The organism is Thermosynechococcus sp. HY213, assembly GCF_031460975.1.
Taxonomy (GTDB): Bacteria; Cyanobacteriota; Cyanobacteriia; order Thermosynechococcales; family Thermosynechococcaceae; genus Thermosynechococcus.
Genome location: NZ_JAVKVB010000011.1, coordinates 1 through 57,188, shown reverse-complemented (window position 1 = coordinate 57,188; position 57,188 = coordinate 1). Strand labels below are relative to the sequence as shown.

Genomic DNA, 57,188 nt, shown 5'->3' with positions numbered 1-57,188 from the left:
TCGGTAATCCCTTGAATAACTTGGGCGAGGGTAAATTGATCGGCTTCTTGAGCCAGTTGACTCTGGAGCACGACTTGCAGCAATAGGTCTCCCAATTCTTCGGCGATCGCCCCGGTGTCTCCCTCTTGAAGGGCATGGACAACTTCATAGGCCTCCTCAAGAACGTAGGGAATGAGGGTGGTGGGTGTTTGCTGCAAATCCCAAGGGCAGCCTCGCTCAGGATGGCGCAGTTCTCGAACCACGTCAATCAAGCGTTGAAATTGAATCAGTGCCTCTGGTAGGGGGGGTGGCACATACAGTTGTAGCGGGCAGGTGGCCTCTGTTAGTTCTGCCAATTCGCCAAGGGTGAGGAGTGTGCTCTGGTGTTGGGCGTCAATGAGTGTCAAGGGTGTCTCTAAAGGCCAGTGGTGGCGGAGGTGGTGTGCTAAGCGGTGGGCGATCGCCAGCGTCGGAATCTCCGTAATCAGACCCCCTTCAGGCAATTCTGTTGCTTCTGCCAAGACAGTTGCCGCCGACAAAACAGTTAAGGACATGGCCATAGGCGCAATCACTGGACGCTGCATCACGATTGTTTGCCTATCATCGCCAATTTCCTGATGTTCTTGCTAGGGGTCTCCTAAATGTTGCCCGTCAGGTGGCTGCCCTTAGGGTCAATTGAAAGGAGATAAACTAAGTGTAACGAAACATTTCTTTAGGCTAATCATGGCAGATTTTCTGTTGCGAGCAACGGCTGCGGCTGAAGGCATCCGTGCCGTGGGCGTCATTACCACTCAACTCACCGATGAAGCCCGCCAACGCCACCAACTCTCCTACGTTGCCACGGCTGCTTTGGGACGAACCATGGCCGCTGGCTTAATTCTCGCCTCTAGTTTCAAACAGCCCCAAGCACGGGTGAATGTGCGCATTCAAGGCAATGGCCCCCTAGGAACGGTTTTCGCGGATGCGGGTGCCGATGGCACGGTTCGCGGCTATGTGCAGTATCCCAGTGTTGAACTGCCCCCCAATGCCAAGGGCAAACTGGACGTGGGTGCGGCAGTGGGGCGTCAGGGGTATCTCTACGTCATCCACGATCTTGGCTACGGCTATCCCTATTCCAGTACGGTGGAGCTTGTCTCCGGGGAAATTGCCGAAGATGTCACCTACTACCTCGCCACTTCAGAGCAAACCCCCTCAGCCCTGATGTTAGGCGTTTTTGTTGAAGAGGCCGGGGTGACTGCCGCCGGTGGGTTGATGTTACAGGTGCTACCCAAAGCTGCCAATGATGAACACCTGATCGCCACCCTTGAAGAACGGGTGGCCAATCTCAAGGGCTTTACACCCCTGCTACAGGCGGGGCGGACACTGCCAGATATCTTTCAGGAACTCCTTGGGGATATGGACTTGCAACTCTTGCCCCAACGGCAAATGGTGCGCTTCCACTGTGGCTGTTCCCATGAACGGATGCTAGCGGCACTCAAGCTCCTAGGGGAGGCAGAATTAAAGGATATTCTAGCCACAGAGGCGAAGGCGGAAGCCACCTGTCAGTTCTGTAATGCTGTCTATTGGGCGGATCAGCCGATGTTGGAACAGTTGATTGCGGAGTTGGCCACTGCCTCAGTCTAAACCCTTGTTTCTGAGGAGTTTGCGTCATGTCCAGTGTGGTTGCGACTGCCCAACCCCCGTTGCATTTTCTCCCCCAGCGGTTTAGCTATCCAGTTTGGTGGACGGCGGCACGGCTCCTGCCCTTTTACATCCGCTACGGCCTTGGTCTCAATCGGGTGGAAGGGGTGAATGTCGAGACCCTTGCCCGTTATTACGAGCAGTTTCAGCGGGGACAGGTGCGGCTCCTCATTGCCTTTCGCCATCCTTGTACGGATGATCCTTTGGTGATGGGCTATTTGATGTGGCATCTATTGCCGCAAACAGCACGGCGGCTGGGCATTCGCTTGCGTCACCCCACGAATGGTTATTTTCTCTACGATCGCGGGATTCCCCTCTGGGCAGGGGAGCAAATTGGTTGGCTCTTCTCACGGTTGGGGGGGATTTCCATCATGCGCGGCAAGCTCGATAGCCAAGCCCTGCGATCGGCACGGGAGTTACTCTTGGAGGGACGATTTCCCCTAGCAGCAGCGCCGGAGGGGGCAACGAATGAACACAATGAACTGGTCGCACCTTTAGAGCCGGGCGTGGCACAACTGGGATTTTGGTGTCTGGAAGATTTGACGAAGGCGGGGCGATCGCTCCCTGTGGTCATTCTCCCCGTTGGCATTCAGTACAGCCTCAGTCAGCCCTCTTGGGAACGCATGGCCATGCTGATGGCACAACTGGAGAACCGCCTTGGCTGCCCCACCAATTCTCAGAGTACCGAACCGCAGGACCTCTACCGCCGCCTGCTCAATTTAGCGATGCACCTGCTGGATCGCCTAGAGACCTTTTATGCCACGTCCTACCGCCAAGATTTTCCCGAACTGCCCCCCTTTGACTCCCCCAATGCCGAATTGGCAGCACGGATTCAGCGACTCCTCAACAGTGCCCTTGTAGTGGCAGAGTCCTACTTTGGTCTTAAGGCCAGTGAAGATTTTGTGAGTCGCTGCCGACGGATTGAACAGGCCGCTTGGGAACGGATGTTTCGCGGTGATTTGGCACAACTGTCTGCCGTAGAGCGCTGTTTAGCCGATTGGTTGGCCGAGGAAGCCAATGTGCGATTACGTCATATGCGTCTTGCGGAGCGATTTACCTCGATTACGGGTAGCTATATCCGTGAGAAATTCACGATTGATCGCTTTGCCGATGTGGCACTGATCCTCTGGCGGACGTTTGATTGGTTAGAGGGAAAAAGCCCCAATGTGAATCGCTTGGTGGGCTTGCGGCAGGTGCGCCTCAGTGTCGGAGACCCCCTCAATTTAGAGAGCTATTGGCCGCTGTATCGTCGCGATCGCCAAGGGGCACGACAGGCCGTTAAGGAAGTCACTGACCAGATTCGCCAGCAATTTGAAGCGCTAATTGTGCCTACGGATTCTTAGAGGGATTCAAGCCAAACACAGGAGCGATCGCCCCTCTTGAAGCTGCTGCAGTGCCCTCAAAAGATCACTCGTCAGTTCTTGGGCAGCACTTTTGGGGTGGGTAACATTGTAATTGCCCGTACTCAAGGGAGCACCAATGATCACCTTGACCTCGCTTCCCCACTGCGGATAGGGCTGAGCATAATCGAGTAAAATCGGCAGAATCTGGATCGCTTCTTGACAGCGCTGAGCTGCCTGAAGGGCTAAACGCGCCAAGCCCGGCTTTAGGGGATGAATCTGGCGATCGCGAAAGATATTGCCCTCAGGAAAGACCACCAAGGCCTGTCCCCGCCGCAGGAGTTCCACACCTGTCCGCAAGGCACTCACCGAAGGCGCTTGGGTATTGACGGGAAAACCACCACACTGACCAATTACCCAGCCTTGCAGTCCCAGCATTTCATCGTGGGAGACCATGTAGTAGAGGTCGCGTCCACTCACCCGCCGTCCCGTCACATAGGGAATAATGAGCGCATCCCAACGGGAACGATGGGTGGGTGCCAAGATCACGGGCCCCCTTTTGGGTATCTGCTCCTGCCCTTGCACCTCAAGGGTACGAAAATAGCGCCGCAGGACAATATCCCCCACCAGACGGTACATCAGGGGAGTGAGGAGAGGCGAAATGTGGGGGAATGAAGACTTGACAGAATCTAGCATCAGGCGTGAAGAGTGAACCGGCTGTGACACACAAAGACTAGCCTCGGGCGATCGCCCCAATCTGGCTAGGGATGGCGAACCAGTTCGCAAATTGGCAAATTGAGTTCCAGTGAGTTATTGGCTTAGTTATTGGCAATACTCAGAATCCAAGTCCCGATATAACGCATCAGGGGAATATCGCCGGGGGAGCCAATGCGCGCATTGAAGTAGTACATCCCGCCATGATTGGGATTGCGCACATTGTTGAGGATCACTTGCACGGGCGTGCCTGCGGGAATGACCTCTGCGGGTACGATGTCAATGACGCGGTTATCGCGGTCAAGGGACACCTCCGCTAGTTCAATTTTTTGGCCAAGATTACGGCGGAATTGAAAAAAGCGATTCCCGCGATCGCCCCCCACCCGTACCTCGATACCCCTAGGATCAATAATGCCGTTGTAGTAATCGGGATAAGTAATGTTAATGCGATTAATCGCGACTTTTTGTTCCCCCAAGCGCAGCCAGTAGCGATCGCCCATAAAGCCGGGCGTACCGTTTTCTAAATGGTACTGGAGTTGCTGCCGTCCACTGGGACCATCTCCCCAAGTGAAGGTAAAACCCTGATTGACTTGGGCTCGCACAAGGGCAGGGGTCACAAGACCAAGACTACACCCCAACAGAATCAGAACCGGTAGGAAACGCTTCACCATAGACAACCCTATTACGACACACCACAGATACCTGACTTTCAGACGGGGAGGATTCGCTCAACGTTCCCCTACGGATCAGTCTGCTTAGTATCCTAACGGCAAAGACTCACCATTGCGAAGAAAAACTAAACTTTATTGAGAGATTTTTACTTAATTGCTGGTTTGCTGCACCAACTGAGCAAAGAATCCCCCCCGGCTGGCGACACTGGAGGGGGCATCCTTATCGGCCATCTGTACGGCCACAATTTCTGAGGTGAGGACAGTTAACTTCTTGCCCACTTGGCGATCGCACGTCAGTTCGAGGACAGTCGGGGTGCCACTGGCCATCGCCTGCTGAATTTGCTGATAGACTGCTGTCGCTGCGGCACTTTCCTTGCGTTCAATGCTCACGGGCATGGGGACATGACGCAGAATTAAATCAATCGTGTACATTGCGTTCTTTAATCACTCAGGCTAGGTTCGTATATTCTTCACTGTAAAACGCTGTGGCCAGAAAATCATCGGTGACTCAACGTACTTGTCCACTGTTGGTGGAGCGATCGCAATAGGGGCACATCCACATAGGTGGTCCAGCCCACTTCACCGCGAATCACTTGAAAGGGGTAGTCGGGTTCCCCTAAGCAATCCAAGACAAGCGCTGCATCCCGAAAATCATGATCCTTGGTGTAGTCGGTGATCGTGATAATGGTCGCTAGGCGACTGGCGGTGGCTGCCTGAATCCCATTGGCGGAATCCTCAAAGGCAAGGCACTCTTGGGGCGAGAGGCGCATTCTTTCAAGGGTGTAGAAGTAAATATCGGGCGCAGGTTTCTTGGCGGGCACCACATCCCCAGCGGCAATCACCTCAAACCAACTGACGCCATCAGCAGCAAGGGCATTTTCAAGGAGTGCGGTGACATTGGCAGGGGTGGTTGTGGTGGCGATCGCCAAACGTAATCCTGCTTCACGGGCTTCAGTGAGCAGCCGTTTCACCCCCGGCCGCAGGGGAATCGCCCCTTCTGCCAATAGCTCCGTATAGTAGCGGGTCTTCGCCTTGTGCAGGTCGGCAATCAGGGCATCCAAATTTTGGGGACGTGGCCAATCGGGACGAAAGCAATCAAGGTAATACTTCATGCGCTCCTTACCCCCCGCCACCGCCAGCAGTTGACCATAGAGGGGAATATCCCACTCCCAATCTAGGCCTGCCGCAGCAAAGGCTTTATTGAAGGCAATGCGATGGCCATCCCGCTCAGTGTCCGCCAAGGTGCCATCCACGTCAAAAATCAGGGCGTTGAGGTGAGCCATAGAGGGTTTTTACTCTACCCCTTTTAGGGGAAAACTTAATGGAATGACTGTAATTTTACCAGTCGTGCTCGCACTGCCTGATGATTGCCCACGGGTTCACGGAAGTGCCAAGTTTCCTCAGGGCCAAGGCCATAAACCTGTACCGAAACGGCGCCGACCCGCTGCCCTGCCTTGTCAAAAAGTTCAAAGTCCGCCTGAATCATGCGCAAGTGCTCTTCACTGTAGTTTTTCAGAACGCCCACAATAAACGGTGCACCGCCCTCGATGTGCCACTTAAAATCGGCCATAGTGACGCCTTGTTGCGCAAGGGTACCGCCAATCAAGTGCTGCATGCGTTGCTGTTGCTGCCACTGACCGAGATGATAGCTAAAGATCACTAGTAAACTCACAACCCCAGCGGCGATCGCCACCACCCACGGAGCCGAGGAAGCATACACAGGGGCAGCTAGGGCTGGGTTGGGGGGGCGTAGATCAATGACCTCTTCCCAATCGGGTTTAGGCGAACCTTGAATGCGGCCAATAATTTTAATGCGAGCAATATCGTCGAGGTGAAACTGTCCCAAGCGGGATTTGAGGAGACCCACCAAGGCAGAATAGTGGGCAACGGTGCCGGGGGGTTTGTTCAAAACAATGTTTAATTGGTTGCGAAACTGGTTCACCTGCACAACAACGGCGTGTTCTGAAAGCACATCCTGAAGTGTTTCGCGAATTTGCTCAACTTGTAGTAGCCCCATGCCCACAACCCCTACCCTGTGGCAACAGAATGACTGCTGGGAAACCTGTACCTACCGATGGTAAACCTACCGTTCTATGTGCCAGTGTACACAAAGTCCCAGTGATACCAATCTGTGAATTCACGGTATTTTACAGGTACGGTTCGCAGGCCGACAGCGATCGCAATGGCCACAACGCAATCCCCCTGCCTCAGTGGCAAAACCAAAGGCTTGGAGGAGAAACTGCCAGCGGCAGCCGCGGTGATAGAGAAACTCTTGCATCAACTGTTCTTGAGTGTCTTTGGGCGGCCGTGGCACCTGTGCTAAGGGTTGACGGCAATAGTGAAAAGGGTCTTGCCAGCGGAGTGCCCCCTGTTGATGCAGTAATGCTAGGGTCAGTTCCACCTCAGGAAAGTGTTGTCGCAGTTGCGGAAGATTACCCCTGAGGGGCAGATGCGTCTGAAGTGCCATGGCACGATTGTAAGTATCTTGACTTTGGCGCTGAAAAAAGTGCCAACGCTGTTGATCTTCGCGATCTAAACCCCAGCGATCGCTCACCAAGGCCAGTGCCTGTGCTGGTTGGCCATCTCGCCCAGCGCGTCCCACCTCTTGGAGGTATTCACTGAGTTGCAGGGGTGGCTGATAGTGGCAAATCCAACACACATTGGGTTTATTCACCCCCATACCAAAGGCATTGGTACAGACCACAAAGGGTAGCTTATCCTGCAACCAATCGCTCTCAATTTGGCGTCGCTGTGCTGCCGGCAGTCCGCCATGGTAAGCGGTGGTGCGGTACCCCTGCTCCTGAAGCCAAGTGGCCAAGGTTTCACAGTCGCGGCGAGTGCGGGCATAGATCAAGCCTGAGGTTCTGCCCTGCTGCTTGAGAAATTGCTGGAGACAATGGCGGCGATACCCCCGACTCCACACAGAGCGTACGGCTAAATGGAGATTGGCACGATAGGGGCTGTGAATGATCTGCACAGGCTGCTCTAGACCTAAAACCTCAATGAGGGTGCGTTGGGCATTGGGATCGGCGGTAGCAGTAAAAGCAGCGATCGCCAGCCGGGGGTGCAGCGGTTTACATTGGCGCAGGGCAGGCCGCACCGTTCCCAAGCGACGATAAACGGGTCGAAAGCGATCGCCCCACTGTACAAGGCAATGGGCTTCATCCACAATCAAGCCATTGAGTTGAATCGGTGCTGCACAGAGGCACTGCCAAAGGGGGGTGGAAAATAGGGACTCCGGCGAAAGATACAGCAGGCGGTAGTGGGTTAGGCGCGAGAGAATCTGGCGGCGTTGGCGGCTGGGCAGTTCACTATGATAGGCTGCTGCCGCAAGACCCCGTTGCCGCAATTCAGTGATCTGATTTTCCATGAGGGCAAGCAGCGGCGAGATCACCAGCGTCAATCCGCCCTGAAGCACTGCTGGCAATTGAAAACAAAGACTTTTGCCCGCTCCGGTAGGGAGGACAATTAAGGCATCCCGCCGTTGTAAGAGTGCCGTCATCACCTCTGCTTGAGGCGATCGCAACTCAGGATAGCCCCAGTATTGTTGTAGGGCGGCCTGTATGAGATCTAAATCGGCATCCGGCATTGCACTGGCTTAAGCCTTGATGAGAAGTCTCAGCGTTGCAAAAAGCGGCACAGTCTTCTGGGAACAGCAAGAGGAGTGAATTTAGAATAATTTTAAGCAAGAAATCCTAGGATGCCTAAGACCCTTTAGGCCTATCACTGTTGCCGAAGTGTAAAACGCTTATGGAGATGAACCTATGGGCATGAAATTTGTGCCGCTGGTATGCGTGGCAATGTTGGCAGCGGTGGTCGCTCCGGCAACTGCCCAAAGCCGCCGCCAACCCGTCAATCCCCAACAATTTCCTGTCAGTCAGCCCACCTTGCCGCAGGCTTTTGATCGTATTGATGGCAGTCAGGGGTACTGGCAAGATGATTCGATCGCTGGCGACGCGGCCTTTACGTTTGGGCTTCCCACCTATCGGGATAATGACATTGTGAATCGGGCACGGCGGATCAACTACGTTTCTACGGATGCGTGGTATCAGCAAAGCAATCAACCCCCTGTGCGCACCCGTGATCTTGATAGTCCCTTCTGTACCTCGATGTACGGTACGCCCTTTCCCTGCAATTTGATGGTGGAGTCGCCGCTGCCACCGCCGCAACAACCCTTCTTTGCCCCCCCACCCCCCCCAGCGGTGATGCCAGCTCCGCCGGTACGTGCCCTCTACTAGATTCAGCCGCAAAGTGAACCCGTGGGGGCACTGCCCCCTTTTTTGGTGTTTAAGGGGCGATCGCCAAAGAAAAAACTATAGCATCCGCTATGCAGTTCCATTAAAATAGATTGCAGTGGTTAAAAAGCATTAATAAATGTTTTCTTTTTCTTAAAAGTGTTCCCACTGAACCATTGGCGAACTTTTACTTTTCTGATTACGAGCGATCGCAAAACTTATCGTATATTTCTTTTTACCTTCTTTTTATCTTGTTACCTGTTGAAGGACTAGCTCTTGCTCCCTTGAATCCTGTCAAATTCTCTCCTATAGAATGTATAAAACCCATCGCCTATTCAAACTTCTATCAACGGTTCTTCTATTACACATACATCACTGATCTATAGGTTCTCCCTAATTATGCTTCCCCATCAAGAACGGCTCTCAATTTTTATCGATGGGAATAATATGTTCTATGCCCAGCAGAAAAATGGCTGGTTTTTTGATCCCCGTCGTGTTCTCGAATTTTTTACCCGTGACCCCAACATTGTATTGGTGAACGCCTTTTGGTACACCGGCCTCAAGGACATACAAGATCAGCGTTCGTTTCGCGATGCCCTCATTAACCTTGGCTATACGGTGCGCACAAAGCTGTTGAAGGAATATTACGACGAGACCCTAGGCAAGTATTACCAAAAGGCCAATTTAGACATTGAAATTGTGATTGATATGTTCAACACCGTCGGTCAGTACGATCGCGTGGTTCTCTTTAGTGGCGATGGCGATTTTGAGCGGGCGATCGAACTCCTGCGCTCCAAAAACACCCACATTACGGTTGTTTCCACCGAAGGCATGATTGCCCGTGAGCTGCGCAATGCCACCGATCGCTACATTGATTTGAACGAAATTCGACCCTTTATTGAAAAAACTGACTCGCAAAATCCCAACTAAAAAGCGCACCCAGCGATCGCCAGATGCGCAAGCAAATGAGGTGTTTTCTTAAGATGTCTAGAACAGGCCGAGAGTCAGCGACTTATCCAAGGGGAAAGCAGCACCGATCCCCAGCCATAGCGTCACCAATGTGCCAAAGAGGAAGACTGTCATGGCCACAGGACGACGGAAAGGATTCTGGAACTTGTTGACACTTTCAATGAAAGGAATCAGCATCAAGCCCAAGGGAATGGAGGCATTCATGAGCACCCCCAGCAGCTTGTTGGGCACCACCCGGAAAATCTGGAAGGTGGGATAGAGGTACCACTCCGGCAAAATTTCCAAGGGGGTGGCAAAGGGATCCGCTGGCTCACCGACCATGGCAGGATCCATCACCGCTAGACCGATCACAAGGGCGATCGTGCCCATAATCACCACGGGGAAGATATAGAGCAGGTCATTGGGCCAAGCGGGTTCGCCATAGTAGTTGTGGCCCATGCCTTTTTTCAGTTTTGCCCGCAGCGCCGGATTCGTTAAATCAGGCTTTTTCAAAACTTTTGCCATAAATCAATCGTTCTCCTAGAGGGTCAGCAAGGGGGGAGATTACTTGGAGCATAACAAGTGGAACCGCCGAAAAGAGCAGGCTCTGTTACATTTCTTGATGCTTGGCTTACAGGGGACCCGAAATGCCCTGCTTACGAATCATCAGGAAGTGCATCAGCATAAAGACGGCGATCGACCACGGCAGCACAAAGGTGTGCAAGCTATAGAAGCGAGTGAGTGTGGCTTGACCGACACTTTCACCACCGCGCATTAGTTCCACCAGTTGATCGCCCACCACGGGAATCGCCGCAGGGATACCGGAAACGATTTTGACCGCCCAGTAGCCCACTTGATCCCAAGGCAGGGAGTAGCCCGTGACCCCAAAGCTGACGGTAATCACCGCCAAGACCACACCCGTCACCCAAGTAAGTTCGCGGGGTTTCTTGAAGCCACCGGTAAGATAGACGCGGAAGACATGCAGAATCATCATCAAGACCATCATGCTGGCCGACCACTTGTGAATGGAGCGGATCAACCAGCCAAAGTTGACCTCATTCATGATGTACTGCACAGAGGCAAAGGCTTCAGCCACCGTCGGTTTGTAGTAAAACGTCATGGCAAAGCCCGTGGCAAATTGGATTAAAAAACAGGTGAGGGTAATGCCACCCAGACAGTAAAAAATGTTTACGTGAGGCGGCACATATTTGCTGGTGATGTCGTCAGCGATCGCCTGAATTTCGAGGCGTTCCTCAAACCAGTCGTAAACTTTGTTCATAACAGTGATTAGTCCTGCGAAACCGCTGCTTTACTTTGAAAAATGTAACATATGCCCTCTCAGACTTTCCATATTGAGTTACCGGCACTCTCAGGTTGATTGGCGCCACCGAGCGTCCGATAATAAAGTCTCAACAGCTTCAGGATGCTAACTTGGGGCTGTCTCCTCTGCTACCTTACTCACAACGACCGCTTGGGAGGCTTTGAGATGAATCTGTTGAAGAAACTCTTTGGTGCGATTTTTGGCCTATTGGGGGCAATCGCGAAACTCTTTGGTTTGGGCAAAAAGGGCGAGTTTTACATTGAATTAGATAAGAGCACGGCTGCCCCTGCTGCACCGCCAACCCCTACTAAAGCGGCAGAACCTGCCTCGACCCCTGAACCTGCTCCTGCTCCTCAACCCGCTCAACCCGTTGCCGCCGCACCCACCCCCGTTGCCACAGCTCCCGCAGAACCCACCCCCACCCCTGTCACCCCCAGTGTTCCCTACACCCGTTTTGCGCGGCGTCGTCCGGGGGCTAATATGGCTGCCTTCTTGAATATGGCGCGGCAAGTTCGTCCCTCTACCTAGGAAACCTCATCCACAGAGCATTGGATGTAAAGGGGCTGTTGATGTGGGAATGCCCCTTTTTTTGTGCAGGGTATCCTCTCTGCGCATTGCAAGATTCCCGCAGTTGCAGTAGCATGCTGACAAATTGTGAGGGTGTATAGCTATGGGTCAGAAGCCGTCAAGCGGATGGGCAGCTGCCAAGATTTTTGCAGGATTACTCCTCCTCTTTACCATTGGCGCCTGCGAGGCAGACACCACCACCACAACCCCAACGGGTGAGGGGCTGCGGATTGGCTCATTGTTGCCCTCAACCGGCGACTTAGCCTCGGTGGGAACCCCTATAGCTGAAGTTGTCCCCCTGCTGGTGGAAACGGTGAATGCCTGTGGTGGTGTTAATGGCCAGCCCGTCACGCTTATTGCTGCTGATGATCAATCCAATCCTGCCTCTGGGGCAGAAGCGATGACGAAGTTGGTGGAGATTGACCGAGTTGCCGGAGTCGTTGGTTCTTTTGGCAGTAGTGTCTCCAATGCCGCCGCCGATATTGCCACCCGCGGTCAAGTGATGCTAATTTCCCCCGGCAGTACGAGTACACTCCTGACTGAACGCGCCAAGAAAGGAGACTTTAACGGCTATTGGGCACGCACTGCTCCCCCCGATAATTACCAAGCCCAAGCCCTTGCCCAACTGGCCAAAGAACAGGGGTATCAACGAGTCGCCACTGTGGTGATCAACAATGACTATGGCCGCAGCTTTGAGCAGGAATTTACCCGCGCTTTCAAAGCCCTAGGGGGAACCGTGATCAATGAAGACCGCCCCACCCGTTATGATGAGCGGGCAACCACCTTCACAACAGAAGCCGCTGCCGCTTTTAGCGGGAACCCCGATGCGGTGGTGGCTATTTTGTATCCGGAAACGGGTAGCCTGCTCCTGAAATCCGCCTTTGAGCAAGGTCTCACCCAAAACGTGGCCATTCTCCTCACCGATGGCGTCAAGTCCGAAAGTTTCCCTGAGCAAGTGGGCCGTACTCCCGATGGCAAATACATTATTGCCGGTGCCAAGGGAACCGTTCCCGGCGCCGATGGTCAAGCCCTGAGTCGCCTGCGAGAACTGTGGCGTGCTAAAAAAGGGAGCGATCTGCCGGCCTTTGGTGCTCAGACTTGGGATGCCGCCGCGCTCCTTGTACTAGCTGCACAGGCCGCAGGACAAAATACGGGTGAAGGGATTCGCAGCAAATTGCGCGATGTGGCCAACGCACCGGGGGAAGAAGTGGATGATGTGTGCAAGGGACTGGCTTTACTGCGGGAAGGCAAAGAAATCAACTATCAAGGCGCCAGTGGCAATGTCGATATTGATGAAAATGGCGATGTTGTCGGGGTCTATGACATTTGGCAGGTCACTGATGACGGTAAATTAAAGGTAATTGGTCAAGTGAATCCCCAAAAACCCTAGGCATGGCAAGCACATTTTCCTTTGATATTGTGAGTGATTTTGACTGGCAAGAGCTGGTCAATGCAGTGGATCAAACGGAGCGAGAGATCAAAGCCCGCTATGACCTCAAGGATACCCAGACCACCCTTGAACTGACAAAAGAGGGACTGACAATTCACACCGATAGTGAATTTACGCTCAATTCAGTGCAAACGATTCTGCAACAGAAGGCGGCGAAGCGGCAGTTGTCTCTGAAAATTTTTGACTATGGGCCTGTGGAAGCAGCGGGTGGTCAACGGGTCAAACAGTTGATCAAATTGCGGCGCGGGATCAATTCAGAACTAGCCAAAGAGATTAGCAAGCTTATCCGCAATGAATTTAAGAAGGTGCAAGCCGCGATCCAAGGGGATGTGGTACGGGTCAGTGCCAAATCAAAGGATGATCTACAAGCAGTGATCCAGCGCCTGAAAACTGAGGATTACCCCGTGCCATTACAATTTACGAACTACCGCTAGGGGTTAAAGGGTCATGTTGGGGTCTGTATCGCTGGGAACGTTGGGGTTAATTGTCGGTTCACTGCTGACGGTGGTGGGAGTGGTGGCCTATGCCACAGGGAATGCCACCTTGAATCTAGCGGGCTTTTTCTACGGTGTGCCCCTGCTCTTAGGCGGCTTGGCACTCAAAGCGGCAGAACTCAAACCGGTGCCCTATCGTGAAGCCCCAACCCCAGAGGCGATCGCTGGCCGTGCCCAAGCAACCCCCACCCAAACGCAAATCCGTAAGGATGTCACCCGTTATCGTTACGGTCAAGAAGCACACTTAGATAGCACATTGGCCAGTTTAGGTCTGAGTCCCTCGGATGCCGAGCGTCCTGTCTTGGTGGCGATCGCCGAGACCTTAACAGACGGTGCTTATACATTAATTTTAGAATTTGACTCCCCGGCGGTTCCCCTTGAGGTGTGGCAATCGAAGCAAGCCAAGATGCAGACATTCTTTGGCCCCAATATTCGGGTAAGCATGACGGATCAGGGAAACAACCGTGTGGCAGTGGCGCTGATTCGCGAGTAAGCCTGTGGTCAACCCTGTTCCAGTTGCCTAAGATGATTGGTAAACCGTTTTGCCCTGAATTCAGGTGTTACGATAGCATCATCATTGCGGCATTCTAGCCTAAAGAGTAAGACTTTTTTGCAAGCAGTCTCCTCCTGACAACGCATTTTTGGAAACGGCGATTACGGCTATGGGTAAAGTCATTGGCATCGACCTTGGAACCACAAATAGTTGTGTGGCAGTCTTAGAAGGGGGGAATCCCGTCGTGATCCCCAGTGCCGAGGGTGGGCGCACCACCCCCAGTATTGTTGCCTTTGGCAAATCGGGCGAACGGTTGGTGGGTCAACTGGCGAAACGGCAAGCTGTCACCAATGCCGAGAACACGATTTTCAGTATCAAGCGGTTTATTGGTCGCCGCTGGGAGGAAACCGCTGAAGAACGGGGGCGCGTGCCCTATACCTGTGTGCCGGGTCGCGATGGCATGGTGGATGTGCAGATTCGCGATCGCACCTATACCCCCCAAGAAATTTCTGCCATGATCCTGCAAAAGCTGAAGCAGGATGCGGAAGCCTATCTGGGGGAACCCGTGACCCAAGCCGTCATTACTGTGCCAGCCTATTTTAGTGATGCGCAACGCCAAGCCACCAAAGATGCGGGGGCGATCGCTGGCCTTGAGGTAATGCGCATTATCAACGAGCCAACGGCGGCCTCCTTGGCCTACGGCATCGACAAGCAGGATCAAGATCAAACCATTTTGGTTTTTGACTTGGGCGGGGGCACCTTTGATGTCTCGATTCTGCAACTGGGGGATGGCGTCTTTGAGGTGCGCTCCACAGCGGGGAATAACCACCTAGGGGGCGATAATTTTGACGAATGTATTCTTGATTGGCTCTTGGCCTGTTTTAGGGAGCAGGAGGGGATCGATCTCTCGAAAGATAAAATGGCACTGCAACGCCTCCGCGAAGCGGCTGAAAAAGCCAAGGTGGAGTTATCGGGCACCCTGAGCACTTCCATTAACCTGCCCTTCATTACGGCTGATGAAACAGGGCCTAAGCACCTTGAAATGGAACTCACCCGCAGTAAGTTTGAGGAACTCTGCGCCCACTTGGTTCAGGCCACCCTCGAACCCATGCAGCAGGCGATCGCCGATGCCGGTTTGACGGTTCAAGAGATTGATCGGGTGTTACTTGTCGGTGGCTCAACCCGTATTCCTGCCATTCAGCAGTTGGTGAAGGAATTCTGTGGCAAAACTCCCGATCGCTCCGTTAATCCTGATGAAGCCGTTGCCGTAGGGGCAGCCATTCAAGGCGGCATTCTGGGCAAGGAAACAACGGTCAAAGATCTCCTGCTCCTAGATGTCACCCCGCTGTCTCTGGGGTTGGAAACCCTTGGCGGTGTCTTTACCAAAATCATCGAACGTAATACCACCCTCCCCACCAGTAAGACGCAGACCTTTTCCACCGCTACCGATGGCCAAACGGTCGTGGAAATTGCTGTCTATCAAGGGGAGCGCCCGATGGCAAAAGACAATAAACAACTGGCCTGCTTTGAGCTCACGGGCATTGCCCCTGCCCCTCGCGGCGTGCCGCAAATTGATGTCACGTTTGATATTGATGCCAACGGTATCCTGAGTGTGTCTGCCGTCGATCGCGCCACCGGTCGCCAACAAAGTGTGCGCATTACCAATCGCGGTGGCCTCAGCAGTATGGAAATCGAGCGCATGCGCCAAGAGGCAACGATTTATGCCCAAGCCGACCAAATCAAGAAAGAGATTGCCGAACTGCGCAACCAAGCCGATGCCCTGCTGTACAGCTATGAATCAACCATCAAAAACCATGGCATCACATTAACTCCCGATCTACGGGCACGGATTGAGCCGGTGGTTCAGAGTATGCAGGCAGCAATGGTGGATGACAATATTACCCCCGATGAAATTCGCAAGCGGATGGAAGCCCTGCAGCAGGCCTTGGTGACCTTGGGAACGGTGGTCTATCAACAAACCGCAGGCGGTTCCATGATGACCTCAACCCCGACAATGGGGGGTGCTACGATTAGTTCCCAAGCCACTCAAGTTTTAGATAGTGATGCCACAATAATCAGCGATAATGAAGAAACAGTTGTTTCAGATTATGAAGCGGTTGATTAATTTAGGTAACGGTGGCTATGGCTCGTGATTTCTATGAGATCTTAGGTGTCTCACGCTCTGCGGATGCTGAAGAATTAAAACGAGCCTATCGGCGCTTGGCTCGCAAGTATCACCCCGATGTCAACAAAGAACCGGGCGCTGAAGAAAAGTTCAAGGAAATCAACCGCGCCTACGAGGTGCTCTCGGATCCCCAAGCGCGAGCCAACTACGATCGCTTTGGTGAAGCCGGGGTCAGTGGCGTCGGGGCTGCTGGCTTCAGTGACTTTGGCATTGGTGACATGGGCGGCTTGGCCGATATTTTTGAAACCTTCTTTGGGGGTGGATTTGGTGGATTTACCAGCAGTGGGCGGCGGTCGCAGGGGCCAACCCGCGGTGAAGATCTGCGCTATGACCTCAAACTCGAGTTTCGCGAAGCGGTGTTTGGCGGTGAGAAAGAAATTCGCATTAATCATTTGGAAACCTGTAAAACCTGTCAAGGCACAGGGGCCAAACCCGGCACACGGCCAGTCACTTGTAGTACCTGTGGTGGCATCGGTCAAGTGCGGCGATCGGCACGCACTCCCTTCGGCAGTTTTACCCAATTGACCACCTGTCCGACCTGTGGCGGTTCGGGGGAAGTGATTGAATCTCGCTGTGAGGCCTGCGGCGGCCAAGGCCACATCCAAGTCAGCAAAAAATTGAAAATTACGATTCCTGCGGGGGTGGACAATGGCACCCGGCTGCGGGTCTCAGGGGAAGGAGATGCCGGTCTGCGCGGAGGCCCTCCCGGCGATCTCTATGTGTATCTGTTTGTCGAACCCGATCCTGAGTTTCAGCGCGAAGGCAACAACATCCTATCGCGGATTAAAATTAGCTACCTGCAAGCGATTCTTGGCTGTCGGATTCCCGTGAGTACCGTGGATGGCGAAGCAGAACTGAAGATTCCCGCAGGCACCCAACCCGGTACGGTGTTAATCCTAGAAGGCCGAGGCGTCCCCCGTGTGGGCAATCCCGTGGCGCGGGGCGATCACCTCATTACCGTTGATGTCGAAATTCCCACCCATATCACCCATGAAGAGCGAGAACTGCTGGAGAAATTGGCCAAGATTCGCGGCGAGCGTATGGGCAAAGGCGGTCTAGAGGGCTTCCTCGGCAGCTTATTTGGTGGTTAGGGCGCGTTGCCTAAAATAGAAAAAACCGTTGGGGGCGCTGGCCATGCTGACTGAGGTTTTGACAGCACTGGATCAAGGAAATTTCCAACAGGCAGAAAAATTGCTGGCCACCTTGCCTCCTGAGGACCCCCGTGTCCTCCTGTGCCGAGGTCAACTCTATCTCAAGACAGAGCGGCTAGAGGAGGCGGAGTCAGACTTTCGCCAATTACTGCGGCTGAACTGTGGCCCCAAGCTGACGCAAATGGCTCGGCGCGGCCTTGAAAAAATTGCGCAAATTCGCCAACAGCAGCGGCAACAGGCGATTTTAGCAACCCATGCTGTGGTGGGAGTCGAGCAGCAGGGCCTTCTGGTTTTGGAGGGGGTGGCTGGCTCTGAGCAGCGGACGATCCTTGCCCGTCTTTTGGCCACCATGTTTAAGATTGACCCCTACACGGCGCGACTGTTGATTCCGTCGCGGGGCTGGCGTTTGATCCGCACGGGCAATTTTGCGGAACTCACCGTCTATTGCCAAGAACTGAAACAGCAGGGGTTTACCCTCTTTTGTGTCCCCTTTGAGGCACTGACAGCCACACCCGTCTTGCAGGTGCGTTATTTTGCAGCCTTGGAGCCACAGCCGCGTGTGGTGTGTACCAGTTCGCTCTCGCCAGAGCCAGTGGAGTTAACGTTTACTTGGTCACAGGTCAGCCAGCGCGTGGAGGGATTGCTGCCGATTTTTGAGCAAGTGTTCGATCGCGATCGCCAAGGAAAAGTCACCCGTAAAGAACAAATTCAGGATCATGCCCAGTGCTGTGATCTTCACCTGTTTCAGCAAAATCAAATCCTGCGCTTTTATCGCGGCGGTTACCAGTTTCACCAAGGGATTCCCCTCAATCAAGTGGCAGAGGTGATCCAGAGTGATTTGGATTTGGATCAAAGTACCTCATGGGTGAAGTGGCGGCAGTTATCGAGTCTGTGGCAGCAGCACTGTGGCGATCGCCCCGTGTGGCAAGACTTTACCAGTTTTGCTGAAACTGCTTTGGACTTTAGCGAACTCCTGAGTAAAATTCCCCCCCACATTAACCTCTTTCGCCGTGAAGACAGTCCTTGGGATGCCGCCTTCATGCTCTACAGCAGTTTGGCCTTTCACCGTGACCGCAGTGGCAGCAACCGCTAAGCTAGAAACAGAAGTCTGCTCGTGCGAGTATCTGTGTTGCACCGACTCCAACAAGCAATTAAAAATGATCTCATTGCTGGTCTGCTGGTGGTGATCCCGCTGGCAACAACGATTTGGCTATCGATTTCTGTCTCCAGTTGGGTCTTGGATCTCCTCACCCGTATTCCTAAGCAGGTGAACCCCTTCAAAACATGGCACCCCCTGTTGGTGGATCTGCTCAATGTGGCGGTGGGGATTTTGGTGCCCTTAACAGGGATCTTGCTCATTGGCTTGATGGCACGCAATATCTTTGGCCAGTGGCTGTTGAACACAGGTGAGAGCATTCTCAAGCGCATCCCTTTGGCGGGCACCATTTATAAGGTGCTGCAACAACTCCTAGAGACAATTCTGCGGGACTCGCGCGATCGCTTTCGCCGAGTGGTGCTCGTAGAATACCCGCGGTCGGGTCTGTGGGCCGTGGCCTTTGTCACTGGCACGATTAATGGTTCATTGCAAACGGTCTTTTCCGAGCCAATGTTGAGTCTATTTATCCCCTCGTCGCCTAACCCCACCACCGGTTGGTATGTGATTGCCAGTGAGCGGGATGTGCGAGATTTGGATATTTCGATCGAGGATGCCTTTAAGCTGATTATTTCCGGGGGGATTGTTACACCGGGATCAGTTCCGACCTCGACCCTGCCCCCCGCCCCTGCGTCGTTGCGTTAAGAACTCGTTTTTGAGGATTTACCCATGATTACTGCTCGTCGTGTTGCCCGTGAATTGGCGTTGCTCAGTGCCGCTCAAGTGTTACGCCAACCGAAACTGCTCGATGAAAGTGACTGCCGCAGCTTGATCCTGATGGCGGTACGGACGCTGGCGAGTGATGTGCGCGATACCCTCGAACAGGCCGGCACTGAACTTAGTGAAAGTCAGCGACTGCTCAACCATAGCGAGTTTCAGTTGCCCCACCTCGAAAAGGCACAGATGGTGCTTCAAGATGCCCTCAAGCGGGCGGAAAAGGGCTTGAACAAAATAGGTGCTGCCCTCGATTTACCCGAAATTCTCTACTTTGCCCATCAAGAGGAAGTTCAAGCCTACGCGATCGCCCTACTGCGCAGTTTGCAGCGACACCAAACGGAGATTCAAGAACTGGTGAATCGCTCAATGGTGGATTGGCAACTGGAGCGACTGACGCACTTAGATCGCGCCATTATTGAAATGGCCGTCGCAGAGATGCGCTATCTTGACGTGGCCAAGCCAGTGGCCATCAACGAGGCGATCGAACTGGCCAAACGCTACAGCGACCAAGGTAGTCATCGCTTTATCAATGGTGTGCTGCGGCGGATCAGTGAGGCCCTTGACACGGCTCAAGCGGCCACTGGTAACTGAAACGACTGCCACAATTGCTGCCGCCCCAATTCCACATCCTCAGGCCGACATTGCCAGTGGGGATGGGCACTCATCACTAAACTTTCGAGGGTTTCGCGATCAAAGAGATGCCAAACAGGGGCACCGGCAACAGGGTGGGCGATCGCCAAGAGATTTTCAGCCACGCAGTGAATTTCTAAACAGGTGGCTGCTCGCTGAATTTGCAACTGCTGCCCCGGTAGGAGTGATCGCACCGCCTCCATAATTTCCCGTAGTTCCGAGATGCTCTGGACACATACCCCCGGAATGGCCACCCGCTGCTGGGGATCCCCATTGACTTGCAGCCAGTAATGACGGCTGGGATCAATTCCCAGAAGCCAAGGATCAACATCATCTAAGCGATAACGGGGAGCCAAGGAGAGTCCGTGCATCATTTATCCATTTCCTAAATCACAGCATTGATATCTGGCGATCGCAAGGGATCACTCTCGTATATGTAGTGTGATAAGTCTCCTTTATTTGATCAATCAAAGTTAATAATGCTTAATCTTTTGCCCATAGTTGTTAACAAAGCGCCGTTTTGCCCCCAGCAAGATCACTGTTTTGTTGCGGCAGCTACAGTTATCCGAGAGAAAATGGTTAAAATGAAGTTAAGAATAGGTTAACCCCTGAGAAAAAGGATAGGTAAGCAATGAATAAATACGAATTTTTACATCCCTACAGCCGTTACCACGGTGAGTTTACACCCGAAAACTTTTTATTTGATGCCAACTTACAGGAGTTTGCGACTCGAGTGAGCTACATTTCCAGTCTCGAAAACAGTGGCAAGCTTTCCCCTCAGGAAGCCTATGAGCAAATTAAACGCCTTTGGCAAGAACTGAAAGCAACCAAAAAAGCGCTGCTAGATACGGCGCCCCCTAGCTAGGCTTGGAGGCGATGGAGTGTCTCCCGAATCAAGTCGGTCGGTACCTGATCAAAAATGTCCACATGGCCAATGGCGGTGGGGAGAATAAATCGCACCTGTTGCGCCTGAACCTTCTTGTCATGCTGTAGCAGTGCCAGCAGTCCCTCCACATCAAAGTAAGCCGGGATTGTGGTCGGCAACTTTGCCTTGAGAATCAATGCCCGTTGGGCAGCGGCGGCTTCTGCTGACCAGTACCCCAAGGCCACCGCCAGTTCCCCAGCGGCAATCATGCCAATGGCCACAGCCTCGCCGTGATTCAAAAGGCGATAGTTGCCCATACTTTCAAGGGCATGGCCAATGGTGTGCCCGTAATTCAAAATGGCCCGCAGTCCGGTTTCGCGCTCATCCTTGCTAACCACATCCACCTTCGCTTGGCAGGAACGCTGTAGGATTTGAAGCAACTGCTCAGCAGGCACAGCAGCCATGCGATCCAAACGCGGCAGCTGACTCAACAAATCAAACAGCTCAGTATCCCAAATCACACCATACTTAATCACCTCTGCCATACCAGCCCGGAATTCTCTGGGGGGCAGGGTTGCCAAAACATCGGGATCAATGACCACAAGACGAGGTTGATGAAAGGCTCCAATGAGATTTTTGCCCTGGGGATGGTTCACCCCTGTTTTCCCACCAATCGCCGCATCCACCATCGCCAAGAGACTGGTGGGAATCTGAACCACGGCAATCCCCCGCAGCCAAGTCGCCGCCGCAAAGCCCGTCATGTCGCCAATGACGCCACCACCAAGGGCAAAGAGCGTAGAACCCCGCTCTAAACGCTGACTCAGGGCAGCATCATAAATCTTTTCAACGGTTCTGAGGGTTTTGTAGCGTTCCCCTGCTGGCAGAATACAGGGGGTGACTTGCCAGCCCGCTTGCGTTAATGCCTCTTGCACATCCGTGCCGTAGTGCCGCCAAATTTGCGGATTGGAAACGATGAGGGCAGGGGCTTTCGGCGTCAAAGGCGTATATTCGGCCAACAGTGCAGGCAACTGCCGCCGTGTGTTGGCACCAATGGCAATTCGGTAGGCGTGCTCACCAAGGGGAACGGGAATCAGCGTCGTCATTGTCGGATTTGCTGGGGACAACTACATTAAGTATTTTTAAGTATTTTCAGTCATCACTGCCGGGGCGGGGAAAGGCCGGCTTCGCTTGCCAAGGGGCAAAAAACGGCAGGAGGAGAAGTGCGGGTAAGGCAGCGCCAATTGTAAAGAGAAAAAAGAGCGGCCACCCCATGATCTCCGCCGCTTTGCCCGCAGGGGCTGCTAGCACGTCTCGACTAAAGGCAAAAAGGCTAGAGAGCAGGGCATACTGCGTTGCGCTAAATTGAGGGTTGCAGAGGCTCATTAAAAGAGCCGTCAGAGCAGCGATCGCCAGTCCGGCACAGAAGTTATCAATACTAATGGCGGCCACCATCACCGTTGGATTGGCACCGGCATTGGCCAAAACAAAGTAGGAGACATTGCTAGAAGCTTGCAATCCCCCCATGATCCAAAGAGCACGGTGAATACCGATTTGACTGATGGCCGCCCCGCCGGCAAGGGCACCAACAATGGTGGCAATCAGCCCGACACCCCCTTGCACCGCACCAATTTGGGTTTGGCTAAAGCCCTGCTGCAACAGGAAAGGGGTCATCATGTTCCCTGTGAGCGCATCCCCCAAGCGGTAGAGGCAGATAAAGAGCAGAATAATCAGCCCTGTTCCCCAGCCGTAGCGCTGGAAAAAATCAAGGAAGGGGCGAATCACTGCTTGTGCCAATGAAGGAGGAGCCGGGGGATGGACTTCGGGTTCCGGTGCCCAAAGGGTCGTGACCATGCCCACAAGCATCAGCAGCGCCATCAGGACGTAAACCACGGGCCAAGGCAGTTGATCGGCAAGAATCAGGGCTAGGGAACCCGTGACCAAGAGCGCAATGCGATAGCCAAGGACGTAAATACCTGCACCCGCCCCCATTTCAAGGGGTTCTAGGACATCGGCACGATAGGCATCCACCGCAATATCTTGGCTGGCGCTCAAAAAGGCAATGGCGAAGGCATTCACTGCCAATAGCCGTAGGCTCGTACTGGGATCCTGTACCGCCATTAGGGCGATCGCCCCCAAGAGGAGCACCTGAATGAGCAGTAACCAGCCCCGCCGCCGTCCCAAAAAGGGAATCGTATAGCGATCCAGTAAGGGAGACCAGAGAAACTTCAATGAGTAGGGCAACCCCACGAGGCTAAAGAGACCAATAGCGGTCAAGTCAATGCCCTCAACGGTCATCCATGCTTGCAGTGTTCGGCTGGTGAGAAACAGGGGCAACCCTGAGGAAAAGCCCAGCAAGAGCAGTGCTGCCATTTTGCGACTTTGAAACACCCGTAGAGCTGCGCCGATTCCCGCCATTCATGTCGTTTCCCTGCTTGAGACTTGCCCTAGTGTAGAGCAAAAGGGGCAGTCACCTAAAGACTACTGGCTTGACTGATGCGGCTGGGGCGAAAAGCGGGCCGACAGGTATCTAGGGAAACGGGGACGGGTTTGACGTGCCAGATGTCTTTGCAGTACTCCGCAATCGTGCGATCGCTAGAGAATTTGCCCATGCGCGCCACATTAAGAATAGACATCTGTGTCCAGTGGCTCTTCTCGCGGAAGGCTTGGGCAACCCGTTGCTGACAGTCCACATAGGATTGGTAGTCCGCCAACAGCATATAGGGATCTTCGTTGAGCAGGGAACTGACAATCGGTTCAAATAGCCCCGGCTCACGTGGATTGAAGTAGTCGGAAATCAGGCTGTCAATCACTTTCTTGAGCATTGGGTTGCTGTTGTAGTACTCGCAGGGATTGTAGCCCTCAGCTTTCAGGCTCATTACCTCTTGCGCCGTCAGACCAAAGAGGAAGAAGTTCTCTGCCCCCACCTCTTGGCGAATTTCCACATTTGCCCCATCCAGAGTACCAATCGTCAGGGCACCATTGAGGGCAAATTTCATGTTGCCGGTGCCGGAGGCCTCCTTACCAGCGGTGGAGATCTGCTCTGAAAGATCAGCCGCAGGATAGGTCATTTCCCCAAGGGAAACGGAATAGTTACTGAGGAACACGACCCGCAGACGGCCATTGACATCCCGATCATGGTTGACCATATCCCCCACCGCATTGATCAGCTTGATGATCATCTTGGCCATGAAGTAGCCGGGGGCTGCCTTGCCGCCAAAAATAAATGTGCGCGGCTGAATGTCAATGCTGGGGTTGGCCTTGATTTGTTCGTAGAGGGTAATAATGTGGAGCACCGCCAAGTGCTGCCGCTTGTACTCATGGATCCGCTTCACTTGAATGTCAAACAGGGAATAGGGATCCACCTCAATCTGGTTGTGGCGCCAAATGTACTCCGCTAGGCGTTCTTTGTTGACTTGCTTGATTTGCTGCCACTTGGCCTGAAAGGCGGGATCCGTGGCGTAGGGTTCTAGGCCGCGCAGGTCTTCAAGGTGGGTAATCCAGCGATCGCTCTTCAGTGTTTCGGTAATCAGGCTGGCCAAGCGGGGATTACTCATCAATAGCCAACGGCGGGGGGTAATGCCATTGGTTTTGTTCTGGAACTTGTTGGGGTACATCTCGTAGAAGTCCCGCATCAGCTCCTGCTTGATCAGCTCTGTGTGCAGTTCGGCGACCCCGTTGACCGTATGGCTGCCGACACAGGCCAAATGCGCCATGCGCACCTGCTTGGGATGACCTTCCTCAATCAAGGACATGCGTGCTAAGCGGGCAATGTTGCCGGGATAGCGTTGGCGAATCTCGTTGAGGAAGCGGTAGTTAATCTCGTAAATAATTTCAAGGTGGCGCGGCAGTAGTTGCGCAAAAAGTTCCACCGACCAGCGTTCAAGGGCTTCCGCCAGCAGGGTATGGTTGGTGTAGGCAAAAGTGCGCTGGGTAATGTCCCACGCTTTTTCCCACGGGAGTTGGTACTCATCCACCAGCAGTCGCATCAGTTCAGCCACCCCAATGGCGGGGTGGGTATCATTGAGCTGAATGGCTACTTTGTCGGGGAAGGCGTCAAAGCTGGTGTGCCGCCGCAGGTAAAGGCGAATAATGTCCTGCAACGAACAGGAGACAAAGAAATACTGTTGCCGCAGGCGCAGCTCCTTGCCTTGGGGAGTGTTGTCGTTGGGGTAAAGAACCTTCGAGATATTCTCACTAAAGGTTTTTTCCGAGACCGCTTGGGTGTAGTCGCCGGCGTTGAAGACCTGTAAATTAAAATCCTGAGCAGCGCGGGCACTCCAAAGGCGCAGGGTATTGACGGTATTTTTGCCATAGCCTGGAATTGGTGTATCGTAGGGGGTGCCCAAGACGGTGGTACTGGGAATCCAGCGCACGCGGTAGTGCCCTTGGACATCGGTGTAGGCTTCGGTGTGGCCGCCAAACTTAACTTCGACATTGTAGTCGGGGCGGGCAATCTCCCAAGGGTTGCCAAAGCGCAGCCAGTTGTCGGGGACTTCGTGCTGCCAGCCATTGGTGATGATTTGCTCGAAAATCCCATACTCGTAGCGAATGCCGTAGCCAACAGCGGGAATTTCGAGGGTGGCTAAGGAGTCGAGGAAACAAGCCGCCAACCGTCCTAGGCCGCCATTTCCTAAGCCTGGTTCAGGTTCGCGATCCATGAGTTCATTGAGATCTAAGCCAAAGTCGGTCATGGCCTGTTTGGTTTGCTCATAGAGGCCGACGTTAATCAGATTATTCAGAAGCAAGCGACCAATGAGAAACTCTGCCGACAGGTAATAGACCACCTTGGCATCCTGCTCAAAATAGGTTTGGGCGGTTTTAATCCGTCGATGCAGCAGGCGATCGCGCACCGTGTAGGCCAGTGCCATGAAGTAATCGTAGGGCGTGGCAAACATGGCATCCTTGCCCTGGATGTAGTGCAGGTTATCAACAAAGGCGCGCTTCAGGGTTTGCACGGTCATCCCTGTGCGATCGCTCTCGATATACAAATCGCAGTGTTCGTCGTTGGCAGTAGGGTTGGTGTGGGAAACTGAATGAACAGGATGACCGTTGGGCGTGGCGGAATTATTCATGCAACCTGTAGCTCTGAAGGAATCGGCAATCACTTAACTTAAGGCTAATACAGATTTGTGAAATGTACATTAGACTACCGCTGCGGGAATTTTAATAATTGATTTATCTGCCTTTACATTTTTTTAATCTTCTCAAAGAGTCTGCCAATCCCTTGGGCAATCCCTAATCAAACCAACCAATTTCCGCATCCCCAAGGGGAGAGGCATTGGGATTAGGGATGGGAACTTCATTAACAAGGGGTTTAAATCCCACATCCTCAAAGCGGTAGGGCTGAGGCGCCGTGAGTTGGCGAATGACTTCTTTGGCCTCTTCAAATTCGGCTTCTAGGGTCTGATGGCGGGTTTGGAGGTTCTGAAGCTCAGTTTCGAGGGCTTGGGCGCGATCGCGCCACGTTTGCACTTCCTGTTGCAGTTGCTCTATCTGGGTACTGTGAGCGGTTTTCTCAGCTTCTGCCGCTGCTAACGCTGCTTTGAGGGCGGCCAGTTCTTGCTCTAGTTCTGCCTTGGTGGGCTGGTGTCGACTCCGCTTGCTGGGCGCTTGACGCTGTTTAGCTGCCTCTTGCCGCAGTAAATCGCTGAGGTTTTGGTGTTCCATCCAATCCTTAAATTATTTGCAAAACAACAGGCGTGCATTTGTCCCTCTTTTGTTAATACTGATCTTTGCATAAAATTCGCACTGATAGGATATAATCGCTTGGAATTCTTTTGGCTGTGAGAGTGAAATATGCTAACCTCGACCGCAACGCCGCTGACCACAGAGCAGGCACACCTCGAGATTCAGGGGGGCTATCGGTTATCGGGGGAGGTGAGGATTAGCGGAGCCAAGAATTCAGCATTAGTCTTGATGGCGGCGGCACTCTTAGCAGCGGATACAACCATTCTTCGTGCAGTGCCTGACTTGGCGGATATTCGTCGCCTTGGGGAAATTTTACAGGCATTGGGGGTCAAGGTACACCGCCTCGGTAGTGAAGCGATCGCCATTGATGCCACGGAATTAAATACCAATGATCCCCCCTATAGTTTGGTCAGCCAACTGCGGGCGAGTTTCTTTGCCATTGGTCCATTGGTGGCACGGTTGGGGATTGCTCGTGTTCCCTTGCCCGGCGGCTGCGCTATTGGCGCTCGTCCGGTGGAACTGCATGTGCGCGGTCTGCAAGCGATGGGAGCCGAAGTCACGATTGACCACGGTGTTGTTACCGCCAGTGCCCCCAAACTGAAGGGAACCCGCATCTATTTGGACTATCCCAGCGTTGGTGCAACGGAAACCCTGATGATGGCCGCCACCCTTGCCGAGGGGGAAACCACGATTGAAAATGCCGCTCAAGAACCGGAAGTGGTGGATTTGGCCAACTTCTGTATCGCCATGGGGGCAAAAATCTATGGGGCAGGCACCAATTCGATTACCATTGTTGGGGTCGATCGCCTCCACGGCACTGAATACGAAATTATCCCCGATCGCATTGAAGCGGGCACATTTCTCTTGGCGGCTGCCGTCACCCGCTCGGCCATTACATTGGCACCGGTCATTCCCAGTCACCTAACACCTGTGGTTGCCAAACTGGAAGAAATGGGAGCGAGGATTGAATTTCCCGATCCCACCCGTGTCCGCTTTACCCCTGCGCAGCGCTATCGTGCCACCGACATTGAAACGCTCCCCTACCCTGGCTTTCCCACGGATATGCAGGCCTTGATGATGACGTTGCTGGCCATCAGTGAGGGGAATAGTTTAGTCAGCGAAACGGTGTTTGAAAATCGCTTTGGCCATGTGGCTGAACTCAATCGCATGGGCGCCGACATTCGCGTCAAGGGAAATCACGCTGCCATCCGAGGGGTGCCCTATCTTTCGGGTGCACCGGTAACAGGTACGGATTTGCGTGCCACAGCGGCTTTAGTCGTTGCTGGACTGGCTGCCCACGGCGAAACCCACGTCTATGGCTTGCAGCACTTAGATCGGGGCTACTGGCAAATTGAAGCCAAGCTGCGGGGTTTGGGTGCACAGCTAGAGCGTTATGTTCCGAGTACAGCCCCTTCTCCAGTGTTTTAGTCCGTCCTTGGGGGCAAGTGCCATCTCGGTTCCCATACCCCCTGTCCATTGCATCATCACGTTCCCCAGCACCGCAGCCACTGTCGGCGTCCAATACTCCCAGGCTCTGAGGGGTAAGGCTAATGCCCCCCAATAGGCACCAAAAAGACAGCTTAAGAGAAGACCAGCACTGGGTTGCTGCTTGATAACAATTTCATGGGCTAATTCTAAGTCCCACGGGGCGATCGCCAAGGCATAGCGGATCACCTCTCCTCTCTCTAGAGGTACGGCCAAAGGCTCAGGTGCCCAAGCCGCCGCGAGGTATTCATGGAGCAGGGTCTGAATCTCCTGCAACGCCGCGGGGACTGAGATCAAAGGTTGATCCCATGATGCCAACAACTGCGGCAGCTGAACGGGCCACTCCCCTTGGTTGGGGGTTAACCATTGGTGGGGTAGTGTCTGGGCTAGATAGATATCCTCTTTAGCGATGCCCCACAGAAGTCCAAGGAGGGCACCGCGAAACTGCTCATAGACGCCTCCTCTGACCATCACGCCGACTGCTTTTGACCCACGACAGCATAGAAAGGATCAGTAAATCCCAGCCAAGGCCAGCGACGGGGCAGCTGGGTTTCTACCACCTTGAGGGAGGGAATGCTATCAATGTAGGTTTGCACCAAGCGCAGGCGATCGCCCTCGGTACCCTCGCGCCACGCCTGAATCGCCTTCTCAAAAAACATGCGATTCGAGAAGCTGACAATGACCACCCCTTGGGGGTTGAGGATACGGGCAATTTCTGTAAAAGTGGCCTCAGGATACTGGAGGTACTGCACCGACACCGCCATCAAGACAGCATCAAAACTGGCATCCTCTAGGGGCAAGGCCAACTCTTCATTAAGATTCTGAACGAAATAACGATCCAAGCGGGGGTTGCGGGCTAGCTCCGCCGCATTCATCCCATGGCCCACCACTTCCGCAAAGGATAGCTCTGGTGGTAGATGGGACACCCAACTACTCATTAAGTCCAAAACCCGCAGTTGTGGCTTTAAGTATTGGCGGTAGAGATCCGTGAGGCGGGCAAGAAAGAAATCATCCACGTGGGTAACAAAGCGCGGTGCCGCGTAAAAGAGATCATCGCTGCGGCTATCCAGTTTCGTGCGCTGGTAGGGATTGAGAATCATCGACCTAACTGCTGAGCAATCTCCTTTTGAAGATAACGAACAACTTCGCTTATAGGGAGGGTGGATTTGGCACCGCTTGCGCGGATCACGAGTTCCACTTCACCATTGGCGATCGCCCGCCCCGTCACTAGGCGATAGGGAATGCCAATGAGATCCGCATCTTTGAATTTCACCCCTGCCCGCTCATCGCGATCGTCGAAGAGCACCTCAATTCCTGCCGCCTGAAGCTGATCGTAGAGGTCAGTGGCCACCTGCATTTGCTGCCCATCCTCGATGTTGGGAACGACAATGATCACTTGATAGGGGGCGATCGCCAGCGGCCAAATAATGCCCTGTGGATCGTGGTGCTGCTCCACCGCCGCCTGAGCCAAGCGGGAAACCCCAATGCCATAGCAGCCCATCACCAGTGGCACCTCTTCCCCCTGTTCATTGGTGTAGGTGGCCTTCATTGCCTCAGAGTACTTTGTCCCCAACTGGAAAATATGGCCAATTTCAATGCCACGGGCGGTCTCTAGGTGCTGTGTTGGATCGTGGCAGGCGCGATCGCCGGCTTGGGCTTTGCGAACATCGGCGACAATGGCCGGTAATGGACAGGATTTGCCCCAATTGACACCGACACGGTGCTGTTGATCGCGATTGGCTCCTGTAATAAACCGCTTTAACTCCGTTACGGTGTGATCGGCAATGCGAATCCAGTGGGGAATGATCTGGGGATCGGCTTTAATAACGCCGTCCTCTATGTCAGGGCCAATGTAACCAAAGGGAATGGGGGTGGCTGCCCACTCTTGGGCGGTATTGGCATCCGCCACCCGCAGATCCAGCAATTTCGTTGCCCCGTAGTTGGGCGCAAGGGAAGTGAGGGTGTTGTGCAGCTTGACGCTATTCACCTCTTGATCGCCGCGAATACTCACCAACACCAGACCCACCCGCCCATTATCGAAAACCGTTCGATAGAGGACATTTTTGACAATTTGCGTCGGATGGCACTGCAAGTGCTCAACAAGGGCATCAATGGTTGCTGTATTGGGGGTATCTAGTGTCGCCACCTTTTTGTAAGTTGTGGGCACCGCGTCAGGGGGCAGCGAAACGGCCTTTTCCACATTGGCGGCATATTGGCCGTCAGCCGTATAGAGCACTTCATCTTCGCCAGCGGCAGCCAGCACCATAAACTCATGGGATCCCGATCCGCCAATGGCACCCGAATCCGCCTCCACGGCTCGAAACGTCAGGCCACAGCGCTGAAGAATACGGCTATAGGTGTCGTACATCACCTGATAGGTTTCCTTGAGGCTGGCCACATCGGCATGGAAGGAGTAGCCGTCCTTCATAATGAATTCTCGTCCCCGCATCAGACCAAATCGCGGGCGAATCTCATCGCGGAACTTTGTTTGAATTTGGTACAGGTGAACGGGCAACTGACGATAGGAGCGAATCAAGTCCTTAGCGAGGGTGGTGATGACCTCTTCATGGGTCGGCCCTAGTCCCAACTGCCGCTCAGCGCGATCGGTGAGGGAAAACATAATCCCTTCGGCCTTGGTATAGGTGTCCCAGCGTCCCGACTCTTGCCACAGTTCAGCGGGTTGCAATTGCGGCAGCAAACATTCCAAAGCACCACTGCGGTTCATTTCCTCACGGACAATGGCGCTCACTTTTTGCAGCACTCGCCACATCAAGGGCAGATAGCTATAGATGCCACTGGCAATCCGCCGAATATATCCCGCCCGCAGCAATAATTTGTGGCTGGGAATTTCTGCTTCCGCTGGATCATCGCGAAGCGTGACAAAAAGCATTTGCGAGAGACGCATAGCTGGGCTACCGATACTGCACAGAGCCTCTATTTTACGATGACCAGCGATCGCTAGGGGGTAGCCATTGGTTCGGGATCCGCTGCTGGCGGTTGAACAGGTGTCGGCGTCGGGGCAGCAGTGGCTTCAGGTGTCGGTGCAGGTCTGGCAGGGGTAACCGTGGTTTCAGGGGTGGGAGATGCCTCAGGGGTGGGTGCAGGGGTAGCAGCCTCTGGCGTGGGTGTTGCTGGCGGAGCTGATGTTGGTTCGGTGACTGGTTCAGAAGTCCTTGGTGTTGCTGGCGGAGCTGATTCTGGTTCGGTGACTGGTTCAGAAGTCCTTTCAGGAGTACTGGGGGGGCTTTCCCACCAAGCGGGCGTGGGTGCTGCCTGTTGCCGTTGGCGCACACTGAGTTCATAGTCCCACTGCCAGATGCGATTGAGAGCTTCACGGTAGAGGGCGCGATCGCGACCAATTTGCTCAGCGGTTTGAATGGCTTCCTCTAGTTTGCCTTCCCGTGCCAAGCGAATCGCTCGATCCAGAATCGGACGATCCTCAATTTCTTCCAGTTTTTCCTGCCACTCGTTGCGGTAGTTGGCCACTACAGAAGCAAGCACAGCATTGCTGGGGAAGTATTGCAGAACCCCTAGGGCGGCCTGATACTGTTTCTGTTCTGCGAGGGCGATCGCCGCATGGAGCAAGGGCTGCTCATTAATCGTACGCAGATCCCGCTGCCAAAGGGCAATCAAACCTTGGGCTTGACCCCGTTCCGGCTGACCAAGGGGCACCTGCCGAGCTTGAGCAATGGCCAAGGCATACCCCCAGCGCAGATGAGAATTGGCGAGCCACGATGCCCACTGAAGATGCTGCTGGTTGCGCAACTGCTGCTGCCATGTTTTGAGGTAGGCCTGAGCCGATTCATAGAAGGGATCCGTGGTGGGAATCTGCTGCACGCGGGCGATCGCTTCCCAGTAGCCCAAAACCGTTCCCTTGGCCGCAAGGGCTTTGGCCTGCCCCAAGATGACAATCGGGCGATCGTGGTAGGACACATCGAGAGCGGGGGCAATTTTTTCAATCAGTGCTAGGGCACCCTCGCGATCACCGGCCGTTAAGCGTTCTTCAGCGTACACAAACACTTCAGGAATCCAACGGCGAATATCCGCTTGGGCTTGGGAATAAACAACCGCCTCGGGGGGAATTTGCAGAGCCAGCATGACCGCCTCGGCCAGTTCATTGGCTGTTAACCAAGCCGCCAAATCCCGTGCCTGCACCAATTGCACCCACGCATCCTGTTCTTGGGAGATACGCACCGAGAGCTTTTGTGCCTGTTCGCGCCAGTAGTCGGTGCCCAACTGGTTCATCAGTTTCACTTGCAGTAATGCCAACCCCCAGTCCTGCTGGCGCAGCGCCGCCTCTGCCGTGGCCAACAAGTTTCCCCCTTCTCCCACATTCGTTGCGGTCAGTAGCTCTTGAGCTTGGGAGTAGCTCGCTGCGGTGGTGGGGATTTTTTTCAGGAGCAGCGTTGCCAGATCAATATTGCCTTGGCTCAACTGTTGGCGGGCAATCACGAGTAGGGCGGCTGACCATTCATCCACACGCCGCTTTGCTTGGGGAAACAGGGGGTGATCTTCGGGCCACTGACTGACGGTTTCAATGGCTTGAGCCAGAGAGGGTAAGTTGCCGTGGAGGGCGGCTTGATCGGCACAGTAGAGGCGATCGCCATCGCTCATGACGAGGCCGGAGTGACGACAATCGGGCAAGGGGGGTAAAACCAATAGCCAAGCACTGGCGGTCATCAGGGTTACGCCGGAGATTAAAAAGGGGATGAGCCAAGGCCACCCCTCATATGCCATGAGTCGTTGGCGGTAGGTTTGCCAGCGGGAGAGCAGAGATTCAGTGACTGTTGTCCCCACAGGGGCGATCGCTAGCTCCGCTGACTTAGGAACCTGCCGGAACCACCGTTGCCAAACCTCTAGTGCTTTCATTTCCTGCTGCGGCTCCTCACCCACTGCCTGCAATTTCCCTAGGATGCTAGGGAGGTCGTTAGAACTTGTTATAGCAAATCAACTTGGCAATTCCCTCCTGAAGTTGCCGTTTCCCACGGCAGGATTATAATTTAAGGATACGAATCGCAATAATCCTTAACATTTCTCCTGATTTTGCAACGCCTGTGACCGCACTCTGGCAACGCTTGATTTTAATTTCCCCCTTTTTCTTTTGGGGAACTGCCATGGTGGCCATGAAAGAGGTGATGCCCCATACCTCGCCGCTGTGGGTTGCCGGTGTGCGCCTTGTGCCCGCAGGCCTGTTGGTTTTAGCGGTGGCGATCGCCCTCGGTAAGCCCCAACCCAATAGCTTACGGGCGTGGGGATGGATTAGTCTTTTTGCCCTTGTGGATGGCCTTTTATTTCAGGGGTTTCTGGCCACTGGCTTAGCAAAAACGGGAGCCGGGCTGGGTTCTGTCATGATTGACTCCCAACCCCTTGCGGTGGCATTGCTGTCCCGCTGGCTATATCAAGAGCGCGTTGGCGGCTGGGGCTGGCTGGGGTTATTTCTTGGCTTAGTGGGCATTAGTGGTATTGGTCTAGGCGATGATCTCTTGACGTTGCTCCATCAACCCAGCGCATGGCAAGGTATTCCTTGGGGACAGTGGTGGCAGCGAGGTGAACTGTGGATGCTGTTGGCTGCCCTCTCAATGGCCGTGGGAACCATTCTCATGCGTCCCTTGGCACGCTATGCGGATCCCGTTGTGGCTACCGGCTGGCACATGGTCTTGGGCGGGTTGCCCCTCTTGCTCTTGCCGAGCCTGAATACCCCAGCACCTTGGGCGGCTCTACAGTGGCCGGATGTCTTTAATTTGGGCTATGCCACCCTCTTCGGTAGTGCCCTGTCCTACGGTGTCTTTTTCTATTTCGCTGCCAAGGGGAATCTGACTAGTCTCAGTGCCCTGACCTTTCTCACCCCAGTATTTGCCCTCACCTTTGGGCATTGGTTCTTAGGGGAAACCCTGAGTCAGGTTCAGTTGGTGGGGGTGGGGCTAACGCTCATGAGCATTTACATCATCAATCAGCGCCAAGTGCTTGGGCGGTGGTGGCAACAACTCCCCTTACCCGCCCGCTTGCGGGAATCGGCAACTTCGGTCAGCGTTAAAGTAGTCGATCAAAAGTAGTCGATTAACCTCAGTCAAATAGGTCAGTTTCCTGCCCAGCGTCCCCACACCCCAGCAAGTCTATGAATGATCCCTTTCACCTGATCCAGTTATCAGATCTGCATCTATTTGCCACAGATGAAGGCAGACTCCTTGGCCTGCCCACGGCTCAATCCCTAGCTGCTGTTTTAGGGGTAATTCACCGTCATGCCCCTGCTGCCCTGCTGTTGACGGGAGACTTGGCACAGGAACCCGTTGCCACCACCTACGACCGTTTGGCCACTGCTTTCAGGGACTTTACCTGTCCCGTATATTGGATTCCCGGTAACCATGATGAACCAAGGGTAATGCTGCCGGCGCTGGAACGTCCGCCGCTGAGGGGCGATCGCCAGATCAATCTTGGGACTTGGCAAGGCCTGCTCCTCAGTTCCCAAGCGGATGGCAAAGTCCATGGTGAATTGCGTCCTGAAACCTTAAGCTGGCTAGAGGCAACCTTGAGTCGCGGGGGCGATCGCCCCACATTCATTGCCCTGCACCATCCCCCCTTTGAGACCGGTGCCCCATGGCTTGATAGTAGCCGCCTACAAAACCCTGAGCACCTTTTTGCTGTGTTGGATCGCCACCCTCAAGTCAAACTCGTCCTCTTTGGCCATATTCATCAGGAATTTGCCACCGAGCGGCAAGGGGTAATGTATCTCGGCTGCCCCTCCACCTGTATCCAGTTTTTGCCTCGCGCCCCTGAATTTTCCCTTGAACCCATTGGTCCCGGTTTTCGTCATCTGTCGTTATACCCCGATGGCACCTTTAGAACCCACATTGAGCGGGTTGAGATTCCCCTCACATTGGACTTTAGTGCCAAAGGGTACTAAAACCTAGGCGATAGACACATTTGTAGGCTATACCTATTGAAAAGTGCGTGTAGGTAGGAGTGGTGGGCTATGAACCTCAGTCGGAGCACCGATGAGATTAAACCGGTTCCCGAGATGACCAGTGGTCGAGTCCCCTATACCCCCCGCAATCATCGCCGTATTCTCTGCATTTTCCCCCGCTATAGCCGCTCCTTTGGCACCTTTCACCACGCCTACCCCCTCATGGGCACGGTGCGCGCCTTTATGCCACCCCAAGGGATTTTGTTGGTGGCCGCCTATCTTCCAGAATCTTGGGAAGTGCGCCTGATTGATGAAAATGTACGGCCAGCAACCGATGCTGACTATGCTTGGGCTGATATTGTCATTACTAGCGGCATGCACATTCAGCGGCCACAAATTTTAGAAATCAACGACATTGCCCATCGTCACGGTAAACTCACTGCCCTCGGCGGGCCTTCGGTCTCCAGTTGTCCGGAATACTATCCCGATGTGGATATTCTCCACCTAGGGGAACTGGGGGATGCCACCGATAAAATGATTGCTTACTTTGACGAGTACGGCAGCCAGCGCCCGCCCCAACAACTGATCTTTGAAACCACGGCACGGTTACCCCTGAGTGAATTTCCTGTGCCTGCCTACCAGCACGTGCGCATGGAAAATTACTTCCTCGGCAGTGTGCAGTTTTCTAGTGGCTGTCCCTTTCGCTGTGAGTTTTGTGATATTCCCGAACTCTATGGCCGCAATCCGCGCCTGAAAACGCCGCAGCAAATCCTCAAGGAACTGGATACAATGCTGGCTTCTGGGAATCCGGGGGCGGTCTATTTCGTTGACGATAACTTTATTGGCAATCGCCGCGCGGTGACCGAATTACTGCCGCACCTCATTGACTGGCAAAGGGCCAATGGCTACCCGCTGCAATTTGCCTGCGAAGCGACCCTGAACATTGCCCAAAGCCCAAAACTCCTAGAAATGATGCGGGAGGCCTATTTCTGTACCATTTTCTGTGGCATTGAAACCCCGGAACCTGAAGCCCTCCACGCCATCCACAAGGATCAAAATCTAAGTATGCCGATTTTGCAGGCGGTGCAAACCCTCAATCGTTACGGCATGGAAGTGGTTTCTGGGATCATTATTGGCTTTGATACCGATACACCCCAAACGGGCGATCGCATCCTTGAGTTTATTCGCGCCTCCCACATTCCCACTCTGACAATTAACCTGCTACACGCTCTACCGCGTACGCCTCTCTGGCGCCGGCTGGAAGCAGAAGGTCGCCTCAACCATGATGAAAACCGCGAGTCCAATGTTGAGTTCCTCATGCCCTACGAAGAGGTGGTGGAAATGTGGCGCCGCACCATCACAACGGCCTATGAACCCGAATTTCTCTACGAGCGGTTTGCCTATCAAATGGAACACACCTATCCCAACCGCATTGCAGTGCCGAATAGCCCAGCTCGCCTCAGCCGCGAAAATATCCTGCGGGGACTGCGGATCATGAAAAATCTCCTCTGGCACGTGGGGCTTTGGGGCAGCTACCGCAAGACCTTCTGGAAACTGGCAGGGCCGGCCCTGAAAAAAGGCCAAATTGAACAAGTGATCCACGTGGGTGTGGTGGGGCATCATCTGATTAACTTTGCCCAAGAATGTGCCCGTGGGGATGAGGCGGCGTCCTTCTATGCCCAACGGCTACGGCAAAAAAACACAACGGCCACCTCACCCAAATCGGCCATCAAGTTGCCAGTGAAGCTGCGCTAACGCTCCTCGCAGCATTCCCCATCCCTAGGGTGGGCTGCTTTATTTACTGTACAGTCATATAATAGAATCATTAAGCTAAGTTATCTTGATCTGTGTCTCTAGTGTGCGATATCCCCTATGGTTGATCTCCCTTCCCCTGAGTTACTCGTCCACGTTGCCGACTATTTCAAAGTGCTGGCGGAACCGAGTCGGCTGCAAGTGCTCTGTGCCCTGAAACAGGGACGACGCAATGTCTCGGAGATTATTCAGGAAACGGGCTTGGGGCAGGCCAATGTCTCAAAGCACTTGAAAACCCTTGCTCAGGCAGGTCTGGTGCGGCGCCAGCCCCAAGGGGTTACCGTCTATTACGAAATTGCTGACCCGACGATCTTTCCGCTGTGTGATCTGGTGTGTCAGCGGCTGAAGCAGCGGATTGAAGAGCAATCCCAAATGGTCAAGGAATTGGTGCACAATTTCTCCTAGGCGCCATGCCCCAATATGCGAGAATAGTGGCGTACGTGTTACGAGTATGCCCTTTGCGGCTCACCACTAGCATTTAGCAATGACGAAATATGTTTTTGTGACCGGCGGTGTTGTCTCCAGCATTGGTAAGGGAATTGTTGCCGCCAGTCTGGGCCGCCTCTTGAAATCGCGGCAGTATTCCGTGTCAATTCTCAAGCTTGATCCCTACATCAATGTGGATCCAGGCACGATGAGTCCCTTCCAGCACGGGGAAGTGTTTGTCACCGACGATGGTGCCGAAACGGATTTGGACTTGGGGCACTACGAGCGCTTTACGGATACCCCCATGTCCCGCCTCAATAGCGTCACGACGGGATCCATTTACCAAGCGGTGATTAACAAAGAGCGACGCGGCGACTATATGGGGGGAACAGTGCAGGTCATCCCCCACATTACGAATGAGATTAAAGAACGCATTCTGCGGGTAGCGAAGGACAAAAACCCCGATGTGGTGATCATTGAAATTGGGGGAACTGTTGGCGATATTGAGTCGCTGCCCTTTCTAGAGGCCATCCGTCAGTTTCGCACGGAGGTGGGGCGGCACCATGTGCTGTTTATGCATGTAACCTTGGTGCCTTGGATTCCCTCGGCAGGGGAAATGAAAACCAAACCCACCCAGCACTCGGTGAAGGAATTGCGCTCCATTGGGATTCAGCCGGATATTCTGATCTGTCGTTGCGATCGCCCCCTTGTCCCCGGCATTAAAGAAAAGCTCTCCCAATTTTGTGATGTTCCTGTGGAATGTGTCATTCCCTCGCCGGATGCCAAAAGTATTTATGAAGTGCCCCTGCTGCTTGAGCGCGAAGGGTTAGCCACCCAAGTTTTGAGTCTTTTGAACTTGGAGCAACGGCAACCGGATCTCAGTCAGTGGCAGGCTCTGGTGGAGCGGCTCTACCGTTCCCATACCCCCTTAGAGGTGGCGATTGTGGGCAAATATGTCCGCCTCAGTGATGCCTATCTTTCGGTGGTGGAAGCCCTGCGGCACTCGGCGATCGCCCTTGATCAAGAACTACGGATCCGCTGGGTCAACTCCGAGGAAGTGGTTGAAAACGGGGTGGAAAATGCCCTCAGCAATGTGGCGGCCATTGTTGTGCCGGGGGGCTTTGGCATCCGCGGGGTCGAAGGGAAAATTGCGGCTATTCAGTACGCCCGTGAGCAGGGGATTCCCTTTTTAGGGCTGTGCTTGGGGATGCAGTGTGCCGTCATTGAGTGGGCACGCCATATTGCGGGCTTAGAAAATGCCAACAGTGCTGAGTTTGATGCCAATACCCCCCATCCCGTGATTCACCTGTTGCCCGAACAGCAGGACATTGTGGATTTGGGGGGAACGATGCGCTTGGGCTTGTATGCCTGCCGCCTAGCCTCCAATTCCCTTGCCGAAAAGCTCTATGGGGAGACGGTCATCTACGAGCGGCACCGCCATCGCTACGAGTTTAATAATGCCTATCGCAGCCTTTTTTTGGAAACGGGCTATCAAATTACGGGCACCTCGCCTGATGGCCGCTTAGTAGAAATTATCGAGTATCCGGCTCACCCCTTCTTTATTGCGGTGCAGTTTCACCCCGAGTTTCGTTCCCGTCCCAATGCGCCTCATCCTCTCTTTTACGGTTTGCTGGCAGCAGCAGCCAAGGATTCTAACCGTGAGGATGCCCAGTTAGTCCCAAGCCTCTAGATTTCGCAGCGGTTCCACAAGGATAGTGCTAGCATCTGTTGCCCGTATGGCCACATCGGTCAGGGCACCCACCCGTACGGCCAAGGTTTGACTGAAGGGGGCACGACGCAACAGGGTGACGGTTTGGCCGACCGTCAATCCCACGGCTGCAAGGCGGCGTTGCCAAGCAGGGGTTCCCTCAATGGCAGTGATGCGTGCCAGCGTCCCAAGGGGCAGTTCAGACAGCAACACAGGCCGCCTCATGAAACAGATGCAGCAGGGGTTCCCAAGCGCCGCACGTCCTGAAGGGCTTCCTTGGCGGAGGGATAGCGATCGCTAAAGTTAAACTTCACCATTTTATTTAGCACTGCCGCTAGCCGCTCACTGACTGTAACGCACTGTTGCCAATCCACTTCACCCGTGCGGGGGTCTCGGGGAAGGTCGCGGGGTTTAATGCCCGTTAAAGCCTGCAGCACAATCATACCCACAGCGTAAATATCGCTGCTGAGGGTGGGCTGTCCAGAGAGTTGTTCGGGGGGGGCGTAGCCCATTGTGCCAATAATCACGGTGCTCCCTTGGGTTTGCTTCACTTCTTGGGGTTGAATTTGTTTCACCGCTCCAAAGTCAATCAGCACCAGCTTGCGATCGCTGGCACGGCGAATAATATTGTCGGGCTTAATATCGCGGTGAATCACATAGTGACTGTGGACAAAACTCAGCACTTCCAAGATTTCCCGTAGGATTTGGGTGGCTTCGGCTTCCGTGTGTTTGCGTTTCAGCTCCTCACTTAGGGAAGCACCATCAATAAACTCCTGCACTAGATAGAATTCCTGATTTTCCTCAACATAGGCCAGCAAGAGGGGAATTTGATCGTGGCGTCCTAACTTTTCAAGGATTTCTGCTTCGGTATGAAAGAGCCGTCGCGCCACCTGCATAAAGCGCTCATCGGTGCGTCCCGGTCGCAAATGCTTGACCACACAGAGGGGGTTCCCCGGTCGCTGGGTATCCTGAGCCAAATAGGTGCGGCCAAAGCCCCCTGACCCCAAGACTTTTTGGATTTTGTAGCGACCACTGAGGAGAGAACGGGGTTTGCCGGTAATTTCTGTGGGTTCTCGCAGGGCTGCATTGAGGGCTGCCGTATCCTCGGCCATCAGCGATCGCAACAGCGCCAAGGCTTTTTCCTGTTCCTGTACTTTTTCTTGGAAAGATTTTTGCTCCTGCTGCGCTTGATAACTCACATAGCCAACCATGCCGACACTGCTGAGCACCAGGGCGATCGCCGGCGGCACCACGGGAATCCAGCCACTCCCGATCACAAAAATGCCAAACCCGCCACCAAAAAGGACAATGAGTCCCCCCACTACCGCGCCCCCCAACCACAGCGGTTGCCGCAACCACCAGCCAAGGACACTGCCCACCCCAGCCCACAGCAGAATCCAGCCAAGCACCACCGGCAGCGGCCAATACCAAATGGGACTTTCGCCGTCGAGGGCCGCACTCAGGAATTGACTCACCATCTGGCCATGAACAACCACCCCCGGCATTTGCTGCGTCACGGCATCACTACCGCTATAGGGGGTGAGGAAAATATCCTTGATGCTCGGCGCAGACACCCCAATCAAAACGACGCGATCGCGAATCAGGTCTTCGCTCACTCGTCCAGTCAGTACATCCGTTAGGGAAACCGTTGGCCCCACTGCGGTGCGTGAGCGGTACTTCAGCAGGGTTTGCATGCCGCGATCGTCCACCCCCACATAGCCACCGGCATCGCTGCTGAGGAGGGGAAAATGCACATCATTGAGCGTCAAACCCTTCTCATCGAGTTTGATAGTCTGAGCGGGGTCTTGTTCTAGGTAGCGCAGTGCCAGCATCAGGGCAAAGGAAAAGGGCGTTGTACACCGCTGCGCCTTAGGATTGCTGATCACAAATAGATTGCGGCGAATGACACCATCATTATCGAGGGGGATATCGGCAAAGCCCACTCGCTCTGGCACCTGTGCTGCGGGAATACTGGGTGGTGGCGGCACTTCGGGTTGCTCCGCTGTTTCCCCCGTTGATTTGCACACTGGAATAATGCGCGGGTTGATGCGAATCATGTTTTGCAGCTCGTCGTGGGCGGGGGGGTGGGGCAAATCGCGGAAAATATCCAAGCCAATGGCCCGCGGGCTAGCGGCATTGAGGCGGGTGAGGAGATCGGCAACGGTAGCATCCGGCAGGGGCCACGTTTTTTGGGCTTGGATGTCCTGCTCCGTTACCAGCACCGTCAGGATACGCGAATCAGGGTCACGGGCGGGTTGCGATCGCACATAGAAGTCATACAGACTCAGTTCCGACGGCTGAAGCAGTCCCAGTTGGCGCACACCGATCACCACAGCGGCTACTCCCAGTGTGGTGGCAACAACCGGCATCGGCAGCCATTTTGGCCAAGGGTAGGGCACGATTTCAACTCCTCGCGCAATTGTGCAGCGGCGCCTTGAGAGCATCACTAGATCGATTTTAGCGAACCGCCATCTTCCCTTTCCGCTGCTGCTAGGGGATGAGCAACGGGATATACAGCCAATAGAGGTCACTGTTCTCTTGGTGCTAGATGGCGATCGCTCCCCAGCGCAATAATGTAACAATATGTAACAAAAGTCAGCGATCGCGCGGGGGAAACTGAACCCTTACAATAGGTTTCAGATGTGCTATTTTGCATCATTGGCACGCCAAACTCAGCCTTCTTGTGCGGGGATAGATATCAATTGGGCATGATTCCTGATAAGTTCAGAAAAACGCCTCTTAGTGGCACGCCTATGGCCTCAATGCCTATGTCCGAACTGCCCTTTTCCCTTGATCAATTGCGCATCCTGAAGGCGATCGCCCTCGAAGGAAGCTTTAAGCGAGCCGCTGACAGCCTTTACGTCTCCCAACCCGCAGTGAGTTTACAGGTGCAAAACCTTGAGCGCCAACTGGATGTTCCCCTATTTGACCGCGGGGGACGCCGTGCCCAACTCACCGAAGCCGGACAACTCCTACTGGCTTACGGCGATCAAATTCTCTCCCTGTGCCATGAAGCCTGCCGTGCCATCGAAGACTTACAAAAATTGCAGGGGGGGACATTGATCATTGGAGCCAGCCAAACCACCGGCACCTACCTGATGCCCCGCATGATTGGCCTGTTTCGCAGCAAATATCCCGAAGTTGCTGTTCAACTGCATGTGCATTCCACCCGCCGCACCTGCTGGAGCTTGGTCAACGGTCAAATTGATCTGGCAATTATTGGTGGTGAAGTTCCCTCAGAACTCAGCGAGCAAATTACCGTCACCCCCTATGCTGAGGATGAACTGGCACTGGTCTTACCCGTGGATCATCCCTTGGCTAGTGCCGAAACCCTCACCAAAGAAGACTTGTACAAGCTGGGCTTTATTGCTCTCGATGCCCAATCCACCATTCGTAAGGTGATTGATCAGGTACTGCAGCGCGCCAACATTGACCCTCGCCGCCTGAAGGTGGAGATGGAGCTGAATTCCATTGAGGCCATTAAAAACGCCGTGCAGTCGGGCTTGGGGGCTGCCTTTGTCTCCATTTCCGCCATTGAGAAGGAGTTACAACTGGGGAGCCTACGGCGGATGGGTATCGAAAATGTGGTGGTGAAACGCACCCTGTCACTGATTACCAATCCCAATCGCTACCGATCGCGGGCAGCCGAGGTCTTCTGCCGTGAAATTCTCACCCAATTTGCCACCTTTGCCATTGATACAGAACTGACAACGGCCAAGTCCCCCATCTCCGATAGTGAAAAACCCCTTAAGGAACTGCTGACGATCGCCCCCCTTGAGGAAAACAGCACCAATGTCAGTAATTCTTAGGGCGACGCAGTGGCAGCCAACAGGCAGAATAGTCGCGCTCAGGAGAGTTTATTATTTCAAAAGATCGGAGTATGATAATAGATCGCGCTGTTCATAACTGATGACCATGGCCCTGCAACACGACATTAAACAAGAAATCATCAACACCTACCAGATCCACGGTACCGATACTGGCTCTGCGGATGTCCAAGTTGCCATCCTCACGGAGCGGATCAAGCAGCTTTCTGAGCATCTCAAGGCGAATAAAAAAGATCACGCCTCTCGCCGAGGACTGCTGAAAATTATTGGCCGTCGCAAGCGGCTACTGGCCTATATCCATCGCCACGATGCCCAGCGCTATCGCCAACTCATTGAACGTCTAGGAATTCGGGGTTAAAGACAATGGCAAAACGGTCGGATCTGCCTTTTGAGCCTAAAAAGAAAAAAGGAGCAACCAAGTCTGCCAAAGCTCCTGCTGCCGCAGCCGTCCGTTCTAATACCCCAAAATCCCCAGCCAAGCCAGCCAAAAAAAGTACAGGCATTCCAGAAATTGTCAGCCAACGCATGGTTACCCGGATGGCAATCTGCTGCGGTACCCCCACGCTTTTGGGATTGATGACGTTTCCCCTGAGCTATTTGGTCGTCCACGAGGGCTGGTTCAAGTTGCCCAATGTGGCAGTGGTTATCGTTAGCTTAGGCCTGTTTGGCTTTGGGGCGCTGGGACTGAGCTATGGCATTCTTTCTGCGTCTTGGGATGAGCACGAGCAGGGAAGTTGGCTCGGCTGGCGAGAGTTTCGCACCAATTTTGGTCGTGTGGTCGAGAGTTGGCAGGCCTATCAGGCTCAGCGATCGCAAAATGCCGAGTGAGCGCACCCCTTGAGACGAGGAGCAGCTTCTGATTAAAAAATCAAAAAAGTATAAAGAATTCTTGATCAATTCCAGTTGCTTTTCTCGATTTATTTACTATACACTCGGGCAGTGAGGGTCGCTTAACCGCCGTTCCCTGAGGGCACTACCCATGACAGCCACTGAACCGTCCCCTGTTGAGACTCCCATAGAGATAGGGAATCTGCAAATCAGCCTACAGTCCTCGAGCTTTCTGCAAAATTTGCTGGGGTTGGTAGCGGAGACGCTAGAAGATGTCGTGGGTCTCGATGATGCCTCTGGGTTTATTGCCCTTGTAGGGCAGCAAATGGGCAATCAAATCAACGCTCTCTACACTCAAGCCCTTGGCGATCGCCCCCTTGATGCCAAGACGGTTGCCCAAATTCTTGTGGATCTCAAAAATCGCATTGAAGGGGGATTTTTCCTGATTGAGCAGGATGAGGAACGTATTATCTTAGGGAATCAGCGTTGCCCCCTTGGCAGTGGCGTGGTGGGTCATCCCTCGTTGTGCATGATGACCTCAAATGTGTTTGGTGTGATTGTGGCGCACCATTTGGGCTATGCCAAGGTCTGTATTGAAAAGGCGATCGCCAATGGGGATCAAGGGTGCCACGTGGTGATCTATACCCAACCTACTGCTGCGGCCTCAGCGGCCAAGGGGCGAGAATACTATCGCATTGAGTCAGTCTAAGCCAGTCAAGTCCTTACATTCCGGCGGGGTTAAGATGAGCGACTTTACACTCGATATTGGCGCATGGATCGATCTGTTGCCAGAGCCAACGCTGGTCATGAATGTCCAAGGCCAAATTGTGGCCATTAACCCTAGCGGTCGTGAATTTTTCGGCGGCAACGTTCTGGGTCGCAGCCTCAGTGAACTGGTGGTCACCCCGCCAGAGAAACTGCATCAATGGCTGCCCCTTTGGCAGCAAGCCACCCAAATGGTACCCGGCAGCCTCCGCAGCCACCAAGGACAAAAAATCGAAGTGGAAGCCGTGGGTATCCACCGTTGCCAGCCCCCCTTGATTCTCCTGCGCCTGTTTCGCCAGCCCCGTTTTCTGCGACAGTTCATCGTCCAACGGCAGCAGTTTCAGCGCTTGCAAGAGCAAATGGCCCGGCAAACAGCTCTAATTGTGGAGCTACAGCAGCGGCAAAAACAGCTAGAGGCGGAAAATCGCCACCTACAGGGGGTCTCACAGCAAGATAGCCTGACTAAATTGGCAAATCGCCGTGCCTTTGAAGCCTGTCTGCGGACAGCTTGGCGGGAATCGGCCACCACCCATACCCCCTTTGCCATTGCCCTGCTGGATATTGATCACTTCAAGCGCTATAACGACACCTATGGCCATCTGGCGGGCGATCGCGCCCTGCAACGGGTTGCCCATGCCATTAAATCCCAAGTGCGGGAAGCTGATCTCGTGGCTCGCTATGGCGGTGAAGAGTTTATTCTCCTGTTGCGCCACACCCACCATGACGTTGCCATTTGCGTTTTAGAGCGGATTTTTAACTACATTCGCAGCCTAGGGATTCCCCATGCCAGTTCACCAGTGCAACCCTACCTCACCGTCAGTGCCGGCATTTGCATCGTGAGCGCCACCCTTAGGGACTGCCCAATGGCGGAGCTGGTAGCGACTGCTGATGCTGCCTTGTACGAGGCCAAACGCTCAGGGCGCGATCGCTATGTGTTACAAACCTATGCTTGGATGAGTGCGCCTGTCTCTTCCAGCCAAGAAATTCAGTCCTACCCCTAGGGAAAGCCCCTGTAGCTGCCCCTGCTAGATATAATGTGGGTGGCCAAAGCACGGCAATCCCCTAGCCAAAACGTGATAGTTGATCGCGGTTGGGACGTTGTGTTGCAGAATGTAAAGCTGAGTAAATTTTTGGAGATCGTGTAGCCCATGTACAATGCGACGAATTCTGGCAGTCGGATGTTTCGCTATGAAGTGGTGGGACTGCGACAAAATGCCGAAACCGATAAAACCGACTATGCCATCCGCAACAGTGGCAGTCAATTTTTCAACGTTCCCTATGACCGCATGAATCAGTTTATGCAGCAAATTACCCGCTGGGGGGGCAAAATTGTCAGCATTCAACCCCTCGATGGTACGGCTGCGCCCTTGGCTGCCACCACGGAACCCGTATCCAATAATAGTGCTGCCCCAGTTAAAGAAAAGAAAGTTGATATTCCCGTCAATATCTATCGTCCCAATAATCCCTGCATTGGTAAGGTCATTTCCAATGAAGAGTTGGTGCGCGAAGGGGGCGAGGGAACCGTCAAGCATATCATCTTTGACATCTCTGGTACTGAGTTGCGCTATCTCGAAGGCCAAAGTATTGGCATTATTCCTGCGGGTACTGACGCCAACGGCAAACCCCACAAGCTGCGCCTCTACTCGATTGCCTCGACCCGCCACGGTGACTTTCAAGATGACAAAACCGTCTCCCTGTGTGTGCGGCGCCTAGAGTACAAGGACAAAGAAACCGGCGAAACCATCTATGGGGTCTGTTCTTCTTACCTGAACCAACTGCAACCTGGCGATGAAGTGAAAATCACTGGGCCCGTGGGTAAGGAAATGCTCCTGCCCGATGATCCAGAAGCAACGATCATTATGTTGGCAACAGGAACGGGGATTGCCCCCTTCCGTGCCTTTTTGTGGCGCATGTTCAAAGAAAATAATCCAGACTATCAATTCAAGGGTCTGGCATGGCTCTTCTTTGGCGTTGCCTATACCGCGAATATCCTCTACAAGGATGAGTTAGAAGAACTGCAGGCAAAGTATCCCGATCAGTTCCGCCTCACCTATGCCATTAGCCGTGAGCAGAAAACCCCCGACGGCGGCAAGATGTACATCCAAGGTCGCATTGCTGAGCATGCGGATGAAATCTGGCAACTCCTGCAGAAGAAAAACACCCATGTGTATATTTGTGGTCTGAAGGGGATGGAGCCGGGTATTGATGAAGCAATGGCAGCAGCGGCAGCCAAAAATGGTGCCGATTGGCAAGAGTTCCTCAAGGGCACGCTCAAAAAAGAAGGCCGTTGGCACGTGGAAACCTACTAGGGAGCTCAGTTGGGGGGCGATCGCCCCCTTTTTTCCTCAATGCCAAGTGCCCTTTGGATCTGTCAGGATAGAAGTAAATCACCTGATCGAGCTGTTACTGAGAAATCAATGTGTGGCGTAGGGTCGCTAAAATGTAACCTATTTAACGCCAAGTCATGAGCATTCTCGTATTCTTCTAATGGTGAGTACCCAGCGATCGCCTATGATTTATCCTCGCTTTCTGCGCAAAGCCTACCGTAAAGAACCCATCTCCGCCTTCCTTCTGCTAATGGGAGGTGTGGATTCAACCATTGGTGGCTTGGGGGGCTACAACGGTCTGCTGCTATTGGGTCTAGGTTTGATGGGCAGCGCGCTGCTCTATCGCCTGCTCCAGCGATCGCCCGAACGTCCTCTCCCTGAGAAAGTGCCCCAGTATGCGCTGCCGCCCCAATCCTCCCAGCCCTTGCCGATGCTGACGATGAGCAAAAAACAGCCCCCCCTGCGCTAAGCCAAAGCCGAGATCATCGTCTGAAATTTCCACAGGATTTCCTGCCATTCCCGTTCCGGGTGAGAGCCTTTGACAATCCCCGCCCCAGCAAAAAGATGGGCATGGTTGCCCTGAAGGTGGGCAGAGCGAATTCCGACAATGAATTCCCCTTCTCCGCTGGGTGTCACCCAACCAAGGGGAGCAGCATAACCATTGCGATCAAAGGGTTCCAGTTGCCGCAGCCAGTCCTGTGCCCGTGAAGCAGGATACCCCGCCACTGCGGGCGTTGGATGTAAGGCCGCCACCCCTTGGAGAATATGAATGGGTTGCGGCAGCGGAGCCTGAATCAGCGTTTGCAGATGTTGGATATGACTTAGCTCAAGGATGTGCGGTTTGGGAGGCACCTCACAGGTCATGCCGAACTGTTGGAGGGTTTGGCAGAGAAATTCAACAATGACCTGATGCTCGTAGCGTTCCTTGGGGCTGTGGTAAAGGCCATTGCGCAGGCTTTGATCCTCCTGTTGGGTTTGCCCACGGGGACGGGAACCCGCCAAAGCATCGGCACAGAGAACGCCATCGGCAATCTTGACCAAGCGTTCGGGACTCGCCCCCAAAAAGACCTGCTGCCGCTCTTGGCCAACACTAAAGATGTAGCAATTGGCGTACTGCTGACGCAGATTTTGCAACGTTCCCAGCCAGTTGAACCCCTGAGGCTGCTCTAGGGTGAGGGCAGCGGCCAAAACCAATTTTTCGAGGTCTCCCTCCTCAAGGAGCTTGAGAGCCTGCTGGACACTGGTAATAAATTGCCCGTATTGCTCAGTTAGAGGCGGTAGGGCGATCGCCAGTGGTGGTGGACAGGGGGGCGGATCAGCCAGAATGTGGGTCAGTGCCCGCTGCACTAGTTGCCAGTCTTGCCAGAGGCGATGGGGTGTACTGGTCTCTAAGGCACAACTAAGGGTGAGCCAAACCTGATCCAGACGCTGAATCACCTGCCAGCGGGGTAAGAACCCCCAGTTAGAGCCTAGGTGATCCCAAAAACTAAATTGACAGAACAGGCGCGGTTCGGCTGGAGCGATCGCCCACACTCGGCTGAGGATTTGTTCACTAAAACGCTGGAGTTCCCCAAACCGTTGATGTCCCTGAACACTGCGGGTCGCCACCGCACCACAGGCAGCAACAATCTCTCCCGCTTGCTCAAGGTAAAAATGCTCACTTTCGCCACTGACCTGCATCAGGCCAGCCAACAGCATCAGGGGATCAACGGTGGGTAAGGAGATGCCTAAACTGAGGAACTGACAATTGGCCTGCTGTGCTGCCTGCATTCCAGCGCTGACCTGAGTATAAAACTCGGACTCAGAGGCCAAATCAAAAGTAAGGGGCAGCGAAACGGGCATAACCAAACAAGGTCAAGATTGCCCTTACATTTTCCCCTTGGCAGGGAACCTTTGGCAAAAAGACTGGAACTTCCCTGTCTGCCTAAGTATGCTGAGGAGTAGGATCACAGTCTATTTCTGAGGCAAACATGGCTAAGGTTGTGAAAACAGATGCGGAATGGCAAGCTCAACTTACCCCTGAGCAGTACTATGTCACCCGCAAGAAGGGAACGGAGCGCGCCTTTACGGGCTGCTACTGGAACAACAAAAAGCCCGGACTCTATCGCTGTGTCTGCTGTGGCACGCCGCTCTTTCGCTCTGAGACCAAGTATGACTCTGGCAGTGGCTGGCCGAGTTTTTGGCAACCCCTTGACCCCAAAAATATCCGCATGGAGCGGGATCTGTCCCATGGCATGGTGCGCACAGAAGTTCTCTGTAATGTCTGTGATGCCCACCTCGGCCATGTCTTTGAGGATGGCCCGCCACCCACGGGACTGCGCTACTGCATTAACTCAGCGGCACTGGAATTTATCCCTGACTCTGCCGCCTCTTGATGACCCCCGTGATTGAACAACTGCAAAGTCTCAACCGCATTTTGGTAGAACTGGCGCGGCGGCAGCCGTTCCACGGAGCAAACTTTGAGGAGATTTTGCAGGACATTCTCTGGACGAGTGCCCGCAGTCTCAATGTGGCACGGGTGAGTCTGTGGTTTTATTCGGGCGATCGCCAGCAAATTCAATGTGTGCAGTTGTTTCAGCAGTCGCCCCAGGCCTTTACGGTGGGGATGACCCTCACCGCTAGTCATTACCCCGACTATTTTGCTGCCCTTGAACAGGAGCGCACCATTACGGCCCATGACGCTTGGCACGATCCCCGCACGCGGGAGTTTCGCAAGACCTATTTAGAACCTCTTGGCATTACCTCGCTGTTGGATGTGCCGATTTGGGTTGAAGGGAGCATGATTGGCATCCTCTGCCACGAACACATTGGTTCACCCCGCCAGTGGACTATTGCCGAAGAGCAGTTTGCCGCTTCCCTCGCGGATCTGGTGTCTTTGGTGGTGGAAAGTCGCGATCGCCACCGTGCCCTCAGAGCACTAGAGGAAAGTGAAGCCCGCTTAGCCACCTTCTTTCAAGCCACCTCTGAGGCAGTAATCATCCATGAGCAGGGGACAATTCTTGATGTCAACGCCGCAACTGAACGGCTGTTTGGCTATACGGCTTCAGAACTAGTGGGGCAGTCGGTGTTGTTGCTGACCCATCCAGAGGCGCGATCGCTGATTTTAGAGCGAATTCAGCAGCCCATTGATGTTCCCTTTGAAACCCTTGCTCGCACCAAAAGTGGTGAAGCACTGATTGTTGAGGTTCAGGGAAAATCCATTCTCTATCGGGGGCGCTGGGCGAGGGTGGTGGGAATACGGGATATTACCCAACGCAAAACCGCTGAACAGAACGTACAATTGGCTGCCCAACGGCAACAACTGCTGGCGGAAATTGCCCTGCGCATTCGCCAAACGCTGGAATTGCCAGAGATTCTCAATACCACGGTGGTGGAAGTGCGCCGCTATCTCCTCAGCGATCGCGTGTTTATTGTCTCTTTTGATCCGAGGACAGAGGAGATTCAAGTGGTGGCGGCGGCGATGGCGCCCCAGTGGCACACGAATCTTGAGGCTCTCCTGCAAAACGTGCATTACCGTTCACGGCTGCTGACCACACCAGCCACACTCTCCTGCGAGCGGGAAATGCTTGATCCCCATCTGCGACAGGTGTATGCAGCGCACCATATCCAGTCTTGTCTGCTGATTCCGATCCAACATCAGCCCCAGGGCCCGTGCTTTTTACTGGGAGTCCACCAATGTGACCGCCCGCGACAGTGGCAGCCCTACGAGCGCGCTTTTTTGGAGCAGTTGGCGACTCAGGTGGCGATCGCCCTGCAACAAGCAGAACTTTATCAACAACTGGCGGCCTTAAATGCCAATTTGGAACAGCAGGTGGCCGAGCGTACCGAGCAGTTGCAGCAAAAAATGCGTGAACTAGAGGAACTCAACCACCTCAAGGATGTCTTTTTGCACGCCGTGTCCCATGATTTACGCACCCCTGTCCTAGGTACCCTGATGGTCATTAACCATCTCTTGCAGAACAACACCAGCGACACGATTCCTGTGCCCCGCAGCACCTTGACCTGTATTCAGCATAGCCAGCAGCGGCAACTACATCTGATTGAAACACTGCTGCATATTGACGTGGATCAGCAACCTTCCCTCTCTTTGGCGATCGCCCCCACATCCTTAGCCACGCTTGTCAAGGAGATCTTGGCGGAGCTACAACCGCTGCTCCAGAAAAATAAAGCCACCGTGAAACTTGATATCCCCCCCACGTTGCCCCTTGTGCCTGTTGATCCTATGCAACTGCGGCGAGTCTATGAGAATTTGATCACCAACGCCCTCAAACACAATCGTCCCGGGATCACCATCACCCTGACGGCAGAGGAACAGGGAGATAGCCTTTACTGCACCGTCAAGGATAATGGCGTCGGCATCCGCCCTGACCAGCGATCGCACCTTTTTGATCTCTATTATCGTGGCGGTGCAAACCAGCATCGCACGGGCATTGGTTTAGGTCTGTATCTCTGCCGAGAAATTATTATCGCTCATGGGGGTGAAATCGGCGTCAAAGAGGGCGATGCGCAGGGAGCGACGTTTTGGTTTCGGATTCCCTTAGCCAACCCAATTTAGAGCATTGTTACCCTTGACAAACCCAAGGAAAAGCGAGAGACTTAAGGCCAACTTCATCGTTTTCTCCCGGTTTCCTGTAAAATGGCCAGTTGAACCTTTCTGTTTTAACTCAACTCTCGTGGGCGTTTGTGCATAGGTTCCCTTTTAGCCACGAAACTAGGATTGTTAAGACATGAAACATATCATCTGGCTTTTATCCCTCTGACCTGTCGCGGTGACTCCGCTACGGCACGTCAGAAAACTCTTACAACTCATACATTTATTTATTAGGAGCAATAGTGAGTCGTTATGTTGGGCAAACTCCGTGACCTCATGGGCCTAACCCCAGAGACTGACATCTACGATGAGGAATACCCTCAAGGAACGGCACGAACGCTAACCACGGAACCGGAGGTGGAACCGCTGCCCGCATCGCGGCCAACCCTGAGTCATGACTTTGACACTAGTCCGTCTCCCTCAGTTGCCACTGGTTCAGTGCCGACGGGATCAGCTCCTTCGAATGTGATTGGGATGCCCAATGCCGGTCGTTGGTGGGGGGCAGTGGCGGAAGTTTTGGTGATGCAGCCCCGCAGTTTTAGTGAAATGCCTGAGGTGATCAAGGCTCTTAAAGAGCGGAAGTCTGTGGTGCTAAATCTGACCTTGATGGAGCCGGAGCAAGCCCAACGCTCAGTGGATTTTGTTGCCGGTGCCACGTTCACGATTGATGGTCACCAAGAGCGTATTGGTGAAAGCATTTTCCTGTTTACACCGAGCTGTGTGCAAGTGAGTACGCAAGTGGGTGGCGTTCGCCCAGCTACCACACCTGTTGCCCCCCCACCCGCTTGGGGGATGAATGCCCAACAACAGCGTAGTGCCTAGGGTGCCGGCTCTTGGGATCATTGGCTGTGGCCGCATGGCGGAGGCAATGCTTTCGCGGTTGCTGGCAGATGGTCTCTTGCCAGAGCAGGTGTGGGTATCGGCGCGATCGCCTCAGCGGCAGCAGTATCTAGCCCACACCTATGGGGTCAGGGTGACAACGAACCTAGAAGTCGCTACAGCTGAAACGCTCCTACTGGCGGTCAAGCCACAGGTCTTTGCCGATATTGAGTCAGAACTGGCGGATACGCCGGTAGCTCAGGGCACTGGCGTTGCCCTTTCCATTATGGCAGGGATCAACAGTGGGCGGCTGCGGCGACTGTTTCCCCAGCGGTTGATCTTTCGGGCGATGCCGAATACACCAGCCCAAGTGGGCGCCGGCGTGATTGCCCTTGTTAGCGATAGTGCCGCCAGTGAACTGGAGATTCGCAAGATTAAGAATTTGTTAGGGGTACTGGGGCAGGTGGTGGCTGTCAGTGAAGGGCAAATGGACGCAGTCACCGCACTTTCTGGCTCAGGGCCTGCCTTCGTTGCCCTGATGGTGGAGGCACTATGCGATGCGGGGGTGGCAGTGGGGCTATCGCGATCGCTGACACAGGAACTCGTTTATGGCACAATAGCAGGCACAGTACAATTACTTAATGAGCGCGGGCTGCATCCGGCGCAACTCAAGGATGCGGTCACCAGTCCTGCGGGGACAACCATTGCGGGTCTCGAAGTACTGGAAGCTGCTGGTGTGCGTGGAACCCTCATGCAAACGGTAAAAGCGGCCTACGAGCGTGCCCAAGCCCTCAACTAAGTGCCTATGCCCAACTCTCCCACAACCGCTGACCCCCCCGCCATTGAAGGCTTAGATGTGAAGGTGGTGTTCATTGACTACTTTGCCTGTGTCACTGCCATCACTGCCTTGAGTTTGAGCCAAATTTGCCACTGGAGTCTGTTGTCTCCCCTGCCCTACCGTTGGGGACTAGCCGTGGGGGTCGTCGTGGGAGCGATCGCGGCCTATTGGCATCACACGAAAGTTCTGGCGGTGTCACTGCCACAAATGCCACAACTGGAGGCATGGCTGAGGAATAACGGCTATGGAAGTGTAGAGACCGACAATAATTTGGCGATTTACCGATCGCCCCAAAGCTGGCGACGCGGAGCCATTATTTTAGAAACCTTGGGCGATCGCCGGCGCGTGTACAGCCGCGCGGTTACCATTGGGCAACTACAACGGGACTTGGCTGAGGGTGGACTGTGACTGACTTTGGACGTGTGATTACCGCCATGATTACGCCATTTACAGAGGATGGCGCGATCGCCTACGATGTGGCGGCAGAACTGGCACAGCACCTTGTGGCCAACGGTTCCGATGGTATTGTTGTTTGCGGCACTACCGGCGAATCCCCCACCCTCACTTGGGAAGAGGAATTTCAACTCTTTCAAACAGTGCAGCAGGCTGTGGCAGGCAAAGCCAAGGTGATTGCAGGTACGGGTTCCAACTCCACTCGTGAGGCTATTCATGCCACGGCAAAGGCCGCAGAACTCGGCCTCGATGGTGCCCTCTTGGTGGTACCCTACTACAACAAACCCCCCCAAGAAGGACTCTATGCCCATTTTCAGGCGATCGCCAAGGCAGTGCCAGACTTTCCCCTCATGCTCTACAATATCCCCGGCCGTACAGGGCAGAACCTGCTACCAGAAACAGTGATCCGCCTTGCTGACCATCCGAACATTGTTGCCATCAAAGAAGCCAGCGGCAACCTTGACCAAGCCAGCACCCTTCGTGCCCAGCTGCCGCCACATTTTCGCATTTACTCTGGGGATGATTCCCTAACGTTGCCATTGCTGGCCGTGGGTGGTTATGGTGTCGTCAGTGTGGCCAGTCACCTTGTTGGTCGACGCATTCAAGAGATGATCCAAGCTTTTGTCCAAGGAGCGACGGCCAAAGCCACTGCTATTCATTGTCAACTATTGCCCCTGTTCAAGGTTTTATTTGTGACGACGAATCCGATTCCGATTAAAGCTGCCCTCAGCCTGCAAGGTTGGGCGGTGGGTGCTCCCCGACTGCCCCTCACGTCTGCGAGTGACGCTGTGATTGACCAATTGAAGCCTGTTTTAGATGCTCTTGGCCTACTGAAGTCTTAAGACAACGCTGGGCATTTCCCAAGCTGCACCTTTTTTGTTGTTTCATCGTAAGGAGACCTATGAGTCAATCCGCTGCAACTGCTGCCCTGAAAATTATTCCCCTCGGTGGGCTGCACGAAATTGGCAAGAACACCTGTGTTTTTGAATTCCAAGATGAAATTATTTTGCTGGACGCAGGGTTAGCTTTTCCCACTGATGGCATGCATGGGGTCAATATCGTCTTACCCGATATGACGTACCTGCGGCAAAACCGCGAAAAAATCAAGGGAATGATTGTGACCCATGGTCATGAAGATCACATTGGTGGCATCCCCTTTCATCTCAAGCAGTTTGATATTCCCGTCATCTATGGCCCTCGCCTTGCCATGGCGTTGCTGCAAGGGAAACTCGAAGAGGCAGGGGTTGGCGATCGCACCGAACTGCGCACGGTACAGCCGCGGGAGATGGTGCGTTTGGGCAAAAACTTCCTTGTGGAGTATATCCGCAATACCCATTCCATTGCCGATAGCTTCTCCGTGGCGATTCATACCCCCATTGGCGTGATTATCCACACCGGGGATTTCAAATTTGACTTTACCCCCGTTGATGGCGAGTGCTTTGACATTCAGCGGCTGGCAGAGCATGGAGAAAAGGGGGTTCTCTGTCTCATTAGTGACTCCACCAATTCGGAAGTGCCCGGCCACACCCCCTCGGAGCGATCGGTGTTTCCCAACTTGGATCGTGCCTTTAGCCAAGCAGAGGGGCGGATTATTTTTACCACCTTTGCCTCTTCGGTACATCGCCTCAGTATGGCCTTGGAATTGGCGCAAAAGCATGGCCGCGTGGTTTCGGTCTTGGGGCGATCGATGCTCAATGTCATTGCCCATGCGCGGCAGTTGGGCTACATTCACTGCCCAGACGATCTCTTTGTGCCACTGCACATGATGCACAAGTACCCCGATCATCAGGTGATGTACCTGACCACTGGCTCCCAAGGGGAACCTCTGTCTGCCCTGACGCGGATTTCCAAAGGGGAACACAACAAAATTAAAATTCGCCCCGGCGATACTGTGATTCTCTCGGCTCACCCCATTCCGGGGAACACGATTGCCGTGGTCAACATGATCGATCGCCTGATGATGCAAGGCGCCAAAGTCATCTACGGTCGCGAACAGGGCATCCACGTCTCTGGCCATGCCTGCCAAGAGGATCAAAAGCTAATGCTGGCCTTGACGAAGCCCAAGTTCTTTTTGCCCGTTCACGGTGAGCACCGCATGCTGGTGAAACATGCCCAAACGGCTCAGAGCATGGGCATTCCCCCGGAGAATATGGTGATTATTGACAACGGCGATGTGGTGGAACTCACCCGTGACTCGATTCGGGTCGTCGATAAGGTGCCTGCTGGTATTGAGTTACTGGATCGCGGTGGCATTGTCAAAGCCCATGTGCTGCAAGAGCGACAACAACTGGCTGAGGAAGGCATTATCACCGTGGCGGTGGCGGTGGGTACTGATGGCAGTCTGAAAGCTACTCCTGAAGTCCACCTGCGGGGCGTGGTCACGGCGATTGAGCCACAGGCTTGGCAGGCTTGGGTACATGCCACGGTCGAAACTGCTTTGAGCGATCGCTGGAGTGAATATGCCCGCAACGGCGATATCGATTGGGCAGGGGTCAAAGCCCACATTGAACGGGAACTGGTGCGACTGGTGCGCCGTGAACTTCAGGGCAATGCCTCAGTCCTATTGCTTCTGCAACCCATCGAAGTCACCCCCACTGTGACGACAGGAATTCGGCGGCGTCGCAGCACCGCTTCTGTGGTTGGCTAGCATCAAGCCCCTTGGGCAGGAGAAGGTGCCTATTTTGTAGGGCATCCCTGCCCGTTTATTTTTGTTGCCGCTGCGCTAGCTAGCGTTGAAACGCTCGGGGGCTTTCAGTTGATTTCTTGCCGAGCAATAGCCCCTCAACACGTTCAACTGATTAGGAAGCAACTCGACCATAGTTAACAACTAAAGCTAGAATTACAATAACTGACTAGTACCAATGTCGCAAATAAAAATTGTGGCGCGCAATGGATACTGATTATTTTGATCTTAATTCGATGACTACTGCAGCTCAGCATCCTGACCCTTGTGTGCGTCGGCAGGTAGCGCAGTCTGCTACTACTTCACCAAACATTTTGCGGATGTTGGCCAATGACCCCCATGAAAAAGTGCGCCTTGCGGTTGCAGCCAATGGCAATACCCCTGCTGAAGTCCTAGAGGCTTGGCTATCGGAAGCTCAAAGCAATAAACCGTTAGCAAAAGCTCTTGCCCAGAACCTCAGTGCATCCCATACTCTCCTGACAACTTTAGCACAACATCCAGCGGCCAATGTCCGCCGTAAAGTGGCGATGAATCCCCAGACCCCTCCAGCGACCCTCTATAAACTAGCTGAGGAATTTCCGGCGGCAGTAGCTCGCAATCCTGGGATGGAACTCCTTGTGCTCCAAGACAGTGAACGACAGAGCATTAGTGATGAAACCTTAATACGAATATTAAAGCTTACAGAGCCGCCGACTTGGGCATTGACAGTTGCAGTTCAGCGTCAAAGCGCAAAAGTAAGACAGCAGGCGGCTAGGGCAACAACGATTCTTCCTGAACTCCTCGAAACCCTTGCGAAGGATGAGAATAGGGATGTCCGCCAAGCGGTAGCGGGGAACCCCAATACTCCTGCTTCTGTTTTGGAAACCCTTGCTGAGGATGAGGATAGGGATGTCCGCAGAGCAGTAGCAGAAAGACCTGAAATTGTTTCGTTGATTGAGGAGGCTAAGAGCAACGACACCGATACCATCCAACTAGCAGAGCTAGCTAGCCACTTTTGTACGGATGTTCGCGCAGCAGTAGCGGGGAACCCCAATACTCCTGCCTCTGCCCTCGAAACCCTTGCGAAGGATGAGTATTGGGCTGTTCGCGCAGCAGTAGCGGGGAACCCGAATACTCCTGCTTCTGTTTTGGAAACCCTTGCGAAGGATGAGGATAGGGATGTTCGCAGAGCAGTAGCGGGGAACCCGAATACTCCTGCTTCTGTTTTGGAAATCCTTGCTGAGGATGAGGATAGGGATGTTCGCGCAGCAGTAGCGGGGAACCCGAATACTCCTGCTTCTGCCCTCGAAACCCTTGCGAAGGATGAGGATAGGGATGTTCGCGCAGCAGTAGCGGGGAACCCGAATACTCCTGCTTCTGTTTTGGAAACCCTTGCTGAGGATGAGGATAGCGATGTCCGCAGAGCAGTAGCAGAAAGACCTGAAATTGTTTCGTTGATTGAGGA

Annotated in this window: 56 protein-coding genes (1 of these 56 running past the window's edge); 35 read left to right on the top strand and 21 right to left on the bottom strand. The window is 53.9% G+C overall.

Features of this window, described 5'->3' with window-relative positions; translation table 11 throughout:
• Positions 1–563, bottom strand: the 5' portion of a protein-coding gene (gene mazG, locus RHK62_RS05620) for a nucleoside triphosphate pyrophosphohydrolase (protein WP_310453522.1). It extends 559 nt beyond the left edge of the window; only the first 563 of its 1,122 coding nucleotides appear in the window; it begins with the start codon at positions 561–563; the stop codon falls past the left edge of the window.
• Positions 564–702: 139 nt separating this feature from the next.
• Here mazG and hslO point away from each other — a divergent pair, with 139 nt between their 5' ends.
• Both hslO and RHK62_RS05610 read left to right on the top strand, forming a co-directional pair.
• Positions 703–1,602, top strand: coding sequence for an Hsp33 family molecular chaperone HslO (gene hslO / locus RHK62_RS05615; protein WP_206201392.1), 900 nt, complete (start codon positions 703–705; stop codon positions 1,600–1,602).
• Positions 1,603–1,628: 26 nt separating this feature from the next.
• Positions 1,629–3,002: a 1-acyl-sn-glycerol-3-phosphate acyltransferase gene (locus RHK62_RS05610; protein ID WP_206201391.1), complete on the top strand. Its 1,374-nt coding sequence runs from the start codon at positions 1,629–1,631 to the stop codon at positions 3,000–3,002.
• Positions 3,003–3,008: 6 nt separating this feature from the next.
• Here the strand turns inward: RHK62_RS05610 and RHK62_RS05605 are convergent, their stop codons facing one another.
• The 6 genes from RHK62_RS05605 to RHK62_RS05580 form a co-directional block, all read right to left on the bottom strand.
• Positions 3,009–3,695, bottom strand: coding sequence for a 1-acyl-sn-glycerol-3-phosphate acyltransferase (locus tag RHK62_RS05605; RefSeq protein WP_302679039.1), 687 nt, complete (start codon positions 3,693–3,695; stop codon positions 3,009–3,011).
• A gap of 122 nt (positions 3,696–3,817) precedes the next feature.
• Positions 3,818–4,384, bottom strand: coding sequence for a DUF2808 domain-containing protein (locus RHK62_RS05600; protein WP_206201389.1), 567 nt, complete (start codon positions 4,382–4,384; stop codon positions 3,818–3,820).
• A gap of 150 nt (positions 4,385–4,534) precedes the next feature.
• Complete coding sequence (locus RHK62_RS05595; protein ID WP_206201388.1) at positions 4,535–4,816, bottom strand: hypothetical protein; 282 nt, start codon at positions 4,814–4,816, stop codon at positions 4,535–4,537.
• Between the two features lie 65 nt (positions 4,817–4,881).
• A complete protein-coding gene (locus tag RHK62_RS05590; protein WP_206201387.1) occupies positions 4,882–5,667 on the bottom strand; it encodes an HAD family hydrolase in 786 nt (261 codons plus the stop codon).
• A gap of 35 nt (positions 5,668–5,702) precedes the next feature.
• Complete coding sequence (locus RHK62_RS05585; RefSeq protein WP_206201386.1) at positions 5,703–6,401, bottom strand: FxLYD domain-containing protein; 699 nt, start codon at positions 6,399–6,401, stop codon at positions 5,703–5,705.
• 120 nt (positions 6,402–6,521) lie between these two features.
• The gene (locus RHK62_RS05580; RefSeq protein ID WP_310453425.1) at positions 6,522–7,973 is read right to left on the bottom strand and encodes a RecQ family ATP-dependent DNA helicase; all 1,452 of its coding nucleotides are present in this window, start codon (positions 7,971–7,973) and stop codon (positions 6,522–6,524) included.
• A gap of 175 nt (positions 7,974–8,148) precedes the next feature.
• On the opposite strand from RHK62_RS05580, the gene RHK62_RS05575 reads away from it, so the two are divergent.
• Together RHK62_RS05575 and RHK62_RS05570 are read left to right on the top strand one after the other, a co-directional pair.
• Complete coding sequence (locus RHK62_RS05575; RefSeq protein WP_302676560.1) at positions 8,149–8,622, top strand: hypothetical protein; 474 nt, start codon at positions 8,149–8,151, stop codon at positions 8,620–8,622.
• A 396-nt stretch (positions 8,623–9,018) separates the two neighbouring features.
• Positions 9,019–9,549, top strand: a complete 531-nt coding sequence (locus tag RHK62_RS05570) for an NYN domain-containing protein (RefSeq protein ID WP_302676561.1) — start codon at positions 9,019–9,021, stop codon at positions 9,547–9,549.
• 57 nt (positions 9,550–9,606) lie between these two features.
• Here the strand turns inward: RHK62_RS05570 and petD are convergent, their stop codons facing one another.
• Positions 9,607–10,092 carry a cytochrome b6-f complex subunit IV gene (gene petD / locus RHK62_RS05565; protein WP_011056640.1) on the bottom strand — a complete coding sequence of 162 codons (486 nt, stop codon included), beginning with the start codon at positions 10,090–10,092 and terminating at the stop codon, positions 9,607–9,609.
• Between the two features lie 106 nt (positions 10,093–10,198).
• Positions 10,199–10,846 (bottom strand): cytochrome b6, encoded by a 648-nt coding sequence (petB, locus tag RHK62_RS05560; RefSeq protein WP_011056639.1) that lies wholly within the window; start codon positions 10,844–10,846, stop codon positions 10,199–10,201.
• Between the two features lie 207 nt (positions 10,847–11,053).
• On the opposite strand from petB, the gene RHK62_RS05555 reads away from it, so the two are divergent.
• The 9 genes from RHK62_RS05555 (at position 11,054) to nusB (ending at position 19,689) form a co-directional block, all read left to right on the top strand.
• Positions 11,054–11,416, top strand: coding sequence for a hypothetical protein (locus tag RHK62_RS05555; RefSeq protein ID WP_206201714.1), 363 nt, complete (start codon positions 11,054–11,056; stop codon positions 11,414–11,416).
• 142 nt (positions 11,417–11,558) lie between these two features.
• Positions 11,559–12,845, top strand: coding sequence for an ABC transporter substrate-binding protein (locus RHK62_RS05550; protein ID WP_206201382.1), 1,287 nt, complete (start codon positions 11,559–11,561; stop codon positions 12,843–12,845).
• 2 nt (positions 12,846–12,847) lie between these two features.
• Positions 12,848–13,339 (top strand): YajQ family cyclic di-GMP-binding protein, encoded by a 492-nt coding sequence (locus RHK62_RS05545; protein ID WP_206201381.1) that lies wholly within the window; start codon positions 12,848–12,850, stop codon positions 13,337–13,339.
• 13 nt (positions 13,340–13,352) lie between these two features.
• Positions 13,353–13,892 (top strand): DUF2854 domain-containing protein, encoded by a 540-nt coding sequence (locus tag RHK62_RS05540; RefSeq protein ID WP_206201380.1) that lies wholly within the window; start codon positions 13,353–13,355, stop codon positions 13,890–13,892.
• 169 nt (positions 13,893–14,061) lie between these two features.
• On the top strand, positions 14,062–16,017 hold the full coding sequence (dnaK, locus tag RHK62_RS05535) for a molecular chaperone DnaK (RefSeq protein ID WP_206201379.1): 1,956 nt from the start codon (positions 14,062–14,064) through the stop codon (positions 16,015–16,017).
• 17 nt (positions 16,018–16,034) lie between these two features.
• Positions 16,035–17,168: a molecular chaperone DnaJ gene (gene dnaJ, locus RHK62_RS05530; protein WP_310453423.1), complete on the top strand. Its 1,134-nt coding sequence runs from the start codon at positions 16,035–16,037 to the stop codon at positions 17,166–17,168.
• Positions 17,169–17,211: 43 nt separating this feature from the next.
• Positions 17,212–18,321 carry a tetratricopeptide repeat protein gene (locus RHK62_RS05525; protein WP_310453422.1) on the top strand — a complete coding sequence of 370 codons (1,110 nt, stop codon included), beginning with the start codon at positions 17,212–17,214 and terminating at the stop codon, positions 18,319–18,321.
• Between the two features lie 33 nt (positions 18,322–18,354).
• Entirely contained in the window at positions 18,355–19,026 is a 672-nt protein-coding gene (locus RHK62_RS05520) for a DUF502 domain-containing protein (protein ID WP_206201376.1), read from the top strand.
• Positions 19,027–19,050: 24 nt separating this feature from the next.
• Complete coding sequence (gene nusB, locus RHK62_RS05515) at positions 19,051–19,689, top strand: transcription antitermination factor NusB (protein WP_310453421.1); 639 nt, start codon at positions 19,051–19,053, stop codon at positions 19,687–19,689.
• Here nusB and RHK62_RS05510 read toward each other — a convergent pair.
• Positions 19,668–20,102 (bottom strand): hypothetical protein, encoded by a 435-nt coding sequence (locus tag RHK62_RS05510; protein ID WP_206201374.1) that lies wholly within the window; start codon positions 20,100–20,102, stop codon positions 19,668–19,670. The genes nusB and RHK62_RS05510 overlap by 22 nt on opposite strands.
• A 257-nt stretch (positions 20,103–20,359) precedes the next feature.
• Here RHK62_RS05510 and RHK62_RS05505 point away from each other — a divergent pair, with 257 nt between their 5' ends.
• Complete coding sequence (locus tag RHK62_RS05505; protein WP_206201373.1) at positions 20,360–20,593, top strand: hypothetical protein; 234 nt, start codon at positions 20,360–20,362, stop codon at positions 20,591–20,593.
• Here RHK62_RS05505 and aroB read toward each other — a convergent pair.
• The 4 genes from aroB to RHK62_RS05485 all read right to left on the bottom strand — a co-directional run bounded on the left by aroB (position 20,590) and on the right by RHK62_RS05485 (position 26,260).
• Positions 20,590–21,696, bottom strand: coding sequence for a 3-dehydroquinate synthase (gene aroB, locus RHK62_RS05500; protein ID WP_206201372.1), 1,107 nt, complete (start codon positions 21,694–21,696; stop codon positions 20,590–20,592). The two genes, RHK62_RS05505 and aroB, sit on opposite strands and share 4 nt — an antisense overlap.
• 46 nt (positions 21,697–21,742) lie before the next feature.
• Positions 21,743–23,008, bottom strand: a complete 1,266-nt coding sequence (locus RHK62_RS05495; RefSeq protein WP_206201371.1) for an AmpG family muropeptide MFS transporter — start codon at positions 23,006–23,008, stop codon at positions 21,743–21,745.
• Between the two features lie 56 nt (positions 23,009–23,064).
• Positions 23,065–25,665: a glycogen/starch/alpha-glucan phosphorylase gene (locus RHK62_RS05490; RefSeq protein WP_310453420.1), complete on the bottom strand. Its 2,601-nt coding sequence runs from the start codon at positions 25,663–25,665 to the stop codon at positions 23,065–23,067.
• Between the two features lie 163 nt (positions 25,666–25,828).
• Positions 25,829–26,260, bottom strand: coding sequence for a hypothetical protein (locus RHK62_RS05485; protein ID WP_302679035.1), 432 nt, complete (start codon positions 26,258–26,260; stop codon positions 25,829–25,831).
• Positions 26,261–26,389: 129 nt separating this feature from the next.
• Between RHK62_RS05485 and murA the strand changes: the two genes are divergently transcribed.
• Positions 26,390–27,709 (top strand): UDP-N-acetylglucosamine 1-carboxyvinyltransferase, encoded by a 1,320-nt coding sequence (gene murA / locus RHK62_RS05480; protein WP_310453419.1) that lies wholly within the window; start codon positions 26,390–26,392, stop codon positions 27,707–27,709.
• On the opposite strand, the gene RHK62_RS05475 is transcribed toward murA, so the two are convergent.
• From RHK62_RS05475 to RHK62_RS05460, 4 genes are read right to left on the bottom strand one after another with little or no spacing between them, the layout of a single operon-like run.
• On the bottom strand, positions 27,665–28,237 hold the full coding sequence (locus RHK62_RS05475) for a hypothetical protein (protein WP_310453418.1): 573 nt from the start codon (positions 28,235–28,237) through the stop codon (positions 27,665–27,667). The two genes, murA and RHK62_RS05475, sit on opposite strands and share 45 nt — an antisense overlap.
• Positions 28,237–28,866 carry a methyltransferase domain-containing protein gene (locus RHK62_RS05470; RefSeq protein WP_302679032.1) on the bottom strand — a complete coding sequence of 210 codons (630 nt, stop codon included), beginning with the start codon at positions 28,864–28,866 and terminating at the stop codon, positions 28,237–28,239. The genes RHK62_RS05475 and RHK62_RS05470 overlap by 1 nt, the downstream gene beginning before the upstream one ends.
• Positions 28,863–30,671 carry a proline--tRNA ligase gene (locus tag RHK62_RS05465; protein ID WP_302679031.1) on the bottom strand — a complete coding sequence of 603 codons (1,809 nt, stop codon included), beginning with the start codon at positions 30,669–30,671 and terminating at the stop codon, positions 28,863–28,865. The genes RHK62_RS05470 and RHK62_RS05465 overlap by 4 nt, the downstream gene beginning before the upstream one ends.
• A gap of 53 nt (positions 30,672–30,724) precedes the next feature.
• Positions 30,725–32,659, bottom strand: a complete 1,935-nt coding sequence (locus tag RHK62_RS05460) for a hypothetical protein (RefSeq protein WP_310453417.1) — start codon at positions 32,657–32,659, stop codon at positions 30,725–30,727.
• A 221-nt stretch (positions 32,660–32,880) separates the two neighbouring features.
• Between RHK62_RS05460 and RHK62_RS05455 the strand changes: the two genes are divergently transcribed.
• The 5 genes from RHK62_RS05455 to RHK62_RS05435 all read left to right on the top strand — a co-directional run bounded on the left by RHK62_RS05455 (position 32,881) and on the right by RHK62_RS05435 (position 38,595).
• A complete protein-coding gene (locus RHK62_RS05455) occupies positions 32,881–33,819 on the top strand; it encodes a DMT family transporter (RefSeq protein WP_399378034.1) in 939 nt (312 codons plus the stop codon).
• A gap of 62 nt (positions 33,820–33,881) precedes the next feature.
• Positions 33,882–34,667: a 3',5'-cyclic-AMP phosphodiesterase gene (cpdA, locus tag RHK62_RS05450; RefSeq protein WP_310453415.1), complete on the top strand. Its 786-nt coding sequence runs from the start codon at positions 33,882–33,884 to the stop codon at positions 34,665–34,667.
• A gap of 69 nt (positions 34,668–34,736) precedes the next feature.
• Positions 34,737–36,422 carry a B12-binding domain-containing radical SAM protein gene (locus RHK62_RS05445; protein WP_310438437.1) on the top strand — a complete coding sequence of 562 codons (1,686 nt, stop codon included), beginning with the start codon at positions 34,737–34,739 and terminating at the stop codon, positions 36,420–36,422.
• A gap of 117 nt (positions 36,423–36,539) precedes the next feature.
• The gene (locus RHK62_RS05440) at positions 36,540–36,884 is read left to right on the top strand and encodes a helix-turn-helix transcriptional regulator (RefSeq protein WP_206201360.1); all 345 of its coding nucleotides are present in this window, start codon (positions 36,540–36,542) and stop codon (positions 36,882–36,884) included.
• 79 nt (positions 36,885–36,963) lie between these two features.
• Positions 36,964–38,595, top strand: a complete 1,632-nt coding sequence (locus RHK62_RS05435) for a CTP synthase (RefSeq protein ID WP_206201359.1) — start codon at positions 36,964–36,966, stop codon at positions 38,593–38,595.
• Here the strand turns inward: RHK62_RS05435 and RHK62_RS05430 are convergent.
• Together RHK62_RS05430 and RHK62_RS05425 are read right to left on the bottom strand one after the other, a co-directional pair.
• Positions 38,578–38,838, bottom strand: a complete 261-nt coding sequence (locus RHK62_RS05430) for a FeoA family protein (protein ID WP_206201358.1) — start codon at positions 38,836–38,838, stop codon at positions 38,578–38,580. The genes RHK62_RS05435 and RHK62_RS05430 overlap by 18 nt on opposite strands.
• Entirely contained in the window at positions 38,835–41,012 is a 2,178-nt protein-coding gene (locus RHK62_RS05425) for a CHASE2 domain-containing serine/threonine-protein kinase (RefSeq protein ID WP_310453414.1), read from the bottom strand. Before RHK62_RS05425 ends, RHK62_RS05430 begins: the two co-directional genes overlap by 4 nt.
• Before the next feature lie 369 nt (positions 41,013–41,381).
• Here RHK62_RS05425 and RHK62_RS05420 point away from each other — a divergent pair, with 369 nt between their 5' ends.
• The 7 genes from RHK62_RS05420 to RHK62_RS05390 all read left to right on the top strand — a co-directional run bounded on the left by RHK62_RS05420 (position 41,382) and on the right by RHK62_RS05390 (position 46,829).
• Complete coding sequence (locus tag RHK62_RS05420) at positions 41,382–42,422, top strand: LysR family transcriptional regulator (protein WP_206201356.1); 1,041 nt, start codon at positions 41,382–41,384, stop codon at positions 42,420–42,422.
• 106 nt (positions 42,423–42,528) lie between these two features.
• Complete coding sequence (rpsO, locus tag RHK62_RS05415) at positions 42,529–42,798, top strand: 30S ribosomal protein S15 (RefSeq protein ID WP_206201355.1); 270 nt, start codon at positions 42,529–42,531, stop codon at positions 42,796–42,798.
• Positions 42,799–42,803: 5 nt separating this feature from the next.
• Positions 42,804–43,268 (top strand): PAM68 family protein, encoded by a 465-nt coding sequence (locus tag RHK62_RS05410; RefSeq protein ID WP_310453413.1) that lies wholly within the window; start codon positions 42,804–42,806, stop codon positions 43,266–43,268.
• A gap of 151 nt (positions 43,269–43,419) precedes the next feature.
• The gene (locus RHK62_RS05405; RefSeq protein ID WP_302679025.1) at positions 43,420–43,977 is read left to right on the top strand and encodes a methanogen output domain 1-containing protein; all 558 of its coding nucleotides are present in this window, start codon (positions 43,420–43,422) and stop codon (positions 43,975–43,977) included.
• Positions 43,978–44,011: 34 nt separating this feature from the next.
• Complete coding sequence (locus RHK62_RS05400; protein WP_310453412.1) at positions 44,012–45,034, top strand: diguanylate cyclase domain-containing protein; 1,023 nt, start codon at positions 44,012–44,014, stop codon at positions 45,032–45,034.
• 147 nt (positions 45,035–45,181) lie between these two features.
• Positions 45,182–46,342 (top strand): ferredoxin--NADP reductase, encoded by a 1,161-nt coding sequence (gene petH / locus RHK62_RS05395; protein ID WP_206201351.1) that lies wholly within the window; start codon positions 45,182–45,184, stop codon positions 46,340–46,342.
• Positions 46,343–46,520: 178 nt separating this feature from the next.
• Positions 46,521–46,829, top strand: a complete 309-nt coding sequence (locus RHK62_RS05390) for a hypothetical protein (RefSeq protein ID WP_226971987.1) — start codon at positions 46,521–46,523, stop codon at positions 46,827–46,829.
• On the opposite strand, the gene RHK62_RS05385 is transcribed toward RHK62_RS05390, so the two are convergent.
• Positions 46,826–48,202 (bottom strand): isochorismate synthase, encoded by a 1,377-nt coding sequence (locus tag RHK62_RS05385; RefSeq protein WP_310453411.1) that lies wholly within the window; start codon positions 48,200–48,202, stop codon positions 46,826–46,828. The genes RHK62_RS05390 and RHK62_RS05385 overlap by 4 nt on opposite strands.
• Positions 48,203–48,330: 128 nt before the next feature.
• On the opposite strand from RHK62_RS05385, the gene msrB reads away from it, so the two are divergent.
• From msrB to RHK62_RS05345, 8 genes are all read left to right on the top strand, one after another.
• Positions 48,331–48,735: a peptide-methionine (R)-S-oxide reductase MsrB gene (msrB, locus tag RHK62_RS05380; protein WP_206201348.1), complete on the top strand. Its 405-nt coding sequence runs from the start codon at positions 48,331–48,333 to the stop codon at positions 48,733–48,735.
• Complete coding sequence (locus RHK62_RS05375; protein ID WP_310453410.1) at positions 48,735–50,915, top strand: GAF domain-containing protein; 2,181 nt, start codon at positions 48,735–48,737, stop codon at positions 50,913–50,915. The genes msrB and RHK62_RS05375 overlap by 1 nt, the downstream gene beginning before the upstream one ends.
• A 288-nt stretch (positions 50,916–51,203) precedes the next feature.
• Positions 51,204–51,773, top strand: a complete 570-nt coding sequence (locus RHK62_RS05370; protein WP_206201346.1) for a cell division protein SepF — start codon at positions 51,204–51,206, stop codon at positions 51,771–51,773.
• Positions 51,748–52,569: a pyrroline-5-carboxylate reductase gene (proC, locus tag RHK62_RS05365; protein WP_206201345.1), complete on the top strand. Its 822-nt coding sequence runs from the start codon at positions 51,748–51,750 to the stop codon at positions 52,567–52,569. The genes RHK62_RS05370 and proC overlap by 26 nt, the downstream gene beginning before the upstream one ends.
• Positions 52,570–52,575: 6 nt before the next feature.
• Positions 52,576–53,016, top strand: coding sequence for a hypothetical protein (locus RHK62_RS05360; RefSeq protein ID WP_310453409.1), 441 nt, complete (start codon positions 52,576–52,578; stop codon positions 53,014–53,016).
• On the top strand, positions 53,013–53,903 hold the full coding sequence (dapA, locus tag RHK62_RS05355; RefSeq protein ID WP_310453408.1) for a 4-hydroxy-tetrahydrodipicolinate synthase: 891 nt from the start codon (positions 53,013–53,015) through the stop codon (positions 53,901–53,903). The genes RHK62_RS05360 and dapA overlap by 4 nt, the downstream gene beginning before the upstream one ends.
• 59 nt (positions 53,904–53,962) lie before the next feature.
• Positions 53,963–55,708, top strand: a complete 1,746-nt coding sequence (locus tag RHK62_RS05350; protein ID WP_206201342.1) for a ribonuclease J — start codon at positions 53,963–53,965, stop codon at positions 55,706–55,708.
• Between the two features lie 272 nt (positions 55,709–55,980).
• A partial coding sequence (locus RHK62_RS05345; RefSeq protein WP_310453407.1) for a HEAT repeat domain-containing protein occupies positions 55,981–57,188 on the top strand: 1,208 nt, incomplete at its 3' end.

Coding starts and splice junctions, on each gene's coding strand:
- petB (WP_011056639.1), bottom strand. CDS start 10,846: ATGAACAAAGTTTACGACTGGTTTGAGGAACGCCTCGAAATTCAGGCG.
- dnaK (WP_206201379.1), top strand. CDS start 14,062: ATGGGTAAAGTCATTGGCATCGACCTTGGAACCACAAATAGTTGTGTG.
- RHK62_RS05555 (WP_206201714.1), top strand. CDS start 11,054: ATGAATCTGTTGAAGAAACTCTTTGGTGCGATTTTTGGCCTATTGGGG.
- msrB (WP_206201348.1), top strand. CDS start 48,331: ATGGCTAAGGTTGTGAAAACAGATGCGGAATGGCAAGCTCAACTTACC.
- RHK62_RS05435 (WP_206201359.1), top strand. CDS start 36,964: ATGACGAAATATGTTTTTGTGACCGGCGGTGTTGTCTCCAGCATTGGT.
- RHK62_RS05370 (WP_206201346.1), top strand. CDS start 51,204: ATGTTGGGCAAACTCCGTGACCTCATGGGCCTAACCCCAGAGACTGAC.
- RHK62_RS05350 (WP_206201342.1), top strand. CDS start 53,963: ATGAGTCAATCCGCTGCAACTGCTGCCCTGAAAATTATTCCCCTCGGT.
- RHK62_RS05600 (WP_206201389.1), bottom strand. CDS start 4,384: ATGGTGAAGCGTTTCCTACCGGTTCTGATTCTGTTGGGGTGTAGTCTT.
- RHK62_RS05570 (WP_302676561.1), top strand. CDS start 9,019: ATGCTTCCCCATCAAGAACGGCTCTCAATTTTTATCGATGGGAATAAT.
- rpsO (WP_206201355.1), top strand. CDS start 42,529: ATGGCCCTGCAACACGACATTAAACAAGAAATCATCAACACCTACCAG.
- RHK62_RS05610 (WP_206201391.1), top strand. CDS start 1,629: ATGTCCAGTGTGGTTGCGACTGCCCAACCCCCGTTGCATTTTCTCCCC.
- RHK62_RS05510 (WP_206201374.1), bottom strand. CDS start 20,102: ATGATGCACGGACTCTCCTTGGCTCCCCGTTATCGCTTAGATGATGTT.
- RHK62_RS05400 (WP_310453412.1), top strand. CDS start 44,012: ATGAGCGACTTTACACTCGATATTGGCGCATGGATCGATCTGTTGCCA.
- RHK62_RS05495 (WP_206201371.1), bottom strand. CDS start 23,008: ATGGCGGGAATCGGCGCAGCTCTACGGGTGTTTCAAAGTCGCAAAATG.
- RHK62_RS05430 (WP_206201358.1), bottom strand. CDS start 38,838: ATGAGGCGGCCTGTGTTGCTGTCTGAACTGCCCCTTGGGACGCTGGCA.
- RHK62_RS05525 (WP_310453422.1), top strand. CDS start 17,212: ATGCTGACTGAGGTTTTGACAGCACTGGATCAAGGAAATTTCCAACAG.
- RHK62_RS05470 (WP_302679032.1), bottom strand. CDS start 28,866: ATGATTCTCAATCCCTACCAGCGCACGAAACTGGATAGCCGCAGCGAT.
- RHK62_RS05410 (WP_310453413.1), top strand. CDS start 42,804: ATGGCAAAACGGTCGGATCTGCCTTTTGAGCCTAAAAAGAAAAAAGGA.
- RHK62_RS05420 (WP_206201356.1), top strand. CDS start 41,382: ATGTCCGAACTGCCCTTTTCCCTTGATCAATTGCGCATCCTGAAGGCG.
- RHK62_RS05580 (WP_310453425.1), bottom strand. CDS start 7,973: ATGCCGGATGCCGATTTAGATCTCATACAGGCCGCCCTACAACAATAC.
- RHK62_RS05375 (WP_310453410.1), top strand. CDS start 48,735: ATGACCCCCGTGATTGAACAACTGCAAAGTCTCAACCGCATTTTGGTA.
- RHK62_RS05360 (WP_310453409.1), top strand. CDS start 52,576: ATGCCCAACTCTCCCACAACCGCTGACCCCCCCGCCATTGAAGGCTTA.
- RHK62_RS05595 (WP_206201388.1), bottom strand. CDS start 4,816: ATGTACACGATTGATTTAATTCTGCGTCATGTCCCCATGCCCGTGAGC.
- RHK62_RS05605 (WP_302679039.1), bottom strand. CDS start 3,695: ATGCTAGATTCTGTCAAGTCTTCATTCCCCCACATTTCGCCTCTCCTC.
- RHK62_RS05405 (WP_302679025.1), top strand. CDS start 43,420: ATGACAGCCACTGAACCGTCCCCTGTTGAGACTCCCATAGAGATAGGG.
- proC (WP_206201345.1), top strand. CDS start 51,748: ATGCCCAACAACAGCGTAGTGCCTAGGGTGCCGGCTCTTGGGATCATT.
- murA (WP_310453419.1), top strand. CDS start 26,390: ATGCTAACCTCGACCGCAACGCCGCTGACCACAGAGCAGGCACACCTC.
- RHK62_RS05445 (WP_310438437.1), top strand. CDS start 34,737: ATGAACCTCAGTCGGAGCACCGATGAGATTAAACCGGTTCCCGAGATG.
- RHK62_RS05455 (WP_399378034.1), top strand. CDS start 32,881: ATGGTGGCCATGAAAGAGGTGATGCCCCATACCTCGCCGCTGTGGGTT.
- RHK62_RS05540 (WP_206201380.1), top strand. CDS start 13,353: ATGTTGGGGTCTGTATCGCTGGGAACGTTGGGGTTAATTGTCGGTTCA.
- RHK62_RS05465 (WP_302679031.1), bottom strand. CDS start 30,671: ATGCGTCTCTCGCAAATGCTTTTTGTCACGCTTCGCGATGATCCAGCG.
- RHK62_RS05485 (WP_302679035.1), bottom strand. CDS start 26,260: ATGGAACACCAAAACCTCAGCGATTTACTGCGGCAAGAGGCAGCTAAA.
- RHK62_RS05590 (WP_206201387.1), bottom strand. CDS start 5,667: ATGGCTCACCTCAACGCCCTGATTTTTGACGTGGATGGCACCTTGGCG.
- cpdA (WP_310453415.1), top strand. CDS start 33,882: ATGAATGATCCCTTTCACCTGATCCAGTTATCAGATCTGCATCTATTT.
- RHK62_RS05390 (WP_226971987.1), top strand. CDS start 46,521: ATGGTGAGTACCCAGCGATCGCCTATGATTTATCCTCGCTTTCTGCGC.
- RHK62_RS05545 (WP_206201381.1), top strand. CDS start 12,848: ATGGCAAGCACATTTTCCTTTGATATTGTGAGTGATTTTGACTGGCAA.
- hslO (WP_206201392.1), top strand. CDS start 703: ATGGCAGATTTTCTGTTGCGAGCAACGGCTGCGGCTGAAGGCATCCGT.
- RHK62_RS05575 (WP_302676560.1), top strand. CDS start 8,149: ATGGGCATGAAATTTGTGCCGCTGGTATGCGTGGCAATGTTGGCAGCG.
- dnaJ (WP_310453423.1), top strand. CDS start 16,035: ATGGCTCGTGATTTCTATGAGATCTTAGGTGTCTCACGCTCTGCGGAT.
- RHK62_RS05585 (WP_206201386.1), bottom strand. CDS start 6,401: ATGGGGCTACTACAAGTTGAGCAAATTCGCGAAACACTTCAGGATGTG.
- RHK62_RS05505 (WP_206201373.1), top strand. CDS start 20,360: ATGAATAAATACGAATTTTTACATCCCTACAGCCGTTACCACGGTGAG.
- RHK62_RS05385 (WP_310453411.1), bottom strand. CDS start 48,202: ATGCCCGTTTCGCTGCCCCTTACTTTTGATTTGGCCTCTGAGTCCGAG.
- RHK62_RS05490 (WP_310453420.1), bottom strand. CDS start 25,665: ATGAATAATTCCGCCACGCCCAACGGTCATCCTGTTCATTCAGTTTCC.
- RHK62_RS05475 (WP_310453418.1), bottom strand. CDS start 28,237: ATGGTCAGAGGAGGCGTCTATGAGCAGTTTCGCGGTGCCCTCCTTGGA.
- aroB (WP_206201372.1), bottom strand. CDS start 21,696: ATGACGACGCTGATTCCCGTTCCCCTTGGTGAGCACGCCTACCGAATT.
- nusB (WP_310453421.1), top strand. CDS start 19,051: ATGATTACTGCTCGTCGTGTTGCCCGTGAATTGGCGTTGCTCAGTGCC.
- RHK62_RS05550 (WP_206201382.1), top strand. CDS start 11,559: ATGGGTCAGAAGCCGTCAAGCGGATGGGCAGCTGCCAAGATTTTTGCA.
- RHK62_RS05440 (WP_206201360.1), top strand. CDS start 36,540: ATGGTTGATCTCCCTTCCCCTGAGTTACTCGTCCACGTTGCCGACTAT.
- petD (WP_011056640.1), bottom strand. CDS start 10,092: ATGGCAAAAGTTTTGAAAAAGCCTGATTTAACGAATCCGGCGCTGCGG.
- petH (WP_206201351.1), top strand. CDS start 45,182: ATGTACAATGCGACGAATTCTGGCAGTCGGATGTTTCGCTATGAAGTG.